This window comes from Microbacterium sp. NPDC056234 (assembly GCF_042267585.1).
Classification (GTDB): domain Bacteria; phylum Actinomycetota; class Actinomycetes; order Actinomycetales; family Microbacteriaceae; genus Microbacterium.
This window is the reverse complement of sequence record NZ_JBHJTE010000005.1, coordinates 133572-188716: the sequence shown is the minus strand read 5'-3', so window position 1 is coordinate 188716 and position 55145 is coordinate 133572. Positions and strand designations below refer to the sequence as shown.

At 68.2% G+C, this 55145-nt stretch carries 62 protein-coding genes and 1 tRNA gene (2 of these 63 cut by a window edge); 37 read left to right on the top strand and 26 right to left on the bottom strand.

What is annotated here, in order from left to right:
* Positions 1-969, bottom strand: partial view of a phosphoenolpyruvate carboxylase gene (locus ACFCYE_RS14715; RefSeq protein ID WP_376179859.1) — the 5' end (the start) only. Its footprint begins 1707 nt before the window's first position; only the first 969 of its 2676 coding nucleotides appear in the window; the start codon lies at positions 967-969; its stop codon lies off the left edge, out of view.
* A gap of 87 nt (positions 970-1056) precedes the next feature.
* Here ACFCYE_RS14715 and nhaA point away from each other — a divergent pair, with 87 nt between their 5' ends.
* Positions 1057-2217, top strand: coding sequence for a Na+/H+ antiporter NhaA (nhaA, locus tag ACFCYE_RS14710; protein ID WP_376179857.1), 1161 nt, complete (start codon positions 1057-1059; stop codon positions 2215-2217).
* Complete coding sequence (locus tag ACFCYE_RS14705; RefSeq protein ID WP_376179856.1) at positions 2214-2849, top strand: MazG family protein; 636 nt, start codon at positions 2214-2216, stop codon at positions 2847-2849. The genes nhaA and ACFCYE_RS14705 overlap by 4 nt, the downstream gene beginning before the upstream one ends.
* Positions 2850-2881: 32 nt before the next feature.
* Here the strand turns inward: ACFCYE_RS14705 and ACFCYE_RS14700 are convergent, their stop codons facing one another.
* Positions 2882-3682: a helix-turn-helix domain-containing protein gene (locus ACFCYE_RS14700; RefSeq protein WP_376179854.1), complete on the bottom strand. Its 801-nt coding sequence runs from the start codon at positions 3680-3682 to the stop codon at positions 2882-2884.
* Positions 3683-3796: 114 nt separating this feature from the next.
* Between ACFCYE_RS14700 and ACFCYE_RS14695 the strand changes: the two genes are divergently transcribed.
* The 3 genes from ACFCYE_RS14695 to ACFCYE_RS14685 all read left to right on the top strand — a co-directional run bounded on the left by ACFCYE_RS14695 (position 3797) and on the right by ACFCYE_RS14685 (position 6372).
* A complete protein-coding gene (locus tag ACFCYE_RS14695; protein ID WP_376179852.1) occupies positions 3797-4153 on the top strand; it encodes a nuclear transport factor 2 family protein in 357 nt (118 codons plus the stop codon).
* A gap of 130 nt (positions 4154-4283) precedes the next feature.
* A complete protein-coding gene (locus tag ACFCYE_RS14690; RefSeq protein WP_376180165.1) occupies positions 4284-5543 on the top strand; it encodes a histidine--tRNA ligase in 1260 nt (419 codons plus the stop codon).
* A 49-nt stretch (positions 5544-5592) separates the two neighbouring features.
* Positions 5593-6372, top strand: a complete 780-nt coding sequence (locus ACFCYE_RS14685; protein ID WP_376179850.1) for an SGNH/GDSL hydrolase family protein — start codon at positions 5593-5595, stop codon at positions 6370-6372.
* Here ACFCYE_RS14685 and ACFCYE_RS14680 read toward each other — a convergent pair.
* Positions 6347-6856 carry a VOC family protein gene (locus ACFCYE_RS14680; RefSeq protein WP_376179849.1) on the bottom strand — a complete coding sequence of 170 codons (510 nt, stop codon included), beginning with the start codon at positions 6854-6856 and terminating at the stop codon, positions 6347-6349. The two genes, ACFCYE_RS14685 and ACFCYE_RS14680, sit on opposite strands and share 26 nt — an antisense overlap.
* Positions 6857-6939: 83 nt before the next feature.
* Here ACFCYE_RS14680 and ACFCYE_RS14675 point away from each other — a divergent pair, with 83 nt between their 5' ends.
* The gene (locus ACFCYE_RS14675; RefSeq protein WP_376179848.1) at positions 6940-7734 is read left to right on the top strand and encodes a helix-turn-helix domain-containing protein; all 795 of its coding nucleotides are present in this window, start codon (positions 6940-6942) and stop codon (positions 7732-7734) included.
* Between the two features lie 231 nt (positions 7735-7965).
* Here the strand turns inward: ACFCYE_RS14675 and ACFCYE_RS14670 are convergent, their stop codons facing one another.
* Both ACFCYE_RS14670 and ACFCYE_RS14665 read right to left on the bottom strand, forming a co-directional pair.
* A complete protein-coding gene (locus ACFCYE_RS14670) occupies positions 7966-9135 on the bottom strand; it encodes an APC family permease (protein WP_376180163.1) in 1170 nt (389 codons plus the stop codon).
* A gap of 80 nt (positions 9136-9215) precedes the next feature.
* Positions 9216-9695, bottom strand: coding sequence for a PaaI family thioesterase (locus ACFCYE_RS14665; RefSeq protein WP_376179846.1), 480 nt, complete (start codon positions 9693-9695; stop codon positions 9216-9218).
* A gap of 99 nt (positions 9696-9794) precedes the next feature.
* Between ACFCYE_RS14665 and ACFCYE_RS14660 the strand changes: the two genes are divergently transcribed.
* The 10 genes from ACFCYE_RS14660 (at position 9795) to ACFCYE_RS14615 (ending at position 19249) form a co-directional block, all read left to right on the top strand.
* Positions 9795-10145, top strand: a complete 351-nt coding sequence (locus ACFCYE_RS14660) for a GntR family transcriptional regulator (RefSeq protein ID WP_376179845.1) — start codon at positions 9795-9797, stop codon at positions 10143-10145.
* Positions 10142-11215, top strand: a complete 1074-nt coding sequence (locus tag ACFCYE_RS14655) for a DUF1648 domain-containing protein (RefSeq protein ID WP_376179843.1) — start codon at positions 10142-10144, stop codon at positions 11213-11215. Before ACFCYE_RS14660 ends, ACFCYE_RS14655 begins: the two co-directional genes overlap by 4 nt.
* Complete coding sequence (locus ACFCYE_RS14650; protein WP_376179841.1) at positions 11212-12183, top strand: lysostaphin resistance A-like protein; 972 nt, start codon at positions 11212-11214, stop codon at positions 12181-12183. The genes ACFCYE_RS14655 and ACFCYE_RS14650 overlap by 4 nt, the downstream gene beginning before the upstream one ends.
* Positions 12184-12242: 59 nt before the next feature.
* On the top strand, positions 12243-12911 hold the full coding sequence (locus ACFCYE_RS14645; RefSeq protein ID WP_376179839.1) for an O-methyltransferase: 669 nt from the start codon (positions 12243-12245) through the stop codon (positions 12909-12911).
* 92 nt (positions 12912-13003) lie between these two features.
* Positions 13004-14284 (top strand): phosphopyruvate hydratase, encoded by a 1281-nt coding sequence (eno, locus tag ACFCYE_RS14640; protein WP_376179837.1) that lies wholly within the window; start codon positions 13004-13006, stop codon positions 14282-14284.
* Positions 14285-14325: 41 nt separating this feature from the next.
* Positions 14326-14796 (top strand): septum formation initiator family protein, encoded by a 471-nt coding sequence (locus ACFCYE_RS14635; protein WP_376179835.1) that lies wholly within the window; start codon positions 14326-14328, stop codon positions 14794-14796.
* 37 nt (positions 14797-14833) lie between these two features.
* The gene (locus ACFCYE_RS14630) at positions 14834-15355 is read left to right on the top strand and encodes a DUF501 domain-containing protein (RefSeq protein ID WP_376179833.1); all 522 of its coding nucleotides are present in this window, start codon (positions 14834-14836) and stop codon (positions 15353-15355) included.
* An 11-nt stretch (positions 15356-15366) separates the two neighbouring features.
* Complete coding sequence (locus ACFCYE_RS14625) at positions 15367-16671, top strand: S8 family serine peptidase (protein ID WP_376179832.1); 1305 nt, start codon at positions 15367-15369, stop codon at positions 16669-16671.
* A 35-nt stretch (positions 16672-16706) separates the two neighbouring features.
* Positions 16707-18128 carry an NAD(P)/FAD-dependent oxidoreductase gene (locus tag ACFCYE_RS14620; protein ID WP_376180161.1) on the top strand — a complete coding sequence of 474 codons (1422 nt, stop codon included), beginning with the start codon at positions 16707-16709 and terminating at the stop codon, positions 18126-18128.
* 263 nt (positions 18129-18391) lie between these two features.
* The gene (locus ACFCYE_RS14615; protein ID WP_376179831.1) at positions 18392-19249 is read left to right on the top strand and encodes a cation-transporting ATPase; all 858 of its coding nucleotides are present in this window, start codon (positions 18392-18394) and stop codon (positions 19247-19249) included.
* 27 nt (positions 19250-19276) lie between these two features.
* Here ACFCYE_RS14615 and ACFCYE_RS14610 read toward each other — a convergent pair.
* Positions 19277-19350: transfer RNA gene (locus tag ACFCYE_RS14610), tRNA-Leu, on the bottom strand.
* Between the two features lie 52 nt (positions 19351-19402).
* Between ACFCYE_RS14610 and ACFCYE_RS14605 the strand changes: the two genes are divergently transcribed.
* From ACFCYE_RS14605 to ACFCYE_RS14595, 3 genes are all read left to right on the top strand, one after another.
* Complete coding sequence (locus tag ACFCYE_RS14605; protein ID WP_376179830.1) at positions 19403-20635, top strand: alanine racemase; 1233 nt, start codon at positions 19403-19405, stop codon at positions 20633-20635.
* Entirely contained in the window at positions 20632-21945 is a 1314-nt protein-coding gene (locus ACFCYE_RS14600) for a D-arabinono-1,4-lactone oxidase (RefSeq protein WP_376179828.1), read from the top strand. The genes ACFCYE_RS14605 and ACFCYE_RS14600 overlap by 4 nt, the downstream gene beginning before the upstream one ends.
* 68 nt (positions 21946-22013) lie before the next feature.
* A complete protein-coding gene (locus ACFCYE_RS14595) occupies positions 22014-22583 on the top strand; it encodes a LemA family protein (protein WP_376179827.1) in 570 nt (189 codons plus the stop codon).
* On the opposite strand, the gene ACFCYE_RS14590 is transcribed toward ACFCYE_RS14595, so the two are convergent.
* On the bottom strand, positions 22574-23842 hold the full coding sequence (locus tag ACFCYE_RS14590; protein WP_376179825.1) for a winged helix-turn-helix domain-containing protein: 1269 nt from the start codon (positions 23840-23842) through the stop codon (positions 22574-22576). The two genes, ACFCYE_RS14595 and ACFCYE_RS14590, sit on opposite strands and share 10 nt — an antisense overlap.
* A 51-nt stretch (positions 23843-23893) precedes the next feature.
* Here ACFCYE_RS14590 and ACFCYE_RS14585 point away from each other — a divergent pair, with 51 nt between their 5' ends.
* Both ACFCYE_RS14585 and ilvA read left to right on the top strand, forming a co-directional pair.
* Positions 23894-25087 carry an AI-2E family transporter gene (locus tag ACFCYE_RS14585; protein ID WP_376179824.1) on the top strand — a complete coding sequence of 398 codons (1194 nt, stop codon included), beginning with the start codon at positions 23894-23896 and terminating at the stop codon, positions 25085-25087.
* Positions 25084-26313: a threonine ammonia-lyase gene (gene ilvA, locus ACFCYE_RS14580; RefSeq protein ID WP_376179822.1), complete on the top strand. Its 1230-nt coding sequence runs from the start codon at positions 25084-25086 to the stop codon at positions 26311-26313. Before ACFCYE_RS14585 ends, ilvA begins: the two co-directional genes overlap by 4 nt.
* Here the strand turns inward: ilvA and greA are convergent.
* Complete coding sequence (gene greA / locus ACFCYE_RS14575; protein WP_376179820.1) at positions 26310-26798, bottom strand: transcription elongation factor GreA; 489 nt, start codon at positions 26796-26798, stop codon at positions 26310-26312. The two genes, ilvA and greA, sit on opposite strands and share 4 nt — an antisense overlap.
* A gap of 95 nt (positions 26799-26893) precedes the next feature.
* A complete protein-coding gene (locus ACFCYE_RS14570; protein WP_376179818.1) occupies positions 26894-27280 on the bottom strand; it encodes a DUF4307 domain-containing protein in 387 nt (128 codons plus the stop codon).
* A 68-nt stretch (positions 27281-27348) separates the two neighbouring features.
* On the opposite strand from ACFCYE_RS14570, the gene ACFCYE_RS14565 reads away from it, so the two are divergent.
* On the top strand, positions 27349-27639 hold the full coding sequence (locus tag ACFCYE_RS14565; RefSeq protein ID WP_376179816.1) for a hypothetical protein: 291 nt from the start codon (positions 27349-27351) through the stop codon (positions 27637-27639).
* 12 nt (positions 27640-27651) lie between these two features.
* On the opposite strand, the gene ACFCYE_RS14560 is transcribed toward ACFCYE_RS14565, so the two are convergent.
* The 3 genes from ACFCYE_RS14560 to ACFCYE_RS14550 all read right to left on the bottom strand — a co-directional run bounded on the left by ACFCYE_RS14560 (position 27652) and on the right by ACFCYE_RS14550 (position 29731).
* The gene (locus ACFCYE_RS14560) at positions 27652-28416 is read right to left on the bottom strand and encodes an SDR family NAD(P)-dependent oxidoreductase (RefSeq protein WP_376179815.1); all 765 of its coding nucleotides are present in this window, start codon (positions 28414-28416) and stop codon (positions 27652-27654) included.
* Positions 28417-28890 (bottom strand): S-ribosylhomocysteine lyase, encoded by a 474-nt coding sequence (locus ACFCYE_RS14555; protein ID WP_376179813.1) that lies wholly within the window; start codon positions 28888-28890, stop codon positions 28417-28419.
* 106 nt (positions 28891-28996) lie between these two features.
* A complete protein-coding gene (locus tag ACFCYE_RS14550) occupies positions 28997-29731 on the bottom strand; it encodes a hemolysin III family protein (RefSeq protein WP_376179811.1) in 735 nt (244 codons plus the stop codon).
* Positions 29732-29824: 93 nt separating this feature from the next.
* Here ACFCYE_RS14550 and ACFCYE_RS14545 point away from each other — a divergent pair, with 93 nt between their 5' ends.
* From ACFCYE_RS14545 to ACFCYE_RS14535, 3 genes are all read left to right on the top strand, one after another.
* Positions 29825-30607 carry an isoprenyl transferase gene (locus ACFCYE_RS14545; RefSeq protein ID WP_376179809.1) on the top strand — a complete coding sequence of 261 codons (783 nt, stop codon included), beginning with the start codon at positions 29825-29827 and terminating at the stop codon, positions 30605-30607.
* A 29-nt stretch (positions 30608-30636) separates the two neighbouring features.
* Positions 30637-31773, top strand: coding sequence for an aminotransferase class V-fold PLP-dependent enzyme (locus ACFCYE_RS14540; protein ID WP_376179807.1), 1137 nt, complete (start codon positions 30637-30639; stop codon positions 31771-31773).
* 159 nt (positions 31774-31932) lie between these two features.
* Positions 31933-33282 (top strand): PhoH family protein, encoded by a 1350-nt coding sequence (locus ACFCYE_RS14535; RefSeq protein ID WP_376179805.1) that lies wholly within the window; start codon positions 31933-31935, stop codon positions 33280-33282.
* A 97-nt stretch (positions 33283-33379) separates the two neighbouring features.
* Here the strand turns inward: ACFCYE_RS14535 and ACFCYE_RS14530 are convergent, their stop codons facing one another.
* The 6 genes from ACFCYE_RS14530 to xseA all read right to left on the bottom strand — a co-directional run bounded on the left by ACFCYE_RS14530 (position 33380) and on the right by xseA (position 38686).
* Complete coding sequence (locus ACFCYE_RS14530; RefSeq protein WP_376179804.1) at positions 33380-34219, bottom strand: endonuclease domain-containing protein; 840 nt, start codon at positions 34217-34219, stop codon at positions 33380-33382.
* A 215-nt stretch (positions 34220-34434) separates the two neighbouring features.
* Positions 34435-35829, bottom strand: a complete 1395-nt coding sequence (locus ACFCYE_RS14525) for a class II fumarate hydratase (RefSeq protein WP_376179802.1) — start codon at positions 35827-35829, stop codon at positions 34435-34437.
* A complete protein-coding gene (locus ACFCYE_RS14520; protein WP_376179800.1) occupies positions 35826-36500 on the bottom strand; it encodes a carbonic anhydrase in 675 nt (224 codons plus the stop codon). The genes ACFCYE_RS14525 and ACFCYE_RS14520 overlap by 4 nt, the downstream gene beginning before the upstream one ends.
* The gene (locus ACFCYE_RS14515; protein ID WP_376179798.1) at positions 36497-37144 is read right to left on the bottom strand and encodes a DUF4245 family protein; all 648 of its coding nucleotides are present in this window, start codon (positions 37142-37144) and stop codon (positions 36497-36499) included. Before ACFCYE_RS14515 ends, ACFCYE_RS14520 begins: the two co-directional genes overlap by 4 nt.
* Positions 37141-37371 (bottom strand): exodeoxyribonuclease VII small subunit, encoded by a 231-nt coding sequence (locus ACFCYE_RS14510; RefSeq protein WP_376179796.1) that lies wholly within the window; start codon positions 37369-37371, stop codon positions 37141-37143. The genes ACFCYE_RS14515 and ACFCYE_RS14510 overlap by 4 nt, the downstream gene beginning before the upstream one ends.
* Positions 37372-37408: 37 nt before the next feature.
* On the bottom strand, positions 37409-38686 hold the full coding sequence (gene xseA / locus ACFCYE_RS14505) for an exodeoxyribonuclease VII large subunit (RefSeq protein ID WP_376179794.1): 1278 nt from the start codon (positions 38684-38686) through the stop codon (positions 37409-37411).
* A gap of 93 nt (positions 38687-38779) precedes the next feature.
* On the opposite strand from xseA, the gene ACFCYE_RS14500 reads away from it, so the two are divergent.
* Together ACFCYE_RS14500 and ACFCYE_RS14495 are read left to right on the top strand one after the other, a co-directional pair.
* Positions 38780-39826, top strand: coding sequence for a 4-hydroxy-3-methylbut-2-enyl diphosphate reductase (locus ACFCYE_RS14500; protein WP_376180159.1), 1047 nt, complete (start codon positions 38780-38782; stop codon positions 39824-39826).
* A 247-nt stretch (positions 39827-40073) separates the two neighbouring features.
* Positions 40074-40607 (top strand): DUF6264 family protein, encoded by a 534-nt coding sequence (locus ACFCYE_RS14495; protein WP_376179792.1) that lies wholly within the window; start codon positions 40074-40076, stop codon positions 40605-40607.
* 12 nt (positions 40608-40619) lie between these two features.
* On the opposite strand, the gene ACFCYE_RS14490 is transcribed toward ACFCYE_RS14495, so the two are convergent.
* Positions 40620-40808, bottom strand: a complete 189-nt coding sequence (locus ACFCYE_RS14490) for a DUF1918 domain-containing protein (RefSeq protein ID WP_376179790.1) — start codon at positions 40806-40808, stop codon at positions 40620-40622.
* A gap of 98 nt (positions 40809-40906) precedes the next feature.
* On the opposite strand from ACFCYE_RS14490, the gene ACFCYE_RS14485 reads away from it, so the two are divergent.
* Positions 40907-42142, top strand: coding sequence for a hypothetical protein (locus ACFCYE_RS14485; RefSeq protein WP_376179788.1), 1236 nt, complete (start codon positions 40907-40909; stop codon positions 42140-42142).
* A 33-nt stretch (positions 42143-42175) separates the two neighbouring features.
* On the opposite strand, the gene ehuA is transcribed toward ACFCYE_RS14485, so the two are convergent.
* The 4 genes from ehuA to ACFCYE_RS14465 are packed head-to-tail and all read right to left on the bottom strand — an operon-like array spanning position 42176 to position 45277.
* Positions 42176-42991, bottom strand: coding sequence for an ectoine/hydroxyectoine ABC transporter ATP-binding protein EhuA (gene ehuA, locus ACFCYE_RS14480; RefSeq protein WP_376179786.1), 816 nt, complete (start codon positions 42989-42991; stop codon positions 42176-42178).
* Positions 42975-43580, bottom strand: a complete 606-nt coding sequence (gene ehuD, locus ACFCYE_RS14475) for an ectoine/hydroxyectoine ABC transporter permease subunit EhuD (RefSeq protein WP_376180157.1) — start codon at positions 43578-43580, stop codon at positions 42975-42977. Before ehuD ends, ehuA begins: the two co-directional genes overlap by 17 nt.
* Positions 43581-43630: 50 nt before the next feature.
* Entirely contained in the window at positions 43631-44359 is a 729-nt protein-coding gene (ehuC, locus tag ACFCYE_RS14470) for an ectoine/hydroxyectoine ABC transporter permease subunit EhuC (RefSeq protein ID WP_376179784.1), read from the bottom strand.
* A gap of 12 nt (positions 44360-44371) precedes the next feature.
* Positions 44372-45277, bottom strand: coding sequence for a transporter substrate-binding domain-containing protein (locus tag ACFCYE_RS14465; RefSeq protein ID WP_376179782.1), 906 nt, complete (start codon positions 45275-45277; stop codon positions 44372-44374).
* A gap of 244 nt (positions 45278-45521) precedes the next feature.
* Between ACFCYE_RS14465 and ACFCYE_RS14460 the strand changes: the two genes are divergently transcribed.
* On the top strand, positions 45522-46280 hold the full coding sequence (locus ACFCYE_RS14460) for a GntR family transcriptional regulator (protein WP_376179780.1): 759 nt from the start codon (positions 45522-45524) through the stop codon (positions 46278-46280).
* 123 nt (positions 46281-46403) lie between these two features.
* On the opposite strand, the gene fbaA is transcribed toward ACFCYE_RS14460, so the two are convergent.
* Positions 46404-47432, bottom strand: coding sequence for a class II fructose-bisphosphate aldolase (gene fbaA, locus ACFCYE_RS14455; protein ID WP_376179778.1), 1029 nt, complete (start codon positions 47430-47432; stop codon positions 46404-46406).
* Between the two features lie 184 nt (positions 47433-47616).
* On the opposite strand from fbaA, the gene glpX reads away from it, so the two are divergent.
* Positions 47617-48603, top strand: coding sequence for a class II fructose-bisphosphatase (glpX, locus tag ACFCYE_RS14450; RefSeq protein WP_376179777.1), 987 nt, complete (start codon positions 47617-47619; stop codon positions 48601-48603).
* A gap of 147 nt (positions 48604-48750) precedes the next feature.
* Positions 48751-49059 (top strand): hypothetical protein, encoded by a 309-nt coding sequence (locus tag ACFCYE_RS14445; RefSeq protein WP_376179776.1) that lies wholly within the window; start codon positions 48751-48753, stop codon positions 49057-49059.
* Positions 49060-49078: 19 nt separating this feature from the next.
* Here the strand turns inward: ACFCYE_RS14445 and ACFCYE_RS14440 are convergent, their stop codons facing one another.
* Entirely contained in the window at positions 49079-50383 is a 1305-nt protein-coding gene (locus tag ACFCYE_RS14440; RefSeq protein ID WP_376179774.1) for a DNA recombination protein RmuC, read from the bottom strand.
* 59 nt (positions 50384-50442) lie between these two features.
* The gene (locus tag ACFCYE_RS14435) at positions 50443-51036 is read right to left on the bottom strand and encodes a 3'-5' exonuclease (RefSeq protein WP_376179772.1); all 594 of its coding nucleotides are present in this window, start codon (positions 51034-51036) and stop codon (positions 50443-50445) included.
* A gap of 59 nt (positions 51037-51095) precedes the next feature.
* Between ACFCYE_RS14435 and ACFCYE_RS14430 the strand changes: the two genes are divergently transcribed.
* The 6 genes from ACFCYE_RS14430 to ACFCYE_RS14405 all read left to right on the top strand — a co-directional run.
* Entirely contained in the window at positions 51096-51836 is a 741-nt protein-coding gene (locus tag ACFCYE_RS14430; protein ID WP_376179771.1) for a class I SAM-dependent methyltransferase, read from the top strand.
* The gene (locus ACFCYE_RS14425; protein ID WP_376180155.1) at positions 51836-52567 is read left to right on the top strand and encodes an HAD family hydrolase; all 732 of its coding nucleotides are present in this window, start codon (positions 51836-51838) and stop codon (positions 52565-52567) included. Before ACFCYE_RS14430 ends, ACFCYE_RS14425 begins: the two co-directional genes overlap by 1 nt.
* An 11-nt stretch (positions 52568-52578) precedes the next feature.
* Positions 52579-53652 (top strand): redox-regulated ATPase YchF, encoded by a 1074-nt coding sequence (gene ychF / locus ACFCYE_RS14420; RefSeq protein WP_376179770.1) that lies wholly within the window; start codon positions 52579-52581, stop codon positions 53650-53652.
* 28 nt (positions 53653-53680) lie between these two features.
* Positions 53681-54181, top strand: a complete 501-nt coding sequence (locus ACFCYE_RS14415) for a hypothetical protein (protein ID WP_376179769.1) — start codon at positions 53681-53683, stop codon at positions 54179-54181.
* A 10-nt stretch (positions 54182-54191) separates the two neighbouring features.
* On the top strand, positions 54192-54560 hold the full coding sequence (locus ACFCYE_RS14410) for a DUF4440 domain-containing protein (RefSeq protein ID WP_376179768.1): 369 nt from the start codon (positions 54192-54194) through the stop codon (positions 54558-54560).
* A gap of 179 nt (positions 54561-54739) precedes the next feature.
* A protein-coding gene (locus tag ACFCYE_RS14405) for a DNA-formamidopyrimidine glycosylase family protein (protein ID WP_376179767.1) crosses the window boundary here: on the top strand, positions 54740-55145 show its beginning. 419 nt of this gene lie beyond the right edge of the window; the window shows 406 of its 825 coding nt (coding positions 1-406); it begins with the start codon at positions 54740-54742; its stop codon lies off the right edge, out of view.

Sequence of the window (55145 nt, the reverse complement as noted above, 5' to 3'; positions counted from 1 at the left end):
GGGGGTGCTCTCAGCATCCAGCGTCAGCGTGCGGCCGATGCGGGTGAGCGCCCGCTCGAGTCCCTGCAGCACGTGGTCGGATGCGATCTGCGCCGCCTCGCGCGTGACGGCCGCCGTGACGAACGGGTTGCCGTCGCGGTCGCCGCCGACCCAGGATCCGACCCGCACGAACGCCGGGACGACCGGAGCGCTGGCACCGGACTCCTCGCCCCGCAGCGCGTCGTCGATGCGACGGTAGACGTGCGGGACCGTGGTGAAGAGCGTCTCGTCGAACACGCTCATGACCGTGCGGACCTCGTCGACCGGGGTGGGCTTCTGCGCGCGCAACGGGGCGGTGCGCCAGAGGGTGTCGACCTCCTCCAGCATCCGGCGGCGGGCGCGGCGCTGCTCGGCGCCGTCCTCGCTCGCCGAGTCGTGCTGGGTCAGCAGGTCCGAGAGCCGGCGGATGCTCGTGGATACCGCGCGGCGGCGTGCCTCGGTCGGGTGGGCCGTGAACACCGGGTGGAACCGGAGCCCGGCCAGCCGGCGCTCGGCCTCGGCGTCGCCGACCTCGCGGCGCAGCTGCGCATACGCGGCTGCGACGGTGTCCGCGGCGCCTTCGCGGCCGGGTTGACCGGCGCGTTCGCGCAGCACCCGTACGCGCTGGTGCTCCTCGGCGAGGTTGACGAGGTGGAAGTAGGCGGTGAACGCGCGAGCGACCTCATCGGCGCGGTCGACCGAGAACGAGTCGGCGATGGATGCCGCGCGCTCGAACGCCTCGGTGCTCTCCTCGTCGTACGCCTGGATGGTCGCCAGACGAAGACGCTCGACGTCCTCGAACAGGCCGGGGGTGCCGGATTCGCGCAGCACCTGGCCGAGCAGGGCGCCGAGCATGCGGACGTCCGCTCGCATGGAATCGGGAATGCCGCGTCCTGCCTCGAAGCGACCGATGACGCGAATGGCCTCTGTGGGTGTGGGCTCGGGGGTCATCCTTCGAGCGTATCCCGATGCACACAGCGCTCCGGACCGCGTGACGCCGCATGAAGGACGACCGGCGCCGCGTCTAGCATGGAGTCGATGTCTGACTCCCGGAACCTCCTGCGCTCCGCGCAGTTCCCCGCGATCCTGCTCCTCGCGGCGGCAGGGCTCGGTCTCCTGCTCGCCAATACGGCGGCGCACGATGCGATCGCCGGTGTGCTCGACGTGCACCTCCCGGTTCCGGGGACGTCACTGGATCTCTCGATCGAGCACTGGATCTCCGACGGCCTCCTGGCGATCTTCTTCTTCGTCGTGGCGATGGAGCTGCAGTACGAGCTCACCGGGGGCGAGCTGAACTCGCTGCGAAAGGCGCTCCAGCCGGCTATCGCCGCGGCCGGTGGCGTGATCGTGCCGATCGCGATCTACCTCATGATCGCCGGTGCGCCGGAGACGGCATCCGGCTGGCCGATCCCGACCGCGACCGACATCGCGTTCGCGCTCGGGGTGCTGGCGGTGTTCGGACGCGGGCTGCCTTCCGCCGTGCGGGTGTTCCTGCTGGCGCTCGCGATCCTCGACGACATCATCGGGATCATCTTCATCGCCGTCCTGTTCGCGCACGACCTGAACTGGCTCCTGCTGCTGCTCGCCCTGGTCGGAGTCGTGGTCTTCGGTATCCTGAGCCGCCAGCTCGGCGAGCGCAACGACGTGGTCGTCGGGGTTCTGATGACGGTCGTGGGCATCCTCGTATGGGGACTCGTCGCCGCTTCCGGTGTGCACGCGACGATCGCCGGCGTCCTGCTGGGCCTCGCGGTCGCGCAGGCGCCGTCGATGCGCATCCGGTACGCACTGGAGACATGGGTGAACGGCGCGATCCTGCCGATCTTCGCGTTCACGGCCGCGTTCGTGGTGATCCCGGCCGTATCTCCGTCGGAGTTCTCGCCCGCGTTCTTCGGCATCGCGCTCGCACTGCCGGTCGGCAAGGTGATCGGCATCGGACTGTTCGGCTGGATGGCCATGCGCATCGGCTCGCGGGGGCGTCCGCCGTCGCTCACGATCGCGGATCTGCTGGCGGCCGGCACCCTGGGCGGCATCGGCTTCACGGTGTCGCTGCTGCTCGCCAACCTCGCCTTCGCGAACGACGCCGAGACGCGCGACCAGGCGATCCTCGGCGTGCTGGTCGGATCGCTCATCGCGCTGGTGTTCTCCGGCGTGATGGTCTCGCTCCGGGCGGCGTGGTACCGGCGCCAGGAGACACGATGAGCGACGCGCTGCGGGATGCGGCCGAGACGATGCGCGCCGTGCGCGACCGCTGCGTGTGGTCGCAGCAGATCACCCATCGAGACCTCGTCCCGTATCTGATCGAGGAATCGCACGAGGTCATCGATGCCGTCGAGGTCGGCGATCGCGCCGAACTGCGCGAGGAGCTGGGCGACCTGCTCTGGCAGGTGCTGTTCCATGCGGCCATCGCCGCGCAGGATCCGGACGAGCCGTTCGACATCGATGACGTCGCTCGTACGCTGACCGAGAAGATGGTGCGACGGCATCCGCACGTGTTCGCCGACGCCGTCGCGACGACCCCCGAAGAAGTCCTCGTGCACTGGAACGCGGCGAAGGCCGCCGAGAAGCGCGAGCGCACGAGCGTGCTGGACGGCGTGCCGAGCGGGATGCCCGGCCTGGCCAGGGCGCAGAAGGTGCTGGGGCGGGCAGCGTCGGTCCTGCCAGAGGGCGTCACCGGCGAGACGCGCGAGCCGCCGGCATCCGAAGCCGAACTCGGCGATGCGCTGCTCGCCCTGGTCGCACAGGCGCGGGAGAACGGCTGGGATGCCGAGCGGGCTCTCCGCGAGCGCATCCGGGTGCTGGAGGATGAGGTCAGGGAGGCCGAGTCGCGCTGAGCGCGCCGGATCCCCGGCGCGCGTCCGGCCTGCTAAGCCTTCGACATCGACGCGCTCTCCCGGATCGCAGCGGTCGTGGCGGAATCCGCCGGGTAGAAGGCTTCGATGTGCAGATCCTCGATGGTCGCGTCGACCGCTGACAGGACGGAAGCGGTGATGCTGAAGAAGGACAGTTCCTCATTCCCGACGCGCAGTCGCAGCGGGACGATGACGTCACTGGTGGCCGCGTCTGTCCGCGGTTCGCTGGGGTAGCTCTCGACCTCATCCAGCAGCTCCTGCAATCGCGGGTCGGCGGTGCGCTCCAGACGATGCCGGACCTGCGTGAGGAGGAATGCGCGCCACTGGCTCAGATTCCGGATGCGCGGAGCCAGCCCGTCGGGATGCAGCGAGATGCGGATCGCGTTGACCGGCGGTTCCAGGAGTTCGGGTGCGCACCCGTCGAGCAGGACGTCGGTCGCGGCGTTCCTGTCGACGACGTCCCACCATCGATCGAGGACGAGCGCCGGGTGCGGCATATGCGCATCGAGCAAGGTCCGGAAGGCATCGGCGACTGCTCTCAGCTCCGGAGCCTGGAGATCATGCTGGGCGTAGTGCGGCGCGTATCCGGCGGAGAGGAACAGAGCGTTCCGCTCCCTCAGCGGCACTTCGAGCGTGTCTGCGAGGCGGTCGATCATCTCAGGCGTCGGGCGGGATCTGCCCGTCTCGACGAAGCTCAGGTGCCTGGTGGAGATCGCGGCGTCCACTGCGAGCTGCAGCTGCGTCATCCTGCGGCGCTCGCGCCAGCCGCGCAGGAGATGTCCCACGGTGTCGGGTGCCGTATTCGTGATCGTCATGGCGGGAGCCTAGCGGCACCCTGTTCTCGTTCCATTACCTCTCGGGTAATCGACGGCATTACCCGAATCGGGCGAGCATGGCAGCACGACAACCACCCGTCCAAGGAGGACATCATGAACGATCTCGTCAACGCCTACATCGAGACCTGGAACGCGACGTCCGGTGAGGAGAAGGACGCACTGCTCAGCCGGCACTGGGCGAGCGAAGCCACGTACACGGACCCGATGGGGTCCGTCGTGGGGCACGCAGCCATCGCCGCGACGATCGACGCGGTGCACGAGCAGTTCCCCGGATTCGTCTTCACGCCGGTCGGGACCGTCGACAGCCACCACTCGCAGACGCGGTTCCAATGGGGCCTCGGGCCGGCGGGCGAAGCCCCGATGATCATCGGGTTCGACGTTCTCGTCACCGATGAGACCGGCCGCATCCACTCGGTTCTCGGCTTCCTGGATCAGGTGCCCGCTGCGTGACCATCGTCCAGGCGGCGACCTGTGCCGTATCCCGGAGGGCTTCGGGATGCGGCACAGGACGCGCGCGACGCACACCGCCTCGCAGACCTGGAAGAATCGACGGGTGGCTACCGTGAACCCGCCGCGCGGCATGCGCGACATCCTCCCCGCCGACAAGGCTCGCCGTGAGCGCGTGCTCTCCGTCATCCGCGACCGCTACCGCGCGCACGGCTTCGACGAGATCGAGACGCCCGTTGTCGAGGAATACGCGCGGCTGCACGCCGGCATCGGCGGCGACAACGAGAAGCTCTCGTACAACATCCTGCGTCGAGGACTGGATGCCGACGGCATCCGCTCGGCGGCCGAGGACCCTGCGGCGCTGTCGGATCTCGGACTGCGCTACGACCTGACCGTGCCACTGGCCCGCTTCTACGCGTCCAATCGTGCGCAGCTGCCTGCGGTTTTCCGTTCGATCCAGATCGGATCGGTCTGGCGAGCGGAGCGGCCGCAGAAGGGCCGCTACCGCCAGTTCGTGCAGTGCGACATCGACATCATGGGCGACGACTCGTCGCGTGCGGAGGCCGAGCTGCTGGTCGCCTCGCTGGATGCCGTGGCGGCCCTCGGCCTGACCGATGCGAGCATCCGGATCAACGATCGGCGCGCGCTGGACTGGATGCTGGACGCGTTCGGCTTCGCCGCCGAGGAGCGCCCCGGCGTGCTCATCACGATCGACAAGCTCGACAAGATCGGTCCGGTCGGGATCGTCGCCGAGCTGCGCGAGCGCGCAGCCACCGCATCCGCGGTGGACGCCTTCGATGCGTTCCTGCGTCGTCCGCAGACGAGGGAGTTCGTGTCCTTCGGCGAGAACCAGATCCGCAAGGCGCTGCCGGACGGAGCACCTGACGACATCGTGGCCCACCTGGTCGGGATCGGTGAGGCCGTCGCCGCCGGGCGCGATCTGGAGGGCGAGATCCCGCTCGTCTTCGACCCATTCCTCGTGCGGGGCATGGGCTACTACACCGGCACGATCTTCGAGCTCGCCCACCCCTCGGTGCCGTATTCGCTCGGTGGTGGCGGTCGCTACGACGGCATGATCGGTCGCTTCCTCGGGCAGCAGGTCCCGGCGGTCGGGTTCTCGCTCGGATTCGAGCGCCTGGTCGACCTGGTCGCTCTCGACGACGACACGGATGCCGCGGCGGTCGTGCTGGTGCACGACGCCGACGTCCCGGTGGCCGAGCTCGTCGCGCACAAGGCCGCGCTGATCGGTGACGGGTCCCGTGTTCGTGTCGAGCGTCGGACCAAGAACCTCAAGGCGCTGCTCGAGCGCTCGGCCGCGGACGGGTACACCGCCTTCGCGACCGTGTCGGCCGGGAACCCTGCGGGGTCGTTGGAGATCAAAGCGCTCGGCTGATCACGCGGGATTCACCGCCGGTTCATCTTGGCGGTGTTCACTCTGACCCGTGGCACGCGTGAGGGCACTGGGCGCTGTGCTGGCGGCATGCGTTCTCGTCGCAGTAGGCATCAGGGGCGTGCTCGCCAGGCAGGCCGCCATCGCTCGTCGACGGATCGGCAAGCCGCTGGGGGAGCAGTCGATCGATGCCGACCGGATCTGGCGGAAGGCGCTGCCGGGCAGCACCATCGAGCTCCTGATGCTCGGCGATTCCCTCGCGGCGGGCCTCGGCGCCGAGCATCGCAAGCAGACGCTCGGCGGGCGGGTCGCCAAGGCGCTGGCCCGCGAGCTGCAGCAGCCCGTGCGGCTGCACACCGCCGCGGTGGTCGGCTCGGAGTCGTCCGCGCTCGAACACCAGCTCGACAGCCTTCCCGCGGATTATCGAGCCGACGTGGCGGTGATCGTCGTCGGCGGCAACGACGTGACGCACCTGATCCCGGCGTCGACGGCATCCGCTCAGCTCGAGCGCGCCATCGTGCGGCTGCAGGACGCCGGAACCCCCGTCGTGGTCGGAACCTGCCCCGATCTGGGGACGTTGCGTCCGGTGCCGCAGCCGTTGCGGGCCCTGCTGTCGCGGATGTCGCGGCGCCTCGCGCTCGAACAGACCAGGGTCGCGTGGCGCACCGGGGCGGTCCCTGTGGATCTGCGACAGCTCGTCGGCCCGACGTTCCACGCCGAACCGGACGAGATGTTCAGCCTGGACCGCTTCCACCCGTCGGCGGTCGGCTACCGCCGCACGGCGGAGGCGTTGCTGCCTGCGGTCGTCACGGCGCTGCGTTCTCGGCGCTGAAGCTCGCGGCCCACTCCTCGACGCGGCGCGCGCTCTCGGCGGGGGAGAGATCCTCGACGCGCGACATGATCGACCACCGTACGCCGAACGGGTCCCTGATCGACGCGAACCGATCGCCCGAGACGAAGTCGCTGGCGGCCTCGCGCACGACGGCGCCGGCGGCGGTGGCGGCTTCGACGACGGCGTCCACGTCGGGGACGTAGAGGCCGAGCGAGTAGCAGTCGTCTTCGCCGCTCGGAGGGGAGACCAGACGGTATTCGGGTGTCGGCTCGCCGATCTGCAGCAGGCCGAGGCCGAAGTCGAGGTCCGCGTGGACGACGACGCCGCCCATCTCGGTGACGTCGATCACGGTCGCGCCGAACACGTCGCGGTAGAACGCGATCGCTTCATCTGCACGCGGGATCGCGAGGAACGGCGTGAGTGAGGTCGCGTTGTTCGGGCGACCGTGGGTGGTGTGGGTTCCGGTGAGTCCTGTGTTCGTCATGTCCTCGACGCTACGGATTCAGCCGGAGGCCGCGCTTGGAGATTCGCGACACGATGTCGACGCAGGGCTCTATCGTGTCGAGGGTGATCGATGCGCGCCGTGGAGTGCTCTATCCGGCGCGGATGCCGGAGTTCCACCGGATCGCGCCGGCGGCCGAAGCGGCAGACCTGGTGCAGTGGTTCTGGATTCCGCAGTGGGACATCGAGCCGGGGCGGACCTCCCGTCAGCATGTCGTCTCGTATCCGGCGTTGAATCTCGTGGTCGAGCCCGGCGGTGTCGAACTCGTCGGTCCGTCCACCGCGGCCTCGTACCGCGATCTCATCGGCCGCGGATGGGCCGTGGGCGCGATGCTGAAGCCGGCGGCCGTCGCGGCCTTCACGGAACAGCCGAGTGCGTTGCGCGACGAGTCTCGCGCGTTCGACGCGCCGGAGCTGCATCGTGAGGTCGTCGAGGCGATGAGGGATGCCGGCGAAAGAGGGCGCGAGCACGCGGCAGCGGCGTTCTCGGAGTGGCTCCTGGCTCGCGTGGGCACGCCGGGTCCTGCCGCGCTCGACGCGAACAGGGTGGCTGAGCTGCTGATGACGGATGCCACGGTGATCCGCGATGAGGACGCTGCGATGCGGTTGTCCGTGTCGGTGCGGACGATGCAGCGTCTCACGCGCCGATATGTCGGGCTGTCTCCGGCCGCGATGATCCGGCGGCGAAGGCTTCAGGAGGCGGCGCAACGGGTTCGAGAGCATCCGGACACCGATCTCGCGACGCTCGCGGCGGAGCTCGGCTATGCCGATCACGCGCATCTGACCAACGATTTCCGCACGGTGCTCGGCTTCACTCCGTCCTCGTACCGGGCGGCGTCCGGCAATCGTCTGCCTCGCTGAACGGCGCCGCTCCCGATCGTCGAGCGAGCGGAGCGAGCCGAACCGGACTGCGGGTTGAAGAGCTTCCCTCGCACTGCATCGACCCGTCGTTGCGTCGTGGAGTTTAGTATCTATGTTCGAAACCGGCAAGAGGAGAACCGACTCGACTTCCGTCAATGACCGACAGTGACGAATGCGCGTTCCACCCCTCGCTCCGGTCGTCACTCAGCGAGCCGTGACCGCGAAGGGGGCTCAACGCGCGAGAAGTCGCAGCCGCAGCATCCGGTATCCGACGCCGACGAGCACGACAACCGTGCCGACCAGCGACGCGACCACAGGCAGAGTGCTCACGAGCACCAGGCACCCGACTGCCCCGACCACCTGCAATGCGCGTGGATAGCGGCGCACCTCCGTCGACTGCCGGAATGCCGAGGCATTCGCGATCAGGTAGTACAACAGCACCCCGAAGGAGGAGAATCCGATCGCACCGCGCAGATCCGCGATCAGAACGATCGCGATCACGACGACCGCGACCGCGATCTCTGCGCGCTGCGGCGCCTGCCAGCGCTTGTTCACGACGGACAGCCAGCGAGGAAGGTCCGCTTCGCGCGCCATGGCGAGGCTGGTGCGTCCGATGCCGGTCAGCAGTGCGAGCAGGGCACCGAGCGACGCGGCGGCGGCCGCGACACGCACGACCGGCTCCGCCCAGCTCCACCCCGCCGCGGCGACGACGTCGGCAAGAGGGGCGGCGCTGTTCGCGGCGTCCCCGCCCAGCACGGCCAGAACCGTCACGCCGACCGCGATGTAGACCACGACGGCGCCGCCGAGGGCGAGCACGATCGCGCGCGGGATCGTGCGGGCCGGGTCGACGACCTCTTCGCCCATCGTGGCGATACGGGCGTAGCCCGCGAACGCGAAGAACATCAGTCCTGCCCCCTGGAGCACGCCGTAGGCCGTGGCGTCCGCAAGGGGGGCAGGGGAGTGCGGCGCGCCGCCGATGCCCGCCGACACGACGGCGGCGAGGCCGAGCAGCGACAGCGTCACGAGAACCCGCGTGGCCAGCGCGGTGCGGGTCACACCGAAGCAGTTCACGGTTGCCAGCGCCGCCACCGCGACCACGGCGACAGGGCGCTCCCACCCGGCGGGCGCCGCGTACGAGGCGAAGGTCATGGCCATCGCCGCGCAGCTGGCGATCTTGCCGATCACGAAGCACCATCCCGCGATGAAGCCGGACCACGGGCCGATCTCCGCTCTGGCGTAGGCGTATGTTCCGCCGGCGACGGGATGCACAGCGGCGAGCTGTGCCGAGCTGGTCGCATTGCAGAACGCGACGACGGCGGCGATCGCGAGCGCGATGAGGATGCCGGAGCCTGCGGCCCCGAGCGCCGGCGCCCACACGGCGAAGACACCGGCGCCGATCATCGAACCGAGGCCGATGGCCGTGGCGTCGGCGAGGGTCAGGCGGCGGGCGAGAGGCACAGCCTCATCGTGCCATCACGCGGTTAACGATCGGTGCCGCGCGCCGCGGTGACCCGTTTCTTCTCTCGGATGTAGACCTCGCGGCGCACTTTCGCGACGATGTCGCCGTCACGATCTGTGATGACGGTCTCGAACCACTCCAGCACCTTCACCCCGCCCTGCGCCCTCTCGCGGAGCTCGGTCGCATGCTGCTTCGAGACGTGGAACTCGGCGGTCAGCACCCCGCGGCCCGGCTTGATGAATTCGATCTCACCCCGGGTGTCCCACACGACGTAGTCGCGGCCGAGCTGGTGCATCACGAGCATGAAGAAGTACGGATCCGTCATCGCCGACATCGACCCGCCGAATGCGGTCTTGACGTAGTTGCGCGTGATCGGGTTCACGCGCAGCTCGACGGTCGCGTGCGTCCAGTCCTCGCTGAAGCGACGGATGCGGATGCCGCTGAAGAGGTTCGGTGCCCACAGGCTCATGCCGATCGCGAGGCGGCGAGGGGTGATCTTCATGCGGATCAGTGTGGCCGACACCGCGGACCGTCGACAAAGCGTCTGGCGCCTTGCTACAACTGTTCTAGTTCAAGTAGAATTACTAGAAATAGGAGGGTCATGCTGATCAGGATCGACGCCAACAGCTCACGACCGCTGTTCGAGCAGGTCGCGGCTTCCGTCCGCGCTGACATCCTGACCGGTGCGCTGGCGCCGGGCGATCGACTGCCGTCGGCCCGTGAGGTCGCCGAGTCGCTCGACATCAACCTCCACACCGTGCTGCACGCGTACCAGCAGTTGCGTGACGAAGGCCTGGTGGACCTGCGGCGGGGTCGAGGGGCGGTGGTCGCGGCATCCGCGGCGCCGTTGGCCGAACTCGCCAAAGAGATCCGCGCGCTCGCGACCCGTGCCGCAGAGCTCGGCATCTCGCCGACCACGCTCGCTTCTCTCGTGAAGGAGACCATCCTATGAACGACGCCTCCCGCCGTTCCCGCATCGCCTTTCTCTGGGTGGGTGTGATCGCGCCGCTGGCGATTCTCGCCTTCTCCGCGATGGTGCTCCTCGCCTGGATGCCGGATCTGCCCGACCCCATGGCGATCCACTGGGGCGCCGACGGGGTCAACGGGTATGGCCCGAAGTCGAGTTACATCCCGTTGACGCTCGGGATCGGTGCTGCGATCGTCCTCTTCGACGCGGCGCTGGCGCTTTTCGCGCACCGGCTGCCGCAGAGCAGCGCCGAGCCGACGATCGGGCCCTGGTCGGCGACATCACGTTTCCTGGGGGCGATCAACCTCGGCATCGCTGCACTGATGTCCCTCCTCTCGATTTCGGGTGCGGCGATGCAGCGGGGGTTGTCCGATGCTGCGGACACGCCCGACATCACCGGTTGGATGATCCTCGGGCTCCTGCTCCTCGGCGGCTTCACGGTGCTGGGCTGGTTCCTGCAGCCGAAGCATCCGCGGAGCGCCGTGCAGCATGGCGCTCCGGCGAGCGGCATCACCCTCGCGGCGAGCGAGCGCGCCGCGTGGTTCGGCACGGTGGCGATGAATCGAGTCGGAGCGGTCGTCATCTTCGGTCTGCTGGCGGTGTACCTGGCGGTGACGGCTTTCGCCGTCGCCCGCGCTCCTTACGACGGCTGGTCGGCGGCGTCGATCCTGCTCGTGATGTCGGTCGTCGTCCTGATCGCGATCGGCTGCGGCATCGCGTTCCGCGTGCGCGTGAACGCCGGCGGGCTTCGGGTGCGGTCCTTCCTCGGCTGGCCGGACACGCGCATCCCGACTGGCGACATCGCCAAGATCGAGGTCATCCGCATCGATCCTCTTGCCGAGTTCGGCGGATGGGGGTGGCGCATCGGCACGGATGGGCGACGCGGCGTGGTGCTTCGAGCCGGTGAGGCGCTGCAGGTGACCCGTGCGAGCGGAAGCACGTTCGTGGTCACGATCGACGGAGCCGAGCAGGCCGCTGCGCTGCTGCAGGCATACGTGGATGCCGCGGCATCCGATCCGGAATCCGGCCGCACGCACACAGGAGGCGCATCATGACCATGCCGCACGCGGGGACCTCGAAACGAATCCCACTGATCTCGATCATCGCCTTCGTGGTCCTGGCCTGCGGGCTCGCGTGGCTGGTGGCGCTGCCGCTCTGGTCGGGCGACGGACTCGCGCATCCGTTCGCGGGAGTGCTCATCTCCGTGATGATGTTCACCCCGGCCCTCGCCGCGGTGATCGTGATCCTGCTGCTCCGCCCGGTGCCGAAGGGGGAGCGGCTGCGCTTCCTCGGGATCTGGCCGCTGCGTCCGGCCAAGCGCGTGATCTGGCTGAGCGTGCTCGGGTTGTTCGGACCGCTGGCGGTGATCGCGCTGTCGGTCGCCGTCGCCGCCGTCTTCGGATGGGTGCAGCTGGATCTGATCGGATTCTCCGGATTCGCCGAGACGCTGGAGGCTGCTCTGCCCGCGGGAGCCCCCGTACCACCGGCCGCCGTCGTGATCGTGTCCCAGCTGATCGCGATCCCGTTCGCGGCGGCGACGATCAACGCGGTCATGGCATTCGGTGAGGAACTGGGCTGGCGCGGGTTCCTCGTGCCCGCACTGCGCCGATACGGCACGTGGCCCGCCCTGCTGATCAGCGGCGCGGTATGGGGACTCTGGCACGCGCCGGTGATCCTGCTCGGCTACAACTTCGGCCGCGCCGACCTCACCGGTCTCCTGTTCATGGTGGGCGGGTGCTTCGCCTGGGGCGTCCTGCTCGGCTGGCTCCGGCTGCGCTCGGCATCCCTCTGGCCTGCCGTCTTCGCGCACGGCGCGATGAACGCGGCCGGCGCTCTGGTCACGCTGCTGTACGCGGCCGGGACGACATTCGACATGGCGCTGGCGGGGCCGTTGGGCGTGGCGGGATGGATCGCCTGCGCGGTGGTGATCGTCGGGCTCGTGCTCACCGGACAGTTCCGCAATCAGCCGGAGCTCGACGGTGCGCCAGGTCGGCTGCTGTCGCCGCAGCGCGATCAGCGCTGATCCCCACCGAGCTGCTGCGGACCCTTGACCTCGCGGTTCGGGGGAGGTTGGCTGAAGGCATGGCCGAATCCACCCCCCAGAACTGGCGTGCCGCCGACGACTATCTCACAGACGTCCTCGTCGGGCAGGATCCGACGCTGGACGCGACGCTCGCGGCGCAGCGTGCCGCCGGGCTCCCCGAGATCGAGGTGGCGCCGGTCAGCGGAAAGCTGCTGAATCTGCTCGCCCGCATCAGCGGCGCCCGTCGCGTTCTCGAGGTCGGCACCCTCGGCGGGTACTCGACGATCTGGCTCGCCAGAGCGGTGGGGCCGGAAGGCACCGTCGTCACAGTCGAGGCGGAATCCGTGAATGCCGCTGTCGCCCGCCGCAACCTCGACGCGGCCGGAGTCGGCGACCGCGTCGAGATCCGCATCGGTCGCGGTGCCGAGGTCCTGCCGAGTCTGGACGGCACCGAGCCGTTCGATCTCGTCTTCATCGACGCCGACAAGGAGTCCAACACGATCTATCTGGATTGGGCTGCTCGGCTCGGACGCACGGGCACCGTCATCGTCCTGGACAACATCGGTCGCGAGGGCGAGATCGTGAACCAGGACACGACGGATCCGCGGGTCATCGGCACGCAGGAAGGGCTCCGGATGCTGGGGGAGGATGCTCGGTTCGATGCAACCGCGCTGCAGACGGTCGGACTCAAGGGCTGGGACGGCGTCGCGATCGCCCTCGTGGTCTGAAGACGCTTCGGCGCGTCGAACGCTCCGGGCTAGACTGGCGACGGATCGACGACGCTCCACCACCACCTTTTCTCTGAGCAAGGAGCACATTCGTGGCATTGATCGAGGCTGTAGGCGCACGTGAGATTCTCGACTCGCGGGGCAACCCGACCGTCGAGGTGGAGGTGCTCCTCGATGACGGCATCGTGCAGCGCGCCGCCGTCCCCTCCGGCGCATCCACCGGTGCGTTCGAAGCATACGAACTCCGCGACGGCGACAAGAGCCGCTACGGCGGCAAGGGCGTCCTGAAGGCCGTCGAGGCGATCCTCGACGAGCTCGGCCCGGCCATCGAGGGCGTCGAGGCGAGCGAACAGCGCATCGTCGACGAGATCCTCATCGAGACCGATGGCACCGAGAACAAGAAGCGCACCGGTGCGAACGCCATCCTCGGCGTCAGCCTCGCCGTTGCCAAGGCTGCAGCCGACAGCGCCGACCTGCCGCTGTTCCGCTACCTGGGCGGACCCAACGCGCACATCCTGCCCGTTCCGCTCTTCAACGTCATCAACGGCGGCGAGCACGCCGACAACGGCATCGACATGCAGGAGTTCTTCCTGGCTCCGATCGGTGCGGAGACCTACTCCGAAGCTCTGCGCTGGGGAGTCGAGACCTACCACGTGCTGCGCAGCGAGCTCAAGGCCGCCGGCTACGCGACCGGGCTCGGCGACGAGGGTGGATTCGCGCCCGACCTGCCCAGCAACCGCGAGGGCCTGGACTTCCTCGTCAAGGCCATCGAGAAGGCCGGTTTCACGCCGGGCTCCGAGATCGCCCTCGGCCTCGACGTCGCGGCGACCGAGTTCTTCAACGACGGCGTCTACCGCCTGGACAACAAGGACTGGGACGCCGAAGCGCTGACCGAGTACTACGTCGGCCTGGTCAATGACTTCCCGATCGTCACGATCGAGGATGCTCTCGCCGAGGACGACTGGGACAACTGGAAGCACCTCACGGACGCTCTCGGCTCGAAGGTCCAGCTCGTCGGAGACGACCTGTTCGTGACCAACCCCGAGCGTCTCGCCGATGGCATCCGCCGTGGCGTCGCGAACTCGCTGCTGGTCAAGGTCAACCAGATCGGCACGCTCACCGAGACGTTCGACGCGGTCAGCCTGGCACAGCGCTCCGGTTACACGGCCATGCTGTCGCACCGCTCCGGTGAGACCGAGGACACCACGATCGCCGACCTGGTCGTCGCGACCAACTCGGGTCAGATCAAGGCCGGTGCGCCGGCTCGCAGCGAGCGCGTCGCGAAGTACAATCAGCTTCTGCGCATCGAGGAGGAGCTCGGCGACGCCGCGGTCTTCGCCGGGCGTTCCGCCTTCCCGCGCTTCACCGCGTGAGCGTGCGCACGAACTGACCTGAGTACGAAAAAGGGGGAGCCATGTCGAGACGAGTGGCTTCCCCTTCGTCGTCTCCGCGCACGGTCGACGTGCGGGAATGGACCTCGGGGATCCGGCTGTCCGCATTCTCGGTGATCATGCTCTCGCTGGTCGTGCTCGGAGCGTGGGTGCTGGTGCCGACGCTCGGCATCTACATCGAGCAGCGCCAGCAGATCGCCGCGCTCGAACAGGCTGTGCAGCTCTCGAAGGAGGAGATCGCAGCCCTCGAGCTCGAGCAGCAGCGCTGGGAGGATCCTGCGTACATCACCACGCAGGCGCGCGAGCGACTCTATTACGTCAAGCCGGGCGAGGTCGTCTATCTGATCGACAACGACCTCGACGCCGCGGCCCTGCCGAAGGAGCAGCAGCGGGTCAGTGCGGAGCTCGAGGAGAGCGATTCCGACTGGATGGCGCAGATGCTGCGCAATCTGGCCGGAGCGGGCCTCGCACAGACGGCGGTCGAAGGCGAGTAGAGGCTTCGTTCAGGCGCACCTCCCGTACGCTTGACACGTGACGAACCCGCCCTTCGCCCTGCCCACTCCCGCGGAGATCGATGTTCTGTCCGCGCAACTCGGACGTCCCGTTCGCGGGGTGGTCGGCATCGCCGCCCGCTGCGTGTGCGGCAACCCGACTGTCGTGGCCACCTCGCCCCGACTGCCGGATGGCACGCCGTTCCCGACGTTCTACTACCTGACGCACCCGGCGGCAACCGCCGCGATGTCGACTCTTGAGGCCACCCAGGTGATGCCGGAGCTGGCGGCTCTCCTCGAGGACGACGAGGACGTCGCCGCCGCGTATCGTGCCGCCCATGACGCATACCTCGCGGATCGCGCTCAGTTCGGCGAGGTCGCTGAGATCGACGGCATCTCCGCGGGAGGCATGCCGACCCGCGTGAAATGCCTGCACGCACTGGCGGGGCATGCACTTGCCGCCGGACCGGGGGTAAACCCGATCGGCGACGCCGCCCTGGCACGCTCGAGCTGGTCGCCGGAGCGCTGCCGATGCGAGCAGCCGGGGGCCGCGATCGCATGAGACGACGGCGGATGCTGAACGCCACCGTCGCGGTTGCGGCGATGGCGGCATCCGTCCTGCTCGCCGGAGCCGCCACGCCGCCGATCGAGACTCCGACTCCGACGCCCAAGCCGACGGTGGAGAAGCCGGTCGATCCGATCCGCGCCGCTGAGTACTGGCTCGACGGCGCGCGTGTCAACGACGCGTGGAAGACCGCACGAGGCGAGGGCGTCACAATCGCCGTGATCGACACCGGCATCGCTCAAGGGCCTGTCGAGTTCCGGGATGCCGTGGTCGGCGGCACGGATGTCTCGGGCACGGGATCCGAGGACGGGCGGACTCCGGTCGGCACGATCGACGTCAACCACGGCTCGTGGGTGGCGTCCCTGGCGGCCGGCCGAGGTGCGGAGGACGGCACCGGCATGATCGGCGTCGCCCCCGAGGCCGACCTGCTCTCGATCTCCGTCAACTTCGGTGCGGCCGCAGCCGTGCCGTTCACCGAGCAGATCGCGGATGCGATGCGCTGGGCGGTCGACAACGGCGCCGACATCATCAACCTGTCCTTCACGACCAACACGCTGGATTGGGATCGCAGTTGGGATGACGCCTTCCTGTACGCGTTCCAGCACGACGTCGTCGTGGTGGTGGCCGCAGGCAACCGCGGCAACGGCACGTCGATCGTCGGCGCACCGGCGACCATCCCCGGTGTGCTCACGGTCGGCGGCGTGAACCAGCACGGAGAAGCGAGTGTCGAAGCATCGACGCAGGGCATCACGATCGGCATCTCGGCGCCGAGCGAAGGGCTGCTGGGTGTCTCCGCGGACGGCCGCGTGGCCGAATGGGACGGTACGAGCGGTGCCGCACCGATCGTGGCGGGGGTGGCGGCGCTGGTCAAGTCGGCGCACCCGGACCTCAGCGCGGGCAACATCATCAATCGGATCCTGAAGACCGCGATCCCGGTCGAGGGGGTCGACCGGGTGCCGGACCCGCTGTACGGCTACGGTCTCATCGACGCGCACGCCGCGGTGACGGCATCGGTCGCGCACACCGACGCCGACCCGGCGGCCGACCTCGAGGAGTGGATCAGAGTCTTCCGGCGCGCCGAGACCGTTCCGCAGCCGACTCCGACCGTCGGACCCGTTTCGGTCGAGCCCTTGCCGGCCGCCGATCCGCCCACCGACCCTGGTTCTCCGCTTCTTCCCAGTGCCCAGACGCTGCTGTACGGTACCCTGCCGCTCATCGTCCTCACAGTCCCTGGTATCCTGGTTGCGCTAGGCGTCACCGCAGCTGCCCGGCGTATCCGTAGGGCGCGCGCGCAGCGCACGCCTGCCCCCTGACAAGGAGTTTCCCCTCTGTGGCTGAGAACAGCACTGTGCCCAAGATTCTGATCGTCGGCGGTGGCTACGCGGGTTTCTACACGGCGTGGAAGCTCGAGAAGCACCTCCGCAAGGGTGAGGCCGAGGTGACCATGGTCGACCCGCTGCCCTACATGACTTACCTTCCGTTCCTGCCTGAAGTGGCCGCGGGATCGATCGAGCCGCGGCACGCCGTCGTCTCGACGCGCCGCCACCTCAAGCGCACGAACGTGGTCGCCGCCAAGGTGACCAACATCGATCACGCGAACAAGGTCGCAACGATCACTCCGGCCGACGGTGACTCGTACGAGTTCGCCTACGACCAGATCGTCGTGACGGCGGGTTCCGTATCGCGCACGTTCCCCATCCCCGGTATCGCGGACAACGCGATCGGCATGAAGTCGATCGAAGAGGCCGTGTGGGTGCGCGACAAGGTGCTGTCGAACTTCGACCGCGCCGCGGCGCTTCCGCCCGGGCCGGAGCGCGAGCGTCTGCTGACCGTCGTCGTCGTCGGCGGTGGCTTCGCCGGCATCGAGACCTTCGCCGAACTGCGCTCCTTCGCTTCGGCGCTGCTCAAGCGCTACCCGGAGCTGACGTTCGAGGAGACTCACTTCCACCTCATCGAGGCCATGGGGCGCATCATGCCCGAGGTGTCGCTGCCCACGAGCGAATGGGTGCTCAAGGACCTCGCCAAGCGCGGAGCCAACGTGCACCTGGACACTCAGGTCACCGGCGCCGTCGATGGCAACGTCGAGCTGTCCACCGGCCAGGTCATCCCCACCGACATCATCGTGTGGACCGCCGGTGTCATGGCGAATCCCCAGGTCGTCCGCGCGGGTGACCTTCCCGTCGAGGAGCGCGGTCGTATCCGCGCCCAGGCCGACCTGCGCGTCGTCGACGCCGACGGAAACGTCGTCGAGGGTGCGTGGACCGCCGGTGACGTCTCGGCCGTGCCCGACCTCACCGGTGGTGGCGTCGGCGGCTTCTGCGTGCCGAACGCCCAGCACGCCGTGCGTCAGGCCAAGCGCCTGGCCAAGAACCTGGTCGCGACGCTGCGCGGCGAGGCTCCGGTCGACTACATCCACAAGAACCTCGGTGCGGTCGCGGGTCTCGGACTCGGCACCGGTGTGTTCCAGTCCGGCAAGCTCGCGCTCAAGGGCTTCGTCGCGTGGGTCGCGCACCGTGGTTACCACGGTCTGGCGATGCCGACGTGGGAACGCAAGTGGCGCGTGCTGTGGGGCTGGTGGCACAACCTGTGGCTCGACCGCGACATCGTGAACCTCGAGAAGGTGCAGCAGCCGCGCGCATTCTTCGAGCAGTTCGCGTCGCGTCCGCGTCCCGCCGCCGATGCCGCTCCGGCTGCTCCGGCCGCCCCCGCGAAGGTCGAGGCCCCCAAGGCCGAGGCCCCGGCCGCGAAGGCTGCGGTCGGCGCCAAGTAGACGTCGCGACGAATGCCCCGTTCTCCGGAACGGGGCATTCGTCGTCTCCGAGGAGATCCATAATCTGCTTCGGTAACGTCGTTTCTGCAAGGGGAGTACTCCCGTCTGCGGCGGTGTCGTCATTACGGACCTGAGATCAGTGTCCCGGCCCGCCGGCCCTCAGGGGTGGAGGAGACCTTGGCGGTCCGCCCGTGCGGACGGCCATGGCAACCCTGTGCGCAGATCCGTGGCTGTTCGCTTCACCCGATGAAGGAAGCGCAACCATGGACAAGATCTCCCGACTGCTCGGCATGGCCTCGCAGGCGCTGGACGGCAACGCGGCATCGAATCGACGCGGGTCGTCCGGTTCTGCGGACTGGAGCGGGATGCTCCGCGGCGCGGTGGATGCCGTGCGCGGCCCCTCCCGGACCGAGAACGCCACGGAACGGACGCCGGAGTCGCACCCGTATTCGCCGCCGCCCGCAGCAGGCTACGCACCGCCGCCCGCAGCGGGGTACACACCCCCTCCCGCAGCAGGGTACGTGCCGCCTCCCGCAGCGGGCGCGACGGCAGGATCCGCGGCATCCGACGCGGACCGCGCGGCGATCGCGCGATACGACTACCTGATGCAGACCGCGGATCCGCACCGTGTCGAGCAGATCCATCGTGAGGCGTTCGCTCGGCTGACCCCCGAACAGCGTTCCCACATCGCTCAGCGCATGCAGACCGAGTTCGGTCCCGGCGAGCGGCCGGCCTCGGCATCTGCGGACGAGCTCGCTCGAGCTGCGGGCCGCGCGGAGGCGACGCAGCCCGGGCGTATGCGCGGACTGCTGTCGCGGGTGCGCGGCGCCGGCACAGGAGGAGCCGCGTTCGTGGCGGGAGGCGCCGCGTTGGGCGTGCTGGGCGCTGTCGCTGCAGGTTCGGTGCTCAGTGCAGCAGCCGCTCCGCTGCTCGAGCAGGCGACCGCGATGGGCGTCGACTTCGCCGGCCTCGCGGAAGGGCTGGATATCGAGGCACTCGCGGGAGGCGCCGAGGGCGTCATCGGCTCGGCGGGGGATGCGGTCTCCGGCCTGGGCGAGTCCGTGTCCGATTGGGGATCCGCGCTGGGCGACTTCGGTCTCGGGGACATCTTCGGACGCTGACGGCGGCACGCGGGCGCGATGTGACCGTGCCCCCGCTGGGACTCGAACCCAGACTGCGGCGAGTTTAAGTCGCCTGCCTCTGCCGATTGGGCTACGGGGGCATGCCGTTCAGCCTATCGGCGCAAGCCCGCGACGAGGTCGTAGGGTGGGGGAGTGCTCGACCTGATCGACGGCCCGACGAACGCCTCGCCACGCGAGTGGGAGGATCCGGTGCGCTGGTGGACCCGACTCAGTGACGTCACAGCGCACCTGCCCGCACCTGTGGCGGTCATCGACGTGGACGCGTTGCGCCACAACGCGATGGATATGCTCGTGCGCGCGGGAGGCATCCCCATCCGCGTGGCGTCGAAGTCGGTGCGCGTCCGATCCGTGCTGGATGCCGTGCTGCAGATTCCCGGTTACCACGGCATCCTCGCCTTCACGCTCGCCGAGGCGCTCTGGCTGTCCGAGACCCACGACGACATCGTGGTCGGTTACCCGAGCGTCGATCGCGCGGCCATCGCTCGGCTGGCACAGGACGAGTTCGCGGCCTCCCGCGTCACACTGATGGTCGACGACCCGGCGCACCTGGACCTCATCGACGCTGTGGCCGCTCCGGCGGCACGAGCCGAGATCCGCGTCGCGATCGATGCGGACGCCTCGTGGCGGTCTTCGGCGCTCGGGCACATCGGCGTGCGTCGGTCGCCGCTGTTCACGGCCGCCGACGTCTCGCAGTTCGCGCGGACGATCGTGCGGCGCGAGGGTTTCCGCCTGGTCGGTCTGCAGATGTACGAGGCGCAGATCGCCGGTCAGGGCGATGATGCGGGGGCGGATGCCCCGGTGATCCGATTCGCCCAGGCGCGCTCACGCGACGAACTGCGGCGTCGCCGGGCAGACATCGCGAGCGCCTTGGCCGACATCGCCCCCCTCGAGTTCCTCAACGGCGGTGGCACCGGTTCGCTCGAGTTCACCGGCAGCGATGAATCCGTCACCGAGGCGACCGCGGGCAGCGGGCTGCTGGGCGGGCACCTCTTCGACGGGTACCGTGCGTTCCGGCCGGCTCCGGCATCCGCCTTCGCCTTCGATGTCGTGCGCCGGCCAGCGGCCGATATCGCCACGGTCCTCGGCGGCGGGTGGATCGCATCAGGACCCTCCGTCGTGTCGCGCCAGCCGCGGCCGGTCTGGCCCGGCGGGCTGCGCACCCTGCCCAGAGAAGGAGCAGGCGAAGTGCAGACGCCGTTGCAGGGGCGGGCAGCGGCATCGCTGGTCATCGGCGACCGGGTCTGGTTCCGGCACGCGAAGAGCGGTGAACCGGCAGAGCGGATCGATGCGTTCCACCTCGTCTCCGGCGACGAGGTCGTAGGCGAACTGCCCACATATCGCGGCGAGGGAAAGGCGTTCCTGTGACACGACTAGGCGGAAGCTGGCAGAACTGGTCGCGCTCGGCGTCCGTCGTACCGACCCGCGTGGAGCGGCCTCGCACTCCCGAAGGCGTGCAGCGGGCCGTTCAGGCGGCGCAGGCGCAGAACCTGCCGGTCAAGGCGGTCGGCGCCGGGCACAGCTTCACCGGCATCGCGGTCGCGCCGGGAGTCCTTCTGGACCTGAGCGACATGCAGGGTCTGGTCAGGGCGGATGCCGTGACGGGACGCGCCACTTTCCTCGCCGGCACCCGGCTGCACCGGGTCCCCGGATTGCTGGCGCCGTTCGGGCTCGCGATGGAGAACCTGGGTGATATCGATCGCCAGTCGATCTCGGGGGCGATCTCGACCGGGACGCACGGCACCGGTGCCCGCTTCGGCGGGCTGGCCACCCAGGTCGTCGGTGCGGTCCTCATCACGGCTGACGGTGAGTTCCTCCGGGTCAGCACCGACGAGAACGCCGAGCTGCTGCCCGCGATCGCCCTCGGTCTCGGTGCCCTGGGCATCCTCGTGGAGGTCACTCTGCAGTGCGTCCCGGCCTTCGTGGTGCACGCGGTCGACGAGCCTGCTCCGCTCGAGGACGTCCTGGCCACGCTGGGCGACCGCGTGCAGGCGTTCGACCATTTCGAGTTCTATTGGTTTCCGCACACCGAGGTGGCGCTCACGAAAAGCCAGGAGAGGATGCCGGAGTCGACCAGGCGTCATCCGCTGCCGCCACTGGGGCGATGGATCGACGAGACGCTGCTGTCGAACACCGTCTACCGCGCCGTCTGCGCCACGGCGCGCGCCGTGCCGAGGATCACTCCGCCCTTCAACAGGCTCGCCGTGCAGCTCACGGGTGATCGCGAGTACACCGATCGCTCGCACACCGTCTTCACGCAGCGCCGGGCGGTGCGCTTCCGCGAGATGGAGTACGCGCTGCCGGCGGAGAACGTCGTGCCCGCGTTCCGTGCCGTGCGCGAGCTGATCGCGCGGCGCGGCTGGCGGATCGAGTTCCCGATCGAGGTGCGATTCGCCGCGGCGGACGATGTGTGGCTGTCGACCGCCTACGGACGTGCCACCGGGTACATCGCCGTGCATCGGTACTGGCGGGTCGATCCGACCGCGTATTTCAATGCGGTCGAGGAGATCATGCTCGAACACGGCGGGCGCCCGCACTGGGGCAAGCTGCACACCCTCGACGCCGAGCGGCTGCGCGAGCGCCATCCCCGATTCGATGATTTCCTGGCCGTGCGCGACCGGCTGGACCCCGAGCGGAGATTCGACAACCGCCACCTCCGGCGCGTGCTCGGAGCCTGAGCGTCACCCAGTCGATGCGCAGACAGCGCAGCTAGGATGAAGGAAATCTGCGGAAGGGGTGGCCTCCCATGTGGGAATGGCTCGTGCCGGTACTGATCGTCGTCGGCGTCATCGTGATCATCGGCATCTACCTGTGGGCGACCTACAATTCCCTGGTCCAGCTCAACGTGCGAGTCGACGAAGCCTGGAGCGGCATCACGGTGCAGCTCAAACGGAGAGCCGATCTCATTCCGAACCTCATCGAGTCGGTGAAGGGCTACGCCTCGCATGAGAAGGCCGTGTTCGAGAACGTCACGCGCGCCCGCGCCGAGACGCTGTCCGCTTCGGGTCCCGGTGAAGCAGGTATCGCCGAAGGGCATCTGCAGCAGGCGCTCAAGAGCCTGTTCGCCGTCGCCGAGGCGTATCCGCAGCTGCAGGCCAGTCAGAACTTCCTCCAGCTGCAGCATTCGCTCGTCGACACGGAGGACAAGATCCAGGCGGCGCGCCGGTTCTACAACGGCGGCGTCCGCGAGCTGAACACGAAGATCAAGGTCTTCCCCAACAACCTGTTCGCACGAGGACTCGGATTCAGCGAACGGGAGTTCTTCGAGGTCGCGGACGGAACGACCATCTCGGAGCCCCCGCGCGTTCAGTTCTGAGCGATCGCCTGCCGTTCGTGCTCGTGTCGTTCTGATCGAACGCCCCCGATCGCCTTCAGAGCATCAGCGACGGCGTCGGTGGCATCGCCCCAGCCGGAGACGGTGATGCGCTCCAGGCCCTGCCAGGATGCTGCGCGTGCGAGTTCTTCGGCGATCGCGATGGCATCATCCGGGTGGGCCGCAGGTTCCCACCACGCTGACTGCACCCGCAGTGCTGAGGCGACGCGGTCGGCTTTCAGGTCGACTCTGGCCGTAATGCGGTCATCCACCAGCACGGGAAGCGAGTAGTAGCCGTAGCGGCGCTTGTGCGCCGGCACGTAGATCTCGATGCGATAGTCCAGCGCGAAGGCGCGCAGTGCGCGTTCGCGGAACCACACCACGGGGTCGAACGGCGTCAGCAGTGCGCTGGCGTCCACGCGGCGCGGCAGGACGGCATCCCGGTGCCGCCAGGCCGGGAGAGGACGCCCGGCGCGATCCCAGCCGCGCACGACGACCGGTTCGAGTTCTCCCGAATCCACCAGGTCGGCGATCGCCTGGCGGACGCCCGCCCGATCTCGCAGGCGATGATAGTCGGCCAGATCGGACTCGGTGGCGACGCCGGATGACCGCGCGGCGCGACGCACCAGTTCTCGGAACGCGTCATCACGCGGGATCGGACGATCTCGGACGTCGACCGGTATGACCTGCTCGGCAAGCGCGTAGCGGCGCTCGAACCCGCGCCGCCCGCTGATGGCGACGTCCCCGGTGCGCCAGAGGTGCTCGAGCGTGTGCTTCACGTCGTCCCAGTCCCACCACGTGCCGCGTTCGCGCGGCGCATCCTCCCGCAGGTCGGCAGGGCGCAGCGGCCCGCGGGCGCGCAGTTCGTCCTTCACCCAGGCGATGGTGCGCTGATTGCGGTTCATCCAGGAATCGGGGTCGTCGGCCCAACGCCGACGGAAGTCCGACATCCGGAAGTCCCACAACCCCCAGTCGGATGCCGGGACGAAGGTCGCCTCGTGGGCGAGGTACTCGACGTAATGGGTGGTGCGTGCGTGGAAGATGCGCTCGAACAGAGCGGCGTCGTAGGGCCCGAGGCGCGAGTACAGCGGCATGTGGTGGGAGCGGACGAAGACGTTCACGGAATCGATCTGCAGGACACCCATCCGCTCCATAGCGCCGTGCACGTGGCGAGCCGTGACGGTCGTGGGGCGTCGACGGGTGAAGCCCTGGGCGGCGAGCGCGATGCGCCGAGCCTGCGCGGCGCTGAGAATCTGTGACACGTGGGTCAGCGTAGCGCCGGGCACGGACATCGCCACGCGTAGACTGACGGGATGACGGACGAGAAGCGCCCACGCAAGCGGGATCTTCTGTGGGGCGCCATGCCGACCGAGCGCACCGTCCGCACCGATACCGACCGTGCCGTTCCGTACGGACTGCGTGTCACCGCCGGGTATGCGTGGCGACTGCTGCTGATCGCGGCGGCCGTCGGCGTCATCGTCTGGGTGGTCATCCAGCTGAAGCTGCTCGTCGTCCCGCTGCTGATCGCGATCCTCGTCTCAGCCCTGCTCGCGCCGGCCGTCGGCTGGATGCTGCGGCATCGCGTGCCCCGCTGGCTGGCGATCGTGATCGCGATGATCGGCACGCTCGCGATCGTCGCCGGCCTGCTGTGGCTCGTGATCTGGCAGGTTTCGCGGCAATGGGCGATGGTGCGCGACAGCACGGCGGACTCCATCGAGCGACTGCGCCAGTACCTCATCGACGGCCCGCTGCACCTGTCCGCAGCCGAGATCCAGGCGTATATCGACCAGGCGCTCGGATTCCTCCAGCAGCAGGTCGACCTGCTGTGGTCGGGGGCACTCGCGATCGGCACCACCGCCGGGCACGTCGTGACCGGCGCCGTGCTCGCCCTGTTCATCCTGGTCTGCCTGCTGGCGGACGGCGCCGGCATCTGGCGCTGGACGCTCAAGATCTTCCCGCGGGATGCGCGTCCTGCGGCGGCGGCGGCAGCGAGCAACGGATGGAACACGCTGGTCAACTATGCGCGTACGCAGCTGCTCGTCGCCACGATCGACGCGATCGGCATCGGCCTCGGCGCGTTCTTCCTCGGCGTTCCGCTCGCAATACCCGTGGCCGTGCTCGTCTTCCTCGGTGCATTCGTGCCGATCGTCGGAGCCGTGGTCACCGGCGCGGTCGCCGTGTTCCTCGCGCTGGTCTACAACGGGCCGTGGATCGCGTTCTGGATGCTCATCGTGGTGCTGGGCGTCCAGCAGATCGAGGGGCACATCCTGCAGCCGATCCTGATGGGATCCGCCGTCAAGGTCCATCCCCTCGCGGTCGTGCTCGTCGTCGCAGGAGGCACCATGATCGGCGGAATCCCCGGTGCCCTGTTCGCAGTGCCGTTGGCCGCCTTCGTGAACGTCGTCGCCGTGACCCTCAGCAGCGGGTCATGGCGCACCGGCGACGATCCGCACGGAGACCTGATCTGGAGTACAGTGCCGCGCGAGCGGCGACGGAGGATTCAATGAGCACAGCCCCCAGCCTGGCCGAGTTCGAAGAGGCCGCGCAGGGCCTGGCGGGTGTGATCACACACACTCCGACCCTGCCCTCTCGAGCCCTCACGGATGCCTTCGGCGCGCCCGTCGTGCTGAAGATGGAGAACCTGCAGCGCACCGGCTCCTTCAAGATCCGCGGAGCCGCGCACCGGCTCTCGAAGCTGACGGCGGAGGAACGCTCCCGCGGTGTCGTCGCGGCATCCGCCGGCAACCACGCGCAGGGAGTGGCGCTCGCGGCGCAGGCGCTGGGGATTCCGGCGACGATCTTCATGCCGCTCGGCGTTCCGGTGCCCAAGCTCCTGGCGACGCGCGGGTACGGTGCCGATGTCGTGCTGGAAGGCGAGACGGTCGCGACCTCGCTGCGTCTGGCCGCGGAGTTCGCCGAGCGCACCGGCGCGGTCATGATCCACCCGTTCGACCATCGCGACGTCGTGGTCGGGCAGGGGACGCTGGGACTCGAGCTGCTCGAGGACGCCCCGGACCTCGACACCGTCCTCGTCGGCATCGGCGGGGGAGGACTGATCGCCGGCATCGCCTCCGCGATCAAGGCCAAGGCGGCCGAGACGGGTCGGAAGATCCGCATCGTCGGCGTGCAGGCCGAGAACGCCGCAGCCACGGTCGCCTCGCTCGAGGCCGGGCACCGCGTGGCCATCGAGACCCGCCCGACGATCGCCGACGGCATCCTGGTCGCCGAACCGGGCGCCGTCCCGTTCGAGATCATCCGCGAGCTCATCGACGAGGTCGTCACCGTCAGCGACGACGACATCGCGCGTGCGCTGCTGGTGCTGCTCGAACAGGCCAAGGTCGTCGTCGAGCCGGCGGGTGCTGTCGGCGTCGCCGCGATTCTCGCGGGCAAGATCCAGCCGACCGGGACGACCATGGCGGTGCTCTCCGGCGGCAACATCGACCCGCTGCTGCTGCAGCGGGTCGTGGCGCACGGACTCGCGGCGTCCGGACGGTACCTGACGATCCGCATCCCGCTGCCTGACCGGCCCGGCCAGCTCGCGCGCGTCTCCGAGCTCGTGTCGCAGGCCGGCGCGAACGTCATGGAGGTGCTGCACACCCGCCATGGACAGGGCCTTCAGATCAACGAGGTGGTCCTGCAGCTGAGCATCGAGACGCGAGGGGCGGAGCACACCGAGCTCACGCTCGACACGCTCCGCCGCGCAGGTTACGACCCGGTCGTCGTCCCCGACTAGCCCGCGTACGTCTCCACGCCGGTGACCTCGACAGCGATCGCGCGGCCGTTGGGGGCCTCGTAGCTGGTCTTGTCGCCGACCTTGAGGCCGAGGATGGCCTGCCCGAGTGGGCTGGCCTCGCTGTAGACGTCGAGGTCGCTGCCGACGGCGATCTCGCGGCTGCCGAGGAGGAAGACCTCTTCGCCACCGGCGACCACGGCCGTGACGACCGTGCCCGGCTCGACGATGCCGCGGCTGGCCGGAGCTTCGCCGACCTTCGCGGTCTTCAGCAGCTGCTCGAGCGTGCGGATGCGCGCCTCCTGCTTGCCCTGCTCGTCCTTGGCGGCGTGGTAGCCGCCGTTCTCCTTGAGGTCGCCCTCTTCGCGCGCCGCTTCGATGCGCTTCGCGATCTCTTCGCGGCCGACCGTGGAGAGGTGCTCGAGCTCGGCGACGAGTCGATCGTAGGCTTCCTGCGTGAGGAACGGGACCTGAGCGTCTGTGGACACAGCGTGCTCCTTTGTTCAGCGCCCTTCAGAGCGCACCGGGGATATGCCAAGACGCCCCGGCGATCGTGCCGGGGCGTCAGTTGTCTGAGGCGAGTCTATGCGACCCAGCAGGAGTTGACCAAACCCGTGGTCGCCTCGGCGACGGTCTTCACCTGTTCGGTGAGGGCCCTGCTGTGCGCCTCGGATGCCGGGATCTCGACGACCTTCCAGCCGACGACGCCGAACTCCTCGTCGAGGGCTTCGATGGCGCAGGCGACGTCCTTCCCTGCCACCCCGCTCACCTGGAATCGGACCTCGACGGAGTGCTCGTCAGTCACCTCGAAGCCCAGATCGTCGGCGTCGACGGAGTTCATCGACTGCGTGATCGTGGACCAGCTGAAGTACCCCACCACGACCACGGCCAGCACGATGCCGATGATCCACGGCAGGCGGCGCCGGCGGGTGCGTCCGTAGCGGTCATCGAGTTCCTGTGCGGTCGTCACGAGGCGTGTCTTTCGGTCGTTAAGCTGGTCTTTACAGGTTATGCGACCTGTGCACGAAAGGCGGCCACATGCTGGTTCTGTTCGGCTCCGAAACGCCGATGCCGACCCCGACGATGACGGTGGACCCGGATTCGGTGACCCCAGGCTTCGCCGGTTTCGCCGCGATCGTGATCGTTCTCATCGCCGTCGTCCTCCTGATCTGGGACATGAACCGACGCATCCGCAAGGTGCGGTACCGAGAAGAGGTCCGCGAAGAGCTGGATGCCGAAGAGGCCGCCGCTCGCGAGAGTGGAGCGGGCACTGCGCAGCGCGAACCCGATTCGGACGCCGAGGCGGACGAGGGCGACAGGAAACCCTGATGGCCCCGGGGTTCAGTGCATGGTCATCCCGCCGGTGACGTTGATGCCCTGACCCGTCATGTAGCTCGCGAGATCGCTGGCCAGGAACAGAGCGACGCCCGCGACATCGTGCGGCGTCCCGGTCCGCCCGAGCGGCACCTGCGAGCGGTCCTCCGCGGCCACTTCGTCGGCTGTCATGCCACGGATCGCACCACCCTCGATGCGCTCCCGATGCTTCATCGGCGTCTCGATGATCCCGGGGCAGATCGCGTTCACGGTGATGCCGCGCGGCGCGAGCTCGGTCGCCATCGTCTTCGTGACGCCGAGCACCGCGTGCTTCGAAGCGACATAGGCGGTCATGCCGCGGTATCCGTTCTTGCCCGCCTGGGACGAGATGAAGATGATGCGCCCCGTACGCTCTTCGTCCACGAGACGTGCGGCGACGTGCTTGGCGACGAGGAACGATCCCTTGGCGTTGACGTCGAGATTCAGATCCCAGTGCGCAGACGTGGTCTCGGTCGCGTAGCCGAGCGTCGATGTGCCGGCTGCTGTCACGACCGTGTCGATCGTTCCGATGCGTGCGGCGATCTCGGACACGACGGCGGCCACGGCATCCTCGTCCGTCACGTCCAGCCGGACGGCCCAGGCGCCCTGCCGCTCCCGCAGCCCTTCCGGGAACGACAGGTCGGCGCTGACGACCGTTGAGCCCTCGCTGCGGAAGGCGTCGACGATCCCGGCGCCGATCCCGCTGGCGCCCCCGGTGACGAGGACGACGCGGCCGCGGAGCTCGTCGAACACTCAGACCCCCGTGCGCGTGAACGCGTCGAGGCTGATGCCCTGCTCGAGGATGCGCTTGGACCACTCGCGCGCGCTGTGCAGGCTGTGGTCGCGGTAGTTGCCGCATTCGACGGCGGAGACGCCGGGGACGTCGTCCCATTCGGCCTTCTCCGCGATGAACTCCAGTCCCGCCTTGATCGCGGCGACGACGTGCGCGACGGACGGCTCGCCCCACGTGATCAGGTGGAATCCGGTACGGCAACCGAAGGGGGAGATATCGATGACCCCGTCGAGGTGGTCGCGCAGGACGCTGGCGAGCAGGTGCTCGATCGTGTGCAGGCCCGCCGTGGGGATCTCGCCCTCGTTCGGCTGCACGAAGCGCACGTCGAAGTTGGAGATCGCGTCGCCGCGCGGTCCGCGCTCCGTGGCGATCAGGCGCACGTACGGCGCGTGGACGGCGGTGTGATCGAGGGTGAAGCTCTCGACTTCGGCCATGGGTCTCTCCTTGTGTATCGGCTGCCCGCATCGGGTCCAGCCCCGACGGTATCCGCCCGAGGCGCGCGGCTCACATCGTATTACGTGCGGTGTCCGCCCTCACCCGTCAGCCGGGCAGACCCAGCGAGGGGGAGTACGGCTCCAGGGCGATCAGCAGACACGCGGTCCAGTGGCACAGGAAGGCGAGCACGGTGCAGACATGGAAGATCTCGTGGAACCCGAAGTGTCCTGGCCACGGGTTCGGCTTCTTCACCGCGTAGACGATCGCACCGCCGGTGTAGAGCAGGCCGCCGATGATTACGAGGAACATCATCGCGACGTTCGCCCGCAGGAGGTCGCCCATGTACATGACCGCCGCCCAGCCCAGCAGCAGGTACAGCGCCACGTACAACCAGCGTGGTGCGTTGATCCAGAAGACGCGGAACAGGATGCCGAGCAGGGCGCCGCTCCACACGAGAGTCAGCAGCAGCGCCCCCTTCTGCGGTTCGAGCGCGAGCGTCGCGATCGGCGTGTACGTGCCGGCGATCAGCAGCAGGATGTTGGCGTGGTCGATGCGCTTGAGGAGGATCTTCGTCTTCGGACCCCAGTCGAGCCGGTGGTACAGCGCTGAGTTGCCGAACAGCAGCAGGGAGGTGGTCATGAAGACGGCCGCCGACCACTTCGCCGGTGCCCCCTGCGCGAGGACGATCAGCACGATTCCGGCGATGACCGCGATCGGGAAGGTGCCGGCGTGGATCCAGCCGCGCCACGTGGGTTTGATCTCGACGTCGGCGTCGACCGCTGCTGCTTCGAGCAGCGGCAACTGGGGGACATCCGAGGGCCGGGCTGCGCGTCTGCTCACGTCTTCACTCTAAGGCGCTGGCCATTCCGCGAGCAGTACATATCCTGAGCGATCCCCCAGTGCGGGACGGGAGGGAGACGGTAGCGTAGGCACGTGAATGCACGCGTGAGCGAGGGCCGGGGGCCGCTGTACCGGCTGTACGGCAGGCGGTTGCGCAGACAGCTCGAGGCGGCGCCGGTTCCGCACCATGTCGCGATGATGATCGACGGCAACCGCCGGTGGGCCCGTCAGCTCGGACTCGGGTCGGCAGCCGAGGGGCACCGAGCGGGAGCGGCCAAGATGCGCGAGTTCCTCGGCTGGTGCGATGACATTGGAATCCCCGTCGTCTCCCTGTATCTGCTCTCCAGCGACAACCTGCTGAAGCGGGACTCGAAGGAGATCGCCGACCTCATCGACATCATCGCCGAGCTGGCAGACGGCATCTCCCGCGAGCCGAACTGGCGCGTCAAGCATGTCGGTCGCGCGGATATCCTTCCGACCGAGCTCGCCAGAGTGCTCGCGGATGCCGAGGGGCGCACGAGAGATCACACCGGTCTGCATGTCAACCTCGCCGTCGGCTACGGCGGACGCAACGAGATCGTCGATGCGGTGCGCAGCATCATCGCCCACCACAACGCGTCCGGTGGAACGCTCGAAGACCTCGCCGTCCAGTTGACGCCCGAGATGATCGGCGAGCACCTCTACACGACAGGGCAGCCCGACCCGGACCTCGTGATCCGCACGAGCGGCGAACAGCGGCTCAGTGACTTCCTGCTCTGGCAGAGCGCACACAGCGAGTTCTACTTCGTCGAGGCGCTCGGGCCCGATCTGCGCGAGATCGACTTCCTCCGTGCGATCCGCGACTACGCAGGGCGCGATCGGCGATTCGGCCGCTGACCTCATCGGCGCCGCCCGCGCATGGCAGGATGAGCCGGGTGAGCGCATTCGATGATTTCCTCGCCACCTTCGACGTCGAGCCCGGCTATCTGAACTGGGCGGCGAACGGCCCGCTGTCGCCATCCGTGCGAGCGGAAGTGTTCGCGGACGCTGATCTGTTGGGCAGCGGTCGGCCGTCTTCGCTGGCACTCGTCGCCGAGCGGGTCGTCCAGGCGAAGGAGACCGCCGCGGAGCTGCTCGGCGTGGAGGCCGCCGAACTCACCGTGCAGCCCTCTGCGACCTATGGGCTGATGCACGCGTTGTACGGCCTCAGCGGCGCGGTCATCGCCTCGAGCGCGGAGTTCCCCAGCATCTCACTCACTCTCGAGCGCGCTGCACAGGCCTCGCACGGCGAGGTGTCGGCCCGTTGGATCGACCCGCAGGACGGACACGTCACGCCGGACGCCGTCGCCGAGGCACTGGATGCCGAAGTCACCGCACTCGCGGTGAGCCATGTCGACTTCCGCACCGGTTTCCGCGTCGATCTGGCTGCGCTGCGGGATGTCATCGGCCCGGATCGACTGCTGATCGTCGATGCGGTGCAGTCCTTCGGGATCATCGAGGACGACTACACGGTCGCCGACGTGATCGTCGGGCACGGCTACAAATGGCTGCGCGCGGGGCGCGGGACGGGATTCGCGCGGTTCTCCCCGGCCGCCCGGGAGCGGATCTCGCCCGTCCTCTCCGGGTTCGGGGGAGTCGGCGGTCCGTTGCCGGTCGACGACCTGCCCGCACCGGCATCCGACGCGAGTGCGTACACCGTGAACGCCCCCGACCCTCTTGCCGCCGCACGCCTCGCCGTCGGCCTGAGTGACGTGCGCGACGCGGGCGTCACGCACATCGAAGAAGCTGTCGCGGCGCACGTGGACGCGATTCTCGAGATCGCGGATCGCCACGGCATCCCGGTGCGAAGCCCACGAGATCGTGCGCGCCGAGCCGGCATCGTGACTCTCGCGCCCGAGCATCCGGCACCGCTGTCGGCCGCTCTCACCAACGCCGGCGTCGTCGCGACGTCGCGTGGCGACGCCGTGCGCGTGGCACCGCACGCCGGGACCGCGGACGACACGCTTCGGATGCTGGACGACGCGATCGCATCTGCGGGCAACGAGAAGTTCACCAGCGCGTAACGATGCCTTCGCGTGTCTTGCGGCCTCGGGCCACCATCCGGTCGTAGCTTCTAGGCATCGGGCACGGTGCCCGGTCGGGTCGGCCCTCAGGTACGCGACTCGTGGCCCTGGTCGACTCGAGGCAATAGCCGGGAGACAGTCCCGGGTCGGGAGTGGGTCGTGACCACACGTACAGCGCAGCAGCAGTCCCGCAAGAGCACCGAGGCGCAGCCGGAAACGGATCTGCGGACCTACGTGCTCGACACCTCGGTCCTGCTGAGCGATCCGCAGGCGTTCTTCCGGTTCGCCGAACATTCCGTCGTCCTCCCGGTGGTCGTGATCACCGAGCTGGAGGGCAAGCGGAACGATCCGGAGATCGGATACTTCGCGCGGCAGGCGCTGCGCCACCTGGACGAGTTGCGCATCGAGCACGAGCGCCTGGACTTCGCCGTACCGGTCGGTGAGGGCGGCACGCTGCGCGTCGAGCTGAACAACACCAGTGGCGATGTGCTGCCCAGCGGCATCCGGCTCGGCGACAACGACAGCCGAATCCTCGCGGTCGCGATGCACCTGTCGCAGAACGGGCAGGAGGTCACGATCGTGTCCAAGGACCTGCCGATGCGCGTCAAGGCCGCATCGCTGGGTCTGCGCGCGGAGGAGTACCTCGCCGAGCAGGCCGTCGACTCCGGGTGGACCGGGATCTCCTCGCTCGCGCTGTCCGGCGACGAGATCAGCGACCTGTACGAGAGCGAGGTCGGCTCCAGCGACGAGGCCGTCGGGCTTCCGGTGAACACGGGGCTGATCATCCAGTCCGAGCGAGGCTCGGCGCTCGGACGCGTGACCAGCGATGGCGAGTACAAGCTGGTCCGCGGTGACCGGGAGGTCTTCGGCATGCACGGGCGCTCCGCCGAGCAGCGCATCGCGATCGATCTGCTCCTGGATCCTGAGGTCGGCATCGTCTCCCTCGGCGGGCGCGCCGGCACCGGCAAGTCGGCGCTCGCCCTGTGCGCAGGACTCGAGGCGGTGCTCGAACGGCAGCAGCAGAAGAAGATCATCGTCTTCCGGCCGCTGTTCGCAGTCGGCGGCCAGGAGCTCGGTTACCTGCCCGGCGACCAGGGCGAGAAGATGGGGCCCTGGGGTCAGGCGGTGTTCGACACGCTCGGATCGGTGGTCTCGGGCAACGTGCTGGAAGAGGTCGTGGATCGCGGGCTCCTCGAGGTGCTGCCGCTGACGCACATCCGCGGGCGCTCGCTGCACGACGCATTCGTGATCGTCGACGAGGCGCAGTCGCTCGAGCGCAACGTCCTGCTGACGGTGCTGAGCCGGATGGGCCAGAACTCCCGGGTGGTGCTCACCCACGATGTCGGGCAGCGCGACAACCTGCGCGTGGGTCGTCACGACGGCATCGCAAGCGTGATCGAGACGCTCAAAGGACACGATCTGTTCGGCCACGTCACGCTGATGCGCTCCGAGCGCTCGGCGATCGCGGCTCTGGTGACCGAGCTGCTGGAGGGCGGCGAGCTCAGCTGAGACGGCCCGGCCACTTCGGGGGCCGACACGCCACTTGTCGGACGTTTCCGGGCGATCCGTCCGACATCTGGTGTGTCGGCCCCCGAAGTGAGCGGTGTCACGCGTGGTCACGCATGCGGGTGATCGCAGCGAGGATGGCGGCCCGCACGGTCGGCCAGTCGTGGATGATCTGGGCGTAGTCGAAGCGCAGGGTCTCGTACCCGAGGGCGGATGCCGCAGCATCCCGAACCAGGTCCTTATGCCGTTTCGACCCGCCGTCGTGATTCTCCTTGCCGTCCGCCTCGAGGATGAGGCGTCCGTCGATGACGAAGTCCACCGTGCCGACACCGACGAGCATCACCTGTGTCGTCAACAGCAGACCGATGAGGTGCAGGCGGAGACGAAGGATCGATTCGAGTCCGCTGTCCGCGTCGTCGCGCGCGAAGTCGACGAGCCATCGCGCGTAGGTCGGAAGTGCTTCGCGCAACCGGAGGAGCCTCCCCGCGCCGGAGAGCTTGCCCGATCGCAGTGCCGACTCCAATGATGCGAAGAAGGACTCGTCGCCCTCGCAGCGGTGGAGGTGCGCGAGCGCGGTCTCGACGTCGACGATTCCGATGGGAACGCGCCCCCGGAAGAAATGACTGGTGCAGCAGCATCCATCGTGTTCATGAACGCGACCTCGGCGTCCCACCCAGACGTGGGGGATCTCGGCGTCGTTCAGGACCCAGATGCCGCGCGCACGCAGTGCTCCGGCACAGGTCAGCGCACCGCCGTGGAGTGCCGCGCTACGGGCGTCGTGGTGGACGCCGATCGTGGCGAACAACCCCGGCCGGAGCCGCTCCACGTGTCCGTTCCGTACAGCCCGCGTCAGCTGCGGCCGGCTCACGCCATGCTTCTGGAGCGTCGTTCCGTGGGCGATTCCACCGAGATGGTCGAGGAGAAGGTGCGGGGTGAGCATGACGACAGGATGTCGTGCCTCGGGGCGAGCACGGAGCGGAGATGGTCGGTTTCGCCGGGAACTGTGGGCAACGCACGAAGAGGGTCCTGCGGTGCAGGGGAAGTGGCGTACGACACTTCGGGGGCCGACACACCAGATGTCGGACGGAATCGCGATAAACGTCCGACAAGTGGCGTGTCGGCCCCCAAGGTGGCAGACAGGCAGAAGCGCCCGACTCAGCCGGGGTGCGTCATCGACAGCAGGTCGAGCTTCTCGTCCAGCTGCTGCTCGGTGAGTTCGCCGCGCTCGACGTATCCGAGGTCGATCACGGCGTCGCGCACCGTGATGCCCTTGGCGACGGCGTGCTTGGCGATCTTCGCGGCCGCCTCGTAGCCGATCAGCTTGTTCAGCGGGGTCACGATCGACGGGCTCATCCCGGCGAACGCGGCGGCGCGCTCGGTGTTGGCCACCAGACCGTCGACGGTCTTGTCGGCGAGCACGCGCGAGGCGTTCGCGAGCAGGCGGATCGACTCCAGCACGGCGGTGCCCATGACCGGGATCGCCACGTTCAGCTCGAAGGATCCGGACGCGCCGGCCCATGCCACGGTCGCGTCGTTGCCGATTACGCGGGCGCAGACCATCAGCACGGCCTCCGGGATGACGGGGTTGACCTTGCCGGGCATGATCGAGGATCCGGGCTGCAGATCGGGGATGTGCAGCTCGCCGAGACCGGTGTTGGGTCCAGAGCCCATCCAGCGCAGGTCGTTGTTGATCTTCGTCAGCGACACCGCGATGGTGCGCAGGGCTCCGGATGCCTCGACGAGACCGTCGCGGTTCGCCTGTGCCTCGAAATGATCCTTCGCCTCCGTGATGGGCAGTTCGGTCTCGGCGGCGAGCAGCGCGATGACCTTCTGCGGGAAGCCGAGCGGAGTGTTGATGCCGGTGCCGGTGGCGGTGCCGCCCAGCGGGACCTCGGCGACACGGGGGAGTGCGGACTGCACGCGCTCGATGCCCAGACGCACCTGGCGGGCGTAGCCGCCGAACTCCTGGCCGAGAGTCACGGGCGTCGCATCCATGAGGTGCGTGCGGCCGGACTTCACGGCGCTCTTCCACAGCTCGGCCTTCGCCTCGAGGGCGACGGCGAGGTGGTCGAGCGACGGGATGAGCGTGTCGATGAGCGCCTGGGTGACGGCGATGTGCACCGACGTCGGGAACACGTCGTTCGACGACTGCGAGGCGTTCACATGGTCGTTGGGGTGCACCGGGGAGCCGAGGATGCCGGTGGCAAGCGTCGCGAGCACCTCGTTCATGTTCATGTTCGAGGAGGTACCGGAACCCGTCTGGTACGTGTCGACGGGGAACTCGCCGTCGTGCGCACCGGAGGCGACCTGGTCTGCGGCAGCAGCGATCGCATCGGCGATGGCGCCGTCGAGAGTGCCGAGTTCCTTGTTCGCGAGCGCCGCGGCCTTCTTGATCCGGGCGAGCGCGGCGATCTGCGTGGACTCGAGGCCCTTGCCGGAGATCGGGAAGTTCTCTACCGCACGCTGGGTCTGCGCGCCGTAGAGCGCGTTCACCGGCACGCGGACCTCGCCCATCGTGTCGTGCTCGATGCGGTATTCGGTCTCGGTCACTTCGATCCCTCCTGGGTTGTGGGAGCGCCTGTGCTCCCGGTGTCGATCCCCACCGTGATGACGGGCACGGCCGTGCCCTCGGCGAGGCGGTAGTTGGCGCCGACGATGCCCAGTCGCCCCTCGGCGACGGCGTCGCTGATCAGTTCGGACGACTGCAGCAGGTTGGCGACGGTGTTGCGCAAGTGCTCGCGCCCGACGAGGTCGGCATCGATGTCGGCCGGGGCGGATCCGCCGTTCTCTGCGAGCACCTTGCGTGCCGCCGGGATGATGGGCGCGATGAGCTTCCAGATGTGCGGCGGCAGGGGTGCCGCGTCGATGGCCGTGCCGTCGATCGCCGCGCGCACGGCACCGCAGGAGTCGTGCGCGAGCACGACGATCAGCGGGACGCGCAGGACCTCGACCGCATACTCGAGACTGCCGACGATCGACTCGCCGATCACCTGACCGGCGTTGCGGACCACGAACAGGTCGCCGAGTCCGAGGTCGAAGATGATCTCCGCCGCGAGGCGCGAATCGGAGCATCCGAACAGCGTCGCGATCGGGCTCTGCCCCTCCGCGAGCTCGTGGCGCTTCTCGACGTCCTGATTCGGATGCCGCGGCTCGCCGGTGACGAATCGACGATTGCCGTCGAGCATCTCGTGCCAGGCCTCGGTCGGGGTCAGCGTGGTCATTCAGCCTCCTCGATGGCGGTGATCTGAGAGTTCAGCGACTCGGCGAGGTCGGCGGTGGATTCCGCCGAGCGCGAGCCGAACAGCAGCACGTAGTCGTCGCCCGCCTGGGTGCCCAGCGCGTAGGTGACGTTCGCCGATCCGCGGTCGCCGATGTCGTACACGTCCCACTCGCGACCATCGATGGTCGAGGCCGACGTCGGGGCGAAGCCGTCCAGCACCTGCGGCGCCCAGGATGCGTCCGCGTCGAACGCCTGGGCGATGCGGATGAAGCCGCGCTCCTCCTCATCGGCCGGAGCGATCGTGATGTTCCACACGACCGTGGCGCCGCCGTCGAGCTCGGCGACGTTCACGCGCCAGAAATCGTCCAGCTCTGGCACGAGGACGGGGCTCTGCATGGTCGATTCGACATCGGCCGCGATCGTGTCGACGTCGATCGCCTCGGCGGTCGACGGCTGCCCGCGCGGAACGGCGAACACGATGACCGCGACGACGGCGACGGTCAGAATCAGCGCAGCGATCAGATGCCGGAAGGTCTGGCTCGAGCGATACGCCGCGCTGGACGCGGCCTTGCGCGCCGCCGTCTCGTCGGCGGTCTCAGGGCGTCCGAGCTCGGCGACGATGGGCGCAGCCGTCTTGCGGCTCACGACTCGTCCTCGTCGGATGCCGCGGTGCGCGCAGCATCCAGGCGACGCTTCGCACCGAGGAGCCACTCCTCGCAGCGGGCGGCGAGCGCTTCGCCGCGTTCCCACAGGGCGAGGGACTGCTCCAGCGTCGGTGCGCCCTGCTCGAGCTCGGAGACGACCCGCACGAGCTCGTCGCGCGCGGCCTCGAACGACAGCGATTCCACAGGGGTGTCGATGGGCGCAGTCACGCGTTCCATCCTACGTCGTCACCCGACACGCGCCGATTCAGGCGCCTTCCGCGATCTCGCCCTCGGAGCGCACGGCCACCGATCCGCGGTCGACGGTGAGCGTCAGCGAGGTACCGGACGGGGCGTCCGCCGCGTCGCGCAGGATCACGCCGCCGTCGAGGTGCGCGATCGCATAGCCGCGAGCGAGCGTGGCAGCGGGGGAGAGTGCTCGCAGGGACGCACGCAGCTCGGACGTGCGCCGACCGGCGTCGTCGACGCGGCGCGTGACGATGTCGCGTCCGCGGGCTGCGAGCAGCAGCACCTCCTGGGCGCGTGCGTCGATGATGTGGTCGGGGGAGCGCAGCACAGGGCGCGACCGCAACTGGTCCAGCTGCGCGATGTCGTGCGAGACCCGCTGCGTCAGACGACTCGTCGCACGCGAGCGCAGCTGCGCGATCAGAGCGCGTTGCTCGCCGACATCCGGGACGACGCGCTTGGCGGCGTCGGTCGGAGTGGAGGCGCGCAGGTCTGCGACGTCGTCGAGCAGCGGATGGTCGTTCTCGTGCCCGATCGCGGACACCACCGGGGTGGATGCCGCAGCCACCGCTCGCACGAGCCGTTCGTCGCTGAAGCCGAGGAGCGTCTGCGGGTCGCCGCCACCACGGGCGATGATGATCACCTCGACGTCCGGGTCGGCATCCAGTTTCGCCAGAGCGGCGAGGGTGTCGGGGACGCATCGGTCGCCCTGCACCGCGGCGTATTCGGTGCGGAATCGCACGGCTGGCCAGCGCAGCTCGGCGTTGCGGTGGACGTCCTTCTCGGCATCCGATCGCTCGCCCGTGATGAGGCCGATGACGTGCGGGAGGAACGGCAGCACCTTCTTGCGGGACGCGTCGAACAATCCCTCCTGCCGAAGCTGGATCCGCAGCTTCTCGAGCCGCTCGAGCTGATCGCCGAGTCCGACGTGCTTCATCGCCGAGACCGTGAAGCTGAAGTCCCCGGCTTTGACGAAGTAGTCGGCCTTGACGGCCGCGACGACGTGGTCGCCGACCCCGAGGTCGGCGGGGATGCGCGCGCGCACGCTCGACCAGATCCGCAGCGAGATCTGCGCGTCGGAGCGCGTGTCCTTCAAACGTGCGAACACGTTGCCCGCACGCACATTCCAGGATGTGATCTCGCCCTCGACCCAGACGGTGTTCCAGCGCGCGACGAAGTCGCGGATCGTCGTGTTGAGACGGGTCACAGAGGTCGGGGCCTCGGCGGTGGAGTCCTTGGGCGCGACCGCGTCGGCCGGCGGCGCCTCGCCGGGGACGGATGCTGCCTCGAAGACGGTCATCCTGCTCCTCCTGTCGGTGGCCCGCTCACCCAGCCTCGTCCCATCCACCCACCGTAGAATCGGAGGGTGAGCCAGACAGCCGTGCACCTATCCATGCCGCGTATTCCGCGATCGCGGCGCGCCGCGCTCCAGGATAACCCGGTCGACGGACACAAGCGGGTGCTCCTTGCAGCACCGCGCGGTTATTGCGCGGGTGTCGACCGAGCCGTCGTCGCGGTCGAGAAGGCGCTCGAGCGCTACGGGGCGCCGGTGTACGTGCGCAAGCAGATCGTGCACAACATCCATGTCGTGACCGAGCTCGAGGACAAGGGCGCGATCTTCGTCGAGGAGGTCGACGAGGTCCCCGAGGGCGCGCACGTCGTGTTCAGTGCGCACGGGGTGTCCCCGGCGGTGGTGAATGCGGCATCCGATCGCGGTCTGCAGGCGATCGATGCGACGTGCCCGCTCGTCACGAAGGTGCACCGGGAAGCCGTGCGATTCGCGAGGGACGACTTCGAGATCCTGCTCATCGGCCACGACGGACACGAAGAGGTCGAGGGCACTGCAGGCGAAGCGCCGGACCACGTCACCGTCGTGAACTCCCCGGAGGAGGCGGACACGGTCGAGGTGCGCGACCCGTCGAAGGTGGTGTGGCTGTCGCAGACCACGCTCTCCGTCGACGAGACCATGGAGACGGTCAATCGGCTTCGCACCCGCTTCCCCGAACTGCAGAATCCGCCGTCCGATGACATCTGCTACGCCACGCAGAACCGTCAGGTCGCGATCAAGAAGGTCGCTGCCGAGGCGGAACTCGTCATCGTCGTCGGATCGGCGAACTCGTCCAACAGCGTTCGGCTCGTCGAGGTCGCACTGGAGTACGGAGCCAAGGCGGCGTACCGCGTCGACTACGCCGATGAGGTCAAGCAGGAGTGGCTCGACGGCGTCGCCACGGTCGGCGTCACCAGCGGCGCATCCGTGCCGGAGGTGCTGGTGCGGGAGGTGCTCGAGGCCCTGAGCGGCGCCGGCTACGCCGACGTGGAAGAAGTGCGCACGGCTGAAGAGGATCTGATGTTCTCGCTCCCCAAGGAACTCCGACAGGATGCCGCAGGCCAGCGCGATGCGCGCGCGCTCGGCGGTCGTGTCTCGGAGACCGCCTCCTAGCACTCACCTGCCCGGGGTGGTAGGGGGTGGACCAGATCGGCGCGGGTTTCCTACGATGGGAACTGCAGCGGCCGGTCTGATGGCGCTGCAGAGTGCCAGAGCGTCCCCAGCGTTCGGTGCTTTCGGCGAGAGCGTCCCCAGCGCTCACGTCAGCGGCCCCGGGGTGTCCCCACACCTCTGGGGTCGTCGCCGTTCCCGGTCGGTGATTCTGGGAAGGACGCAGAGACCGACTGGTTAGCATGGCGGGATGAGCGACCAGATGACACCCGCCCAGCGGCCTCAGTACGGCGAGTACGCCACGCCGGAGGAGCAACGTCGTCTGGCTGGGCTGCCGCCGGTGGATGCGGCCCCCGTGGCAGAGGTCCCGACCGCGCCGGCGGCGCCGACCGCACCGGAAGCACCCGCTCGGCGGGGCAACATCGACCGCATCGTCACGATCGCCCTGCTCGCCTACGGACTCGTCAACGTCGTGATGACCGCGATCTCGTACCTCGACCTGCCGGCCGTGCTGCAGCAGAGCATGCAGATCCTCGGGATCGAGGGCGAGTTCAGCAACTTCACGCAGGGGAGGCTCTGGGGCGGGATCGCCGCTGTGGTCCTCGTGATCGGTTATGCGCTCACCGTGCTGCTCGCCTTCCGCCGTCTGCGCGCGGGGAAGCGATCGTGGTGGGTGACGCTCGTCGGAGCGGTCGCGACGATGATCGTGGTCACGGTCTGCATCATGATCCCGATGCTCGCGGACCCGGTCTTCGTGCAGTACCTGCAGTCCGGCGGCGTCTGACGCCAGCCGTGATCAGGCGCGCGATCTGATGTGAGCGTCGGGGCCGGGGAAGAGGACACCCTCGTGCCCGTCGTCCCAGCGCACCAGGTACGGCGGTGCGCCATCGTCCCCGTGCACCTCGACGATGGTTCCCTCTCGCTTCGGTGTCGTATCCGTGCGCCCCTCGACGATCAGGTGATCTCCGGGCTGTGCATGCATCATCCCCACCTCATTCCGATGTCGGCCGTGCGTTGCCGCTTGTTCCACGATCCTCCGCATGGGCGGTTGCCCGCAAGCGGGTCACGGGTACTGTCGAAGACGTGCCTCACAACAGCTTCGGTGTCCAGATCTCGTACGCCTCCGTCGACCGCGGGGACGGATCCGATCCGCGCCCTTCGGCGCGCGAAGTCCTCGAACGCCTGCGCGTTCTCGCTGCCGTGCGGGACGCTTCCGCGGTATGGGGTGATCGCGAAGAGGCCGTCCTCGCGATCCCGCTGACAGACGAGGGGACCGTGCTGACGCTCACACCGGAAGACGCGATCGCGACGACGCTGACGGTCGAGACCCTGCGCGAGGCCTTCGTCGACGCGAAGCTGAATCTGTGGATCGACACCGAGGCATCCCCCGTCAGCGGTGTCGAGGGTTTCGAGGAGTTCGAAGCCGAATTCGACGAGGGCGATGACGAGGATGGCGACGAGCTCGGCGGCCCTCCCTTCGAGCTGTTCGAGCCCACGCCCGTTCGTGTAGCCGCGTTCTCGCACCGCGGCCCCGCCGTGGCGCGCATCCTCGCCGAGGCCAATCGGACCGTGGTCGAGCACGCCGAATCCGGCGTGTGGTCGCTCCAGCGGTTCCGCAGCTCCGAGCCGACCACCGGATGGGTATCGGCCAAGGCCGAGCTGCCGGTGATCGAGGTCAATCGCACGGACGACGGCGACGGCTGGATCGAGGTGACCGCGGCATCCGGAACAGTGCCGTTCTGGCCGGATGCCGAGCGCGACACGCAGCCCGTCCTCGACCTGGACGCCATCTCGGTTCCCGAGACGGCTGAGGTCTATCGACGTCTGCTGGCCGAGGGCGACGGCAGCAGGGACGAGTTGGTCGAGATCGCGGCGAGCACCCGACTGGATGTCGAGGCCGCGCACAGCGCCCTCATCGCGGAGGCGCTGGGTGGCGTCGCGGGCTCCGACGAGCGACGCCGCACCTTCCTCGCCGCCTTCGGGATCCCCGCGGATCTCATCGAACAGGCCTTTGATGACGGCGAGCAGGCCGAGCTGCGTTTCGAACCCGTCGGCTGGGCCGGCGCGGTATGGAACACCATGGTCGCCGGCGTGGGTGAGCTGGCGCCGCTGACCCGACGGGACACGTTCTTGCAGCACGCGACCGGTGCGATCCGACGCCGCCCCGTGGTCGGCCTCGCCATCGCCGCCGGTGAACTGGCGCTGGGCGTATGGGCTGCGGGGCGGCCGCGCGGCGTGGGCAGGGGGATCGGCATCCTCGCGATCATCGACGCGATCGGCGATATCGCGGTGTGGGTGACGCGACTGCGCCGTCGCTGACTCGGCTCTGGCGCAGTCGCGTCGTCCACGGGCTCACAGCACCGCCGACAGGAAGTCCTTCGTGCGCTGCTCCTGCGGGTCGGAGAACATCCGCTCGGGGGTGCCCTCCTCGACGATCTTCCCCCCGTCGAACATGAGCACTCGATTGGAGACGTCGCGCGCGAACTGCATCTCATGCGTGACGATCAGCATCGTCACGTCGGTCTCCCGGGCCACATCGCGCAGGATGTTCAGCACCTCGCCGACCACCTCGGGATCCAGCGCGCTGGTGACCTCGTCGAGCAGCAGGATCTCGGGTTCCATCGCCAGAGCGCGTGCGATCGCGACCCGCTGCTGCTGTCCGCCCGAGAGCTGTGTGGGGTGCGCGTCGGCCTTGTCCGGCAGCCCGACCTTCTCGAGCAGCGCGCGGGCGCGGGTGATCGCCTCATGCTTCGGCAGCTTCAGGACGTGGATGGGCGCCTCGATGATGTTCTCCAGCACGGTCATGTTCGGGAACAGGTTGAACTGCTGGAACACCATGCCGATGCGCTTGCGCATCTCGTTGCGGTGCTTCTCCTTCAGCGTGACGCGCTTGCCATCGCGTTCGACGTGGGTCAGCGGCTGACCGTCGATCAGGATGTATCCGGCATCCGCTTCCTCGAGCGTCATCACCAACCGCAGGATGGTGGTCTTACCCGAGCCGCTCGGGCCGATCAGCGTGACGCGATCGCCTTTGCGGACCGTGAAGTCGAGGTCCTGCAGCACGACGTGCTCGTCGAACCACTTGCCGACTTTGTCGAAGCGGATGGCGGGGACATCACCGTCGCTGAGGGTGACCGCTCCGGTGTGCGTGTCAGGACGTGTAGGCAAGACGCTTCTCCAATCGTCCGATGAGGACGGAAATCGGGTAACTGGCCACCAGGAACAGGAGGCCGGCCAGGGTGATCGCTTCGATGTAACGGAAGTGCTCTCCGCCGAACAGCTGTGCGGCGCGCACCATGTCGGTCACGGTGATGACCGCGAGGAAGGGCGTGTCCTTGAACATCGAGATGACGTAGTTGCCGAGTGCCGGCAGGGTCGAGCGCACGGCCTGGGGGATGACTACGGCGGTCCAGGTGCGTCCGCGCGACATCGACAGGGCGGTGGTGGCCTCCCACTGCCCGCGCGGCACCGCTTCGATGCCGGCGCGGTACACCTCGGCCATGAAGGTCGCGTAGTGCACGCCGAACACGATGATGCCCAGCGGCAGCGGAGGGATGCTCGTGAACGCGTAGTACACGAACAGCAGCTGCACGACGATCGGCGTCATCCGGATGAAGTTCATCGCGAACGTCACCACGGCGGCGACGGGGCGCGGGGCGACACGACGGACCATCGCGATGATCAAGCCCAGCACCGCGGCGATCGCGCTGCCGACCACGGTGACCAGCATGGTGACCGTGACGAACTTCTCGATCATGAAGGGGAGGGCTTCCCAGACGTAATCCCAGTTCCAGAGATCCGTTTCGATCACGCGGCCGCCCCCTTGGCATCCGGAACCGGCGCTGCGCCGATCGATTCGCGCAGTGGCTTGCCGCGCCCCAGACGGGTCTTCGCGCGCGCTTCGAGCGCGTTCATGATCAGCGTCAGCGCGTATGCGATGAGGAAGTAGACGATCAGGCCCAGCGTGTAGGCGAAGAACACGTCGGTGTCGACGCGCAGCTTGTTCAGCTCGGCGGTCAGATCGACGATGGTGATCAGGTAGACGACGGCGGTGCCCTTCAGGAGCTGGATCAGCAGGTTGTTCAGCGAGGGGATCATCAGCGCCCATGCCTGCGGGAAGATCACCCGCATCATGCGCTGATGACGACCGAGACTCAACGCGGTGGTGGCCTCCCACTGGCCGGCGGGGACGGAATTGATCGACCCGCGGACGACTTCAGCGCCGTAGGCGCCGTAGTTCAGTCCCAGTCCGACGATGCCGACCAGGACAGGTGGCAACTCGACGTTGAACGGCGGAAGCGGCAGCACGAAGAACAGGAAGAAAAGCTGCACCAGCAGCGAGGTCCCTCGGAACAGCTCGATCACGACGCGCGCGAATCCGCGCGGGATGATGTGGCGGGAGCGGGCCAGCAGGCCCAGGACTATGGCTACGGCGAACGCCAGCAGGGCGCCGCCCACGGTGAGCTCGAGGGTGATGAGCAACCCATCGAGCATCCGCGGCAGCGCTCGCTGGAGCGCCTCGAGATCTTCGAGCACGTGCGGTTCAGGTCAGCCCAGCTCGCCCTCGCACAGTTGTGCGGTGGTCAGATCTGCGGGCGGCAGGTTCTCAGCGGTGAAGCCGAACGGCTCGACGAGGTCGAGGTAGGACTGCTCGTCGCCGGTGATCCCGGCGAGCTCCTCGTTGTAGGCCTCCAGCAGATCGGTGTCCGCCTTGCGGAACACCGTGGCTCCGGCTCCCACCTGCTCGACACCGTCGAGTTCCTGAACGAACGCCTCCGTGGTCTCGAGATCGTCCATGTCCTCGGTCATCCAGTTCAGCGACACGGCGGTCAGCGCGAAGGCATCGGCCCGGCCGCTCTGGACGGCTTCGAGTCCGGCCGAGGCCGTGTCGACCTGGACCACATCGGTGATGCCGAGATCCGTCGCATAGCCGTCCTCGATCGCACCGGACTGCACAGCCAGCTTCACGTCGCCGGCGGCGGCGATGGAATCGAGATCGCTCAAGCCCTTCGGGTTGCCGGCCGGCACGGCCAACGTCGTCGTGTACATGATCTCGGGGTCGCTGAACGCTGCTTCGGCGCAGCGGTCCGGGAGAATCGACATACCGGCGCTGACGACATCCCAGCGTCCGGCGTTCAGGCCGGGGATCAGGTTGTCCCAGGCGACCTCTTCGACCTCGATCTCGTCGATGCCGAGGGCTTCGAAGATCTGCTTGTGCATCGCGATGGTCGCTCCGGTGGGCTCACCGGATTCGTCGACCCACGAGTACGGGCGCTCGGAGGCGACGGCGAGGGTGATGCTGCCCTCTTCCTGCGCCTTTTCGAGCGTGGTCTGGTCGGTGTCTCCGCCGCCGGCATCACCGGAGCCCGAGGAGCATCCCACCAGGGCGAGGGCGAGGGCGAAGACCCCCGTCAGTGCAAGTGCGGATCGGTTGAATGTGCGTCGCTGAGTCATCGTGTCCTCTTCCGTCTCGTAAGTTCTCTCGTCCGTGCACGGGGTCATGCCCGCCGCGTTCGATGACGGTCACTCACGATACGGAAGCTGACTTTCCAAGTACAATCAGACGCGCAGATTGTCGACAATGTGACTCAACCGTTGTCGGAGCGATCGGTTCACGTGCGCTGGTCCCGGGGAATAGCGGTCGGGCAGCGACAATGGAGGTGACGCGCGGTGCGTCGAGATCACGGAGGAGGGCTGGATGGCTCGAGAGATGCCCCGATCGGTGGGGCGGGCAGCGGTCCCGCGCGTCCCACGGATGTCGACGGTCGACCTGATCGCCATCGAATTGCGCAAGGCGATCTTCTCGGGCGCGCTCCCCGTGGGAGCGCCCCTGGGCGAGGTCGAGATCGCCACGCAGCTGGGCGTCAGCCGAAGCCCGTTTCGCGAGGGCGCGCAGCGGTTGGTGCAGGAGGGGCTCCTGATAGCCGTGCCGGGGCGGGGGATGAGCGTCGCGGTCATCGAAGGCGACCAGATCGACGACGTGTACCAGGCCCGGTTGGCGATCGAAGCACAGGCGGTGCGCCGAGTGGCAGCAGCCGGAGACGCAGGTGCACTGGAGCGACTGGAGCACGAGTTCCACGAACTGGTCGTCGCCAGCGAGGGCGAGGATGCTCGGGCGATCGGCGACGCGGACCTGGAGTTCCATCAGGTGCTGGTCGACGCGGCCGGCAGCGAGCGGCTCACCAGATTCATGGCGACGCTCGTGATGCAGACCAGAATCGTGAGCTTCAGTTCTGCGGACGGCTACAGCGTGAGGCGATCCGTCTCGCCGACGTACCGGACTCTGCTGGACGCGGTGCGGGCGGGAGATGCGCAGTCCGCGGTGACCGCGTTGGAGAAGCAGTTCGACGAGGCGGTCGCGCGGCTGCACGGGCGCGGTCCGTCGGTCGATCTGATCGAACCGGAGGAGATCGACGAGCCGACGGCGTTCGAGCCCATCTCGCCGACCGCCGAGTGACGCGAGGCCGGCTGAGGGTCACTCGATCCGGCAGCGCTGACCTCCGAGGCGTCGACACCGCAGACGAGGGATGCCCCGGCCGATCGGCCGGGGCATCCGCAGTCGTACAGGCTCAGCGAGCGGTCAGCTCTTGGACTGGCCGTAGCTGCCGAGCTGGCGCGTCGATTCGACGACGCGAGCGGCCATCGCGGACTCCGCGATCTTGCCCCACGCACGCGGGTCGTACTGCTTCTTGTTTCCGACCTCGCCGTCGACCTTCAGGACGCCGTCGTAGTTCTTGAACATGTAGTCCGCGATCGCACGCGTGTACGCATACTGCGTGTCCGTGTCGATGTTCATCTTGATGACGCCGTTCGCGACGGCGAGGGCGATCTCCTCGTCGGTCGAGCCGGAGCCGCCGTGGAAGACGAGGTCGAGCGGCTTGGCGCCCGTGTTGTACTTCGCGGCGACCTGCGCCTGGATCTCGCCGAGCAGCTCGGGTCGCAGCTTCACGCCACCGGGCTTGTAGACGCCGTGCACGTTGCCGAACGTGAGGGCGGCGATGTAGCGGCCCTGCTCGCCCAGGCCGAGTGCCTGGACGGCCTGGTCGACGTCGGCGAAGGTCGTGTAGAGGGCGTCGTTCGAACCCTCGTGCTGGACGCCGTCCTCTTCGCCGCCGACGACACCGATCTCGACCTCGAGGATCGCGTTGATGTTCTTCATGCGGGGGAGCAGATCTTTGGCGATCTCGATGTTCTCCGCGAGGGGAACTGCCGAGCCGTCCCACATGTGCGACTGGAAGATCGGGTTGCGACCGGCCTTGACCTCTTCCTCGGATGCCGAGATGAGCGGTTCGACGAAGCCGGCGAGGGCATCCTTCGGGCAGTGGTCGGTGTGCAGCGCGACCGTGATGGGGTAGTTCTTCGCGACCTCGGTCGCGAAGCGTGCGAAGGCGAGCGCGCCGGTCGCGCGGGCCTTCACGGTGTGGCCGGCGAAGTAGTCGGCACCACCCGTGGTGACCTGGATGATGCCGTCGGAGCCGGCCTCGGTCAGGCCCTGGAGGACGGAGTTGATGGTCTGCGAGCTGGAGACGTTGAACGCCGGGTACGCGAAGCCACCGGCCTTCGCGCGGTCGAGCATTTCTGCGTACTGATCCGGAGTGGCGACGGGCATGAAAACTCCTGCGATAGATGAAGCCGGGACAGCTGTCACTCTATCGCCGGACGCTCCGGATGCCGTGGCCCGTGTCCGCCGTTGAGGGGGGCGCTCTTCACTCACGTTAAGAATCGCAATTCCTTCGGCCATATTGGTGTGAAACTCATGCCGTTTGGGCCAAACGCCTGGCTAGGCTGACCGCATGGTGAGTCTGACGGCCGATCTGAGCCCGCTGCATCCCGACCGCAACCTCGCGCTGGAGCTGGTGCGCGCGACCGAGGCCGCGGCGATCCGCGCGGTACCGTTCATCGGGCGCGGTGCGAAGGAGGCCGCGGACGGCGCCGCGGTGGACGCCATGCGCGCATTCCTGGGGACCGTCGACTTCCAGGGGCGGGTGGTGATCGGCGAGGGCGAGAAGGACAACGCCCCGATGCTGTTCAACGGCGAAGTCGTCGGGACCGGCCGTGGCCCCCGGTGCGACATCGCCGTCGATCCGATCGACGGCACATCGCTCACGGCAGCCGGTCGCCAGAACGCTCTGTCGGTGATCGCGGTGTCCGACGGCGGAACGATGCTCGACGCATCGAGCGTGTTCTATATGGACAAGCTGGTCACGGGGCCCGCCGGAGTCGGCGTCGTCGACATCCGCCTGCCGATCGGCGAGAACATCCGCCGGTTGTCCAAGGCGCTCGGCAAACCGGTCGATGAGATCGTCGTGTCCGTGCTGAACAGACCGCGGCACGAGCAGCTGATCCAGGAGATCCGGGATGCCGGAGCGGGTACGCGTCTGATGAGCGACGGTGACGTCGCCGGCGGCATCAACGCCGCTCGCCACGGAGCGCGCACGGACATGTGCGTCGGCGTCGGCGGAAGCCCCGAGGGCATCGTGACCGCGTGCGCCATCAAAGCGCTCGGCGGACACATCCAGGGTCGCCTCTGGCCGCGGGATGACGAAGAGCGCCAGCGCGGCATCGATGCAGGACTCGAGATGGACAAGGTGTACGAGGCAGATGATCTCGTGCAGGGGAAGAACACGATCTTCGTCGCGACCGGCGTCACCGACGGGCAGCTCGTCGCGGGGGTGCGCCGCGAGGGCGGCTACGTCTACACGGAATCGGTCGTGCTGCGCGGAGCGTCCGGCACGCTGCGCCGCATCGCCAGCGAGCACCTCGTATCGAAGTGGTTGTGAGGGTCGGGGGCGCCGCCCGCTGACGCATCGTTATCGACCCGGTACTGCACGGCTCGCTCGTCGAGTCCGGGTTTCCCAGCAGAGCCTGGCAGAATAGGCGCGGATCTGCTGTCGCGCCTCCGAGGCGCGACCGGAGGAGGACGAGCGATGAGCACGCAGCACACGGGCGGCGAGAAGACGACGCCGAAGGTGGTCACCACCGCTACCGGACGCATCCTCCGAGTGAACCCGGATGGCACTCTGGGTTCGGCCTCGAACGATGGCCCCGCGTCGGCGCAGACCGCAGCCGCGGCCCGCACGGGCATCGCCCAGGATCCGTCTCGTCGCGCCGACGTGCTCTTCCGCGTGCGCCGTGATGAGGGACACGAACTGAGCCCGTGGTGGATGATCGGCGCCTTCGTCGTCACGTCCGGTCTCGTGATCGCCCTGCTCAGCTGGGTGCCCGGCGGCGCGTGAGCTTCGAGGGCTGATCGATTCAGCGGTCGGCCGGGGTCGCTTCATCCTCGTGCGTCTCCGTCGCTGTCAGCCGCGCACGCACGTCACCGACGTCGGCCTGCAGCGCGGCTGGAGTCGCGGGTTGCGATGCTTCGTCGCCCGGCGCGACACCTTCGATCAACTCCGGAGCCGTGAAACGGCGACCTGTGGCGACGATGGCGGCCGGAGCGGTGTCGAGCGTTCCGGCATCGATCCCCGGGAACTGGCGCGCGGTCACCAGCACGCGGCTCTCCAACGAGCCGGCGAATCGGTTGTAGCTGTCCACGGTGCGCTCGAGCGCACGGCGAAGGTCGTCCGCATGACCGGCGAGCGTTCCGAGGCGTTCGTACAACTGCATGCCGAGCGCGAGGAGAGTCCGGGCCTCGGTTGAGACCTCCTGCTGCGTCCAGGTGTAGGCCACGGTCTTGAGCACCGCCCACAGATTCACCGGAGACGCGAGGGCGACCCTCTTGCCGAACGCGTAGTCGAGCAGCGTCGGGTCCTCGTCGATGGCAGCGGCCAGCAGCGACTCGTTGGGAAGGAAGCAGATCACGAACTCCGGACTCGAATCGAGCCCCGACCAGTACGCCTTCTTGGCGAGGGCGTCGATGTGTGCGCGCACGGCCTTCACATGCTTCTGCATCAGCGCGCGGCGGGACGCTTCGTCCTTCTCACCGGCGCCGAGCGCACTGGCTTCGAGGTAGGCGTCGAGGGGCACTTTCGCGTCCACCGCGATCGAGGCGCCGCCGGCGAGACGGATCACCATGTCCGGGCGACCCTGGCCACGGTCCGAGAAGATGGTGGACTGCAGATCGAAGTCGACGTGCCGGGTGAGTCCGGCCGCTTCGACGACGCGGCGAAGTTGCGTCTCGCCCCAGACTCCCCGTGTGGCCGTGGAGCGCAGCGCACCGGCAAGCGATTCGGTCGTGGCACGCAGTGCTTCATCGGACTCCTGCGCGCGCCGCAGCTGCTCGGCCAGTGAGCCGAACTGGGCGTGCCGTTCCTGCTCCAACGTGGAGACCTTGTGCTGCATCTGCTGCAGGCTCTCGCGCACCGGGGCGAGCGCGGTCAGCACGGCGTTCTGCTGATCGACCCGAGCCGACTCGGCGATCTGCTGTGCACGAGCATGCTCCACGGCATCCCGATACAGGTCGTACTGCCGGTCGCGGTCGTCGCGTGCGGCGGCGAGCTCGGCCTCCGCTCGCGCCAGTGCCGCCGCGCCACGGGAGGAACGCGCGAACCAGCCGAGGGCGACGCCGGCCGCCAAGACGACGATCACGAGAAGAACGATCAGCAGAGCATCCATGACCTCAGTGTGCTCGGGGCCTCAGACATCGGTCGGATCCGCGCCGAGTGCGCTCGTTCTCAGGCGACCGCGCGCTCCGGAACGGCCACCGGTGGTGCCGTGACGCGCAGACTCAATGCGTCGGCCAGAGCATCCACGTCGGACGCACCGTTACGGCGCGCGGCATCGATCACGATCTGCGCGCACGCACGGGCATCCGCCAGCGCGTCGTGATGCGAGAACTCGGCGAAGCCGGCGGCGGCAGCGGCCTTGGGCAGCCGGTAGGAATCGAGCTGGTACGTCTTGCGGGCCACCTGAAGGCTGCACAGCGATCGGTACGGCGGGCATTCCAACCCCGTCGCGGCGGATGCACGCCGCAGCACGTTGAGATCGAAGCCGGCGTTGTGCGCGACGAGCACATCCGCGCCGGCGAAGTCGCACAGGCGATCGAACTGCTCCGGCCAGGTCGCGGCGTCTGCGACGTCCTCGGGGCGGATGCCGTGGATGCGGACGTTCCACTCCTGGAAGTCGTCGTATCCGGCCGGCGGACGGATCAACCAGCCCGTCATCGCGACGACCTCGCCGCCGCGCACGCGCACGAGTCCGACGGAGCACGCGGAGGCGGGGCTGGAGTTCGCGGTCTCGAAGTCGATCGCAGTGAAGTCCAGTGGCACGTTCTCACTGTCTCCCGGCATCCGGACGCGATGTCTCAGGCTCGCCGTAGGCTGACCACATGAGCGATGCACGCGCGACCTCCTTCGGTGCTCAGGCCCGCAGTTACGAGCTCGCGCGCCCCGAGTATCCGTTCGAGGCGGTGGCATGGATGCTCGAGGGGTTGCCGAGCGGCTCCCATCGGGTCGCGGACGTCGGAGCAGGCACAGGCAAGCTCACCAGGGTCCTGACGAAGGCGCCGGACGCCGAGGTCGTCGCGATCGATCCGGATGCTCAGATGCTCTCCGCGCTTCGCCAGAGCGTGCCGGGCGTTCCCACCTTCATCGGCACCGCGGAGAGTCTCCCGCTGCCGGATGCGAGTGTGGATGCCGTGGTGCTCGCGCAGGCGTGGCACTGGGTGGAGCCGATCGCTGGATCCGCTGAGGTGGGCCGGGTGCTTCGTCCCGGCGGCGTACTCGGGTTGATCTGGAACATCCGTGATGAACGCACGTCCTGGGTCCGACGGCTCACCACGATCATGCATGGCAGCGCGGCCGAGCAGATGATCTCCGGAGACGGGCCGATGGTCGGTGCGCCGTTCGGGGCCCTCGTCTCGCAGGAATGGGAGTGGACGCGTCCGATGACGCGCGCTCAGGTGCACGATCTGGCGAGTTCGCGCAGCTACGTGATCACGGCCTCGGACGATGAGAGGTCGCGGATCCGACATGAGATGGATCAGCTGTTCGACGACCTCGGGCTCCACGGCGACGACGTCATCGACGTCCCCTACGTGACTCGCGCATATCGGGCGGTGCGGCAGTGATGGAGGGCATCGACGCCGTCTTCTTCGATCTCGACGGAACGCTCGTCCACGACGGTGCGGGCGACGCGGTGCAGCACACCGCACGAGAACTGGCGCGTCGGCACGGTCTCGACGCCGAGGCGATCCTTGCCGCGAACACGGATGCCTGGCGTGACTGCTGGGCGCTGCAGGGTGAGAAGTGGATGCGCGGCGAGCTGCCGGGCGATGCTCTGCCGCGCGAGATCTGGCGGCTGACGCTGTCGCGTTTCGGCCGTGACGACGCCGCGCTGGTGGATGAGGCGGTCGTGCTGCACGTCCGCGCCGAGCACGGCACCTTCTCGCTGTTCGCGGAAACGCTCGTGGTGCTGGGGAGCCTTCGCGCCGACGGCATCCCGCTGGGACTGATCACGAACGGGCCGGCCGAGTTCCAGCGGGCCAAGCTCGTGACGGTCGGGATCGACGGGCTCTTCGACGTCGTCGTCGCCTCGGGTGACATCGGCGTGCTGAAGCCGGCCTGCGAGATCTTCGAGCGTGCACTCGACGGGCTCGGTGTCGCTCCCGATCGCGCGATGCACGTCGGCGACAATTTCGCCGCCGACGTCGTCGGGGCATCGGATGCCGGGATGACCGCGCTCTGGATCAACCGCGACGCGGCCCCAGCGCCGCGGCCTGATGTTCCGCATCGGGATATCCGCTCGCTGCACGAGGTGCTGGTCGAGCGCACGCAGGGCGCGGGCATCCCGCGCAGGTAGACTCGTACCCCGTGGCTCTCACTATCGGAATCGTCGGCCTGCCCAACGTCGGCAAGTCCACCCTCTTCAACGCCCTGACCAAGAACGACGTGCTCGCGGCGAACTACCCGTTCGCGACGATCGAGCCGAACGTGGGCGTGGTGAGCCTCCCGGATTCGCGGCTCGCCAAGCTCGCCGAGATCTTCAGCAGCGAGCGGATCCTCCCCGCGACCGTGTCGTTCGTGGACATCGCGGGCATCGTCCGCGGCGCGAGCGAGGGGGAGGGGCTGGGCAACCAGTTCCTCGCCAACATCCGCGAGGCTGACGCGATCGCGCAGGTCGTCCGCGGCTTCGCCGACGATGACGTGGTGCACGTCGACGGGGCGGTGAACCCGGCCTCCGACATGGAGACGATCAACGCCGAACTCATGCTCGCCGACCTGCAGACGCTCGAGAAGGCGATCGCCCGGTACGAGAAGGAAGTCCGTGGCCGCAAGCTCGACCCCTCGGTGCTCGAGGCCGCGAACGCGGCCAAGGACGCGCTCGAGCGCGGCATCCTGCTGTCGACGAGCGGGATCGACCTCGCGCCGATCCGCGAGCTGGGGCTGCTGACCTCGAAGCCCGTCATCTTCGTCTTCAACGTCGATGAGGCGGTACTGACGGACGATTCCCGCAAGGCGGAGCTGGCCGCACTCGTCGCGCCGGCCAAGGCCGTCTTCCTGGACGCGAAGATCGAATCCGAACTGATCGATCTCGACCCCGAGGATGCCGCCGAGCTGCTGGCTTCGACGGGTCAGGAGGAATCCGGTCTCGACCAGCTCGCGCGCATCGGCTTCGACACGCTCGGATTGCAGACGTACCTCACGGCGGGCCCGAAAGAGGCGCGCGCCTGGACGATCGGAAAGGGCTGGAAGGCTCCGCAGGCTGCGGGTGTCATTCACACCGACTTCGAGAAGGGCTTCATCAAGGCCGAGATCATCTCGTTCGATGACCTCGTCGCGACCGGGTCCGTCGTCGAAGCTCGAGCCAAGGGCAAGGCGCGCCTCGAGGGCAAGGACTACGTCATGCAGGACGGCGACGTGGTGGAGTTCAGATTCAACGTCTGACGGTCCCTTGGCGAACAGCGGTACATGAATGCTCCCCGACCGGTTGAGGCGCATTCAGTTGCGTCTTTCGAGGAAGCACTGGGCGATCATCGCTGCCACGGCGATGCTGATGGCCGGCGGGTGCGCGATGTACCTGTCCTGGGGTGCGTGGGGTGTGTTCGTGGCCTGTACTGCTCTGACGCTGGTGGGTTCGACCGCTCCGGCGCTGATGCTCCTTCCGCGGTCTGCGGTGACCAGAATGCTGATCATGCAGGTGGCGTCTTGTGCCCTGTGGTTCATGCTCATCGGATGGGGGATGGTCATGCTGCTGTACCCCGAGTACACAATCGGTTGGAGATTTCCGGGCAGAGGCGGCGGTGGCATGCGCGTGGAAGATGAAGCCGACGCATGGTGGATAGGTTGGTCCGTGCTCGGCATGGGGGTCGTCTGCGCGGCGTTGATCATCACCGTCGAGATACTCCCTCGTGTCCGCGGAACACGAGTGCTGCGCGCCGGGGGGGCCCGCGGTTCGGAGCCGATGAGTGTGTGACGATGGTGGGATGCACCAGCGCGACACGCAGTTCTTCGTGGACCTGGAATCGAAGGTCTGGGCTGCTCAGGTCAGCGGCGATGCCGATGCCGATCGTGAGTTGCTGTCAGGAGATTTCGTCGGCGTGTACCCGACTGGGTTCGCTGCAAGGGATGATCATGTCGAGCAGCTTTCCAACGGGCCGGTGATCGCGTCGTTCACCATCTCTCACGCACGACTCATCGTCGTTTCCGCGGTTTCGGTGATGCTCTCGTACCGCGCTGACTACAAGCGGCCCGGAGGCTCGCAGTCAGAGGCGATGTTCGTGAGTTCCCTGTGGGGCCGAGACGGCGGACGCTGGCAGAACACGTTCAGCCAGGACACGCCCGTGAGTTCCTGACCTTCCCGATGGCGCATGCCTTGCGTCACGATATGCGCTCCCGCCGCGACTGCCTTCTGAAAGACGGCGTCCACGTTCGGCAACCGCACGTGGAGCAGGCTCGGCATCACGGGCCATTCGGGAGAACGGTCGAAGCCAGCACGATGGTGTCGCCGATCCTCCAGTGCGAGGATGGGCGCATGCCCGAGTCTCCAGAGGTTCAGGTGCTCGTCGAGTTCCTCGACGAGCAGATCAAAGGTTGCGTCATCGCGGACGTCGACATCGCCGAGTTCCGCATCGTCAAGACGCGCGATCGAGTGCCCGCCTCGCTGGTCGGCGCCCGGATCACCGCGGTGCGGCGCTTCGGCAAGCATGTCGGTGTCGCCACGACGGCGGGTTGGCTGATGATCGGGTTGGGTCGCAACGGCTGGATCCGGTGGCATGGCGCGGAAGACCCATCCGGTGGCGACCCCGCACCGGAGGTCGCACGTGTCGTGCTCGAGGGGGAAGCGATGATGCGGCTCGTCGATTCGGGCGACTTCCTCGCCGTCACTGCGTCAGTGGTCGATGCGCCGACCGGCGTCGCGGGCGTCGCCGCCCTCGGAC

Coding starts and splice junctions, on each gene's coding strand:
- ACFCYE_RS14425 (WP_376180155.1), top strand. CDS start 51,836: ATGGAGGGCATCGACGCCGTCTTCTTCGATCTCGACGGAACGCTCGTC.
- nhaA (WP_376179857.1), top strand. CDS start 1,057: ATGTCTGACTCCCGGAACCTCCTGCGCTCCGCGCAGTTCCCCGCGATC.
- fbaA (WP_376179778.1), bottom strand. CDS start 47,432: ATGCCCGTCGCCACTCCGGATCAGTACGCAGAAATGCTCGACCGCGCG.
- ACFCYE_RS14655 (WP_376179843.1), top strand. CDS start 10,142: ATGAACGACGCCTCCCGCCGTTCCCGCATCGCCTTTCTCTGGGTGGGT.
- ilvA (WP_376179822.1), top strand. CDS start 25,084: ATGAGCACAGCCCCCAGCCTGGCCGAGTTCGAAGAGGCCGCGCAGGGC.
- ACFCYE_RS14520 (WP_376179800.1), bottom strand. CDS start 36,500: ATGACCACGCTGACCCCGACCGAGGCCTGGCACGAGATGCTCGACGGC.
- ACFCYE_RS14555 (WP_376179813.1), bottom strand. CDS start 28,890: ATGGCCGAAGTCGAGAGCTTCACCCTCGATCACACCGCCGTCCACGCG.
- ehuD (WP_376180157.1), bottom strand. CDS start 43,580: ATGATCGAGAAGTTCGTCACGGTCACCATGCTGGTCACCGTGGTCGGC.
- ACFCYE_RS14445 (WP_376179776.1), top strand. CDS start 48,751: ATGAGCACGCAGCACACGGGCGGCGAGAAGACGACGCCGAAGGTGGTC.
- ACFCYE_RS14660 (WP_376179845.1), top strand. CDS start 9,795: ATGCTGATCAGGATCGACGCCAACAGCTCACGACCGCTGTTCGAGCAG.
- ACFCYE_RS14430 (WP_376179771.1), top strand. CDS start 51,096: ATGAGCGATGCACGCGCGACCTCCTTCGGTGCTCAGGCCCGCAGTTAC.
- glpX (WP_376179777.1), top strand. CDS start 47,617: ATGGTGAGTCTGACGGCCGATCTGAGCCCGCTGCATCCCGACCGCAAC.
- ACFCYE_RS14690 (WP_376180165.1), top strand. CDS start 4,284: ATGCGCGACATCCTCCCCGCCGACAAGGCTCGCCGTGAGCGCGTGCTC.
- ACFCYE_RS14700 (WP_376179854.1), bottom strand. CDS start 3,682: ATGACGATCACGAATACGGCACCCGACACCGTGGGACATCTCCTGCGC.
- ACFCYE_RS14695 (WP_376179852.1), top strand. CDS start 3,797: ATGAACGATCTCGTCAACGCCTACATCGAGACCTGGAACGCGACGTCC.
- ACFCYE_RS14625 (WP_376179832.1), top strand. CDS start 15,367: ATGCTGAACGCCACCGTCGCGGTTGCGGCGATGGCGGCATCCGTCCTG.
- ACFCYE_RS14410 (WP_376179768.1), top strand. CDS start 54,192: ATGCACCAGCGCGACACGCAGTTCTTCGTGGACCTGGAATCGAAGGTC.
- ACFCYE_RS14540 (WP_376179807.1), top strand. CDS start 30,637: ATGAGCCGGGTGAGCGCATTCGATGATTTCCTCGCCACCTTCGACGTC.
- ACFCYE_RS14465 (WP_376179782.1), bottom strand. CDS start 45,277: ATGACTCAGCGACGCACATTCAACCGATCCGCACTTGCACTGACGGGG.
- ACFCYE_RS14705 (WP_376179856.1), top strand. CDS start 2,214: ATGAGCGACGCGCTGCGGGATGCGGCCGAGACGATGCGCGCCGTGCGC.
- ACFCYE_RS14440 (WP_376179774.1), bottom strand. CDS start 50,383: ATGGATGCTCTGCTGATCGTTCTTCTCGTGATCGTCGTCTTGGCGGCC.
- ACFCYE_RS14490 (WP_376179790.1), bottom strand. CDS start 40,808: ATGATGCATGCACAGCCCGGAGATCACCTGATCGTCGAGGGGCGCACG.
- ACFCYE_RS14460 (WP_376179780.1), top strand. CDS start 45,522: ATGGCTCGAGAGATGCCCCGATCGGTGGGGCGGGCAGCGGTCCCGCGC.
- ACFCYE_RS14585 (WP_376179824.1), top strand. CDS start 23,894: ATGACGGACGAGAAGCGCCCACGCAAGCGGGATCTTCTGTGGGGCGCC.
- ACFCYE_RS14415 (WP_376179769.1), top strand. CDS start 53,681: ATGCTCCCCGACCGGTTGAGGCGCATTCAGTTGCGTCTTTCGAGGAAG.
- ACFCYE_RS14650 (WP_376179841.1), top strand. CDS start 11,212: ATGACCATGCCGCACGCGGGGACCTCGAAACGAATCCCACTGATCTCG.
- ACFCYE_RS14645 (WP_376179839.1), top strand. CDS start 12,243: ATGGCCGAATCCACCCCCCAGAACTGGCGTGCCGCCGACGACTATCTC.
- ACFCYE_RS14530 (WP_376179804.1), bottom strand. CDS start 34,219: ATGCTCACCCCGCACCTTCTCCTCGACCATCTCGGTGGAATCGCCCAC.
- ACFCYE_RS14615 (WP_376179831.1), top strand. CDS start 18,392: ATGGACAAGATCTCCCGACTGCTCGGCATGGCCTCGCAGGCGCTGGAC.
- ACFCYE_RS14595 (WP_376179827.1), top strand. CDS start 22,014: ATGTGGGAATGGCTCGTGCCGGTACTGATCGTCGTCGGCGTCATCGTG.
- ACFCYE_RS14670 (WP_376180163.1), bottom strand. CDS start 9,135: ATGATCGGCGCCGGTGTCTTCGCCGTGTGGGCGCCGGCGCTCGGGGCC.
- ACFCYE_RS14495 (WP_376179792.1), top strand. CDS start 40,074: ATGAGCGACCAGATGACACCCGCCCAGCGGCCTCAGTACGGCGAGTAC.
- xseA (WP_376179794.1), bottom strand. CDS start 38,686: ATGACCGTCTTCGAGGCAGCATCCGTCCCCGGCGAGGCGCCGCCGGCC.
- ACFCYE_RS14565 (WP_376179816.1), top strand. CDS start 27,349: ATGCTGGTTCTGTTCGGCTCCGAAACGCCGATGCCGACCCCGACGATG.
- ACFCYE_RS14680 (WP_376179849.1), bottom strand. CDS start 6,856: ATGACGAACACAGGACTCACCGGAACCCACACCACCCACGGTCGCCCG.
- ACFCYE_RS14500 (WP_376180159.1), top strand. CDS start 38,780: ATGCCGCGTATTCCGCGATCGCGGCGCGCCGCGCTCCAGGATAACCCG.
- ACFCYE_RS14665 (WP_376179846.1), bottom strand. CDS start 9,695: ATGAAGATCACCCCTCGCCGCCTCGCGATCGGCATGAGCCTGTGGGCA.
- ACFCYE_RS14635 (WP_376179835.1), top strand. CDS start 14,326: ATGTCGAGACGAGTGGCTTCCCCTTCGTCGTCTCCGCGCACGGTCGAC.